The sequence below is a fragment of the Oceanobacillus aidingensis genome (assembly GCF_042654105.1).
In the GTDB taxonomy this organism is placed as follows: domain Bacteria; phylum Bacillota; class Bacilli; order Bacillales; family Amphibacillaceae; genus Oceanobacillus; species Oceanobacillus oncorhynchi.
In genome coordinates, this window is sequence record NZ_JBHSFT010000003.1 from 1 (window position 1) to 57671 (window position 57671).

43 protein-coding genes (1 of these 43 running past the window's edge) are annotated in these 57671 nt (G+C 38.9%); 36 read left to right on the top strand and 7 right to left on the bottom strand.

The window, feature by feature from the left end; genetic code table 11:
* Positions 1–152: 152 nt before the first annotated feature.
* Complete coding sequence (locus ACFO3P_RS03460) at positions 153–1139, bottom strand: P1 family peptidase (protein WP_289585333.1); 987 nt, start codon at positions 1137–1139, stop codon at positions 153–155.
* Between the two features lie 98 nt (positions 1140–1237).
* On the opposite strand from ACFO3P_RS03460, the gene ACFO3P_RS03465 reads away from it, so the two are divergent.
* From ACFO3P_RS03465 to ACFO3P_RS03480, 4 genes are all read left to right on the top strand, one after another.
* A complete protein-coding gene (locus ACFO3P_RS03465) occupies positions 1238–1756 on the top strand; it encodes a TlpA family protein disulfide reductase (RefSeq protein ID WP_289585334.1) in 519 nt (172 codons plus the stop codon).
* Between the two features lie 317 nt (positions 1757–2073).
* Complete coding sequence (locus ACFO3P_RS03470; protein WP_379542155.1) at positions 2074–2259, top strand: hypothetical protein; 186 nt, start codon at positions 2074–2076, stop codon at positions 2257–2259.
* Between the two features lie 30 nt (positions 2260–2289).
* A complete protein-coding gene (locus tag ACFO3P_RS03475; protein WP_289585336.1) occupies positions 2290–4176 on the top strand; it encodes an ABC-F family ATP-binding cassette domain-containing protein in 1887 nt (628 codons plus the stop codon).
* Positions 4177–4488: 312 nt separating this feature from the next.
* Positions 4489–5157, top strand: a complete 669-nt coding sequence (locus tag ACFO3P_RS03480; RefSeq protein ID WP_042533379.1) for a hypothetical protein — start codon at positions 4489–4491, stop codon at positions 5155–5157.
* Positions 5158–5192: 35 nt separating this feature from the next.
* On the opposite strand, the gene ACFO3P_RS03485 is transcribed toward ACFO3P_RS03480, so the two are convergent.
* Entirely contained in the window at positions 5193–6542 is a 1350-nt protein-coding gene (locus tag ACFO3P_RS03485) for a CoA-disulfide reductase (protein WP_289585337.1), read from the bottom strand.
* A 587-nt stretch (positions 6543–7129) separates the two neighbouring features.
* Positions 7130–8485, bottom strand: coding sequence for a sodium-dependent transporter (locus tag ACFO3P_RS03490; protein WP_042533383.1), 1356 nt, complete (start codon positions 8483–8485; stop codon positions 7130–7132).
* A 444-nt stretch (positions 8486–8929) separates the two neighbouring features.
* Here ACFO3P_RS03490 and ACFO3P_RS03495 point away from each other — a divergent pair, with 444 nt between their 5' ends.
* From ACFO3P_RS03495 to ACFO3P_RS03510, 4 genes are all read left to right on the top strand, one after another.
* Complete coding sequence (locus ACFO3P_RS03495) at positions 8930–10126, top strand: MFS transporter (RefSeq protein ID WP_289585338.1); 1197 nt, start codon at positions 8930–8932, stop codon at positions 10124–10126.
* Between the two features lie 31 nt (positions 10127–10157).
* Positions 10158–11054: a shikimate dehydrogenase gene (locus ACFO3P_RS03500; protein WP_042533387.1), complete on the top strand. Its 897-nt coding sequence runs from the start codon at positions 10158–10160 to the stop codon at positions 11052–11054.
* A 393-nt stretch (positions 11055–11447) separates the two neighbouring features.
* Positions 11448–12947, top strand: a complete 1500-nt coding sequence (locus tag ACFO3P_RS03505; protein ID WP_042533389.1) for an aldehyde dehydrogenase family protein — start codon at positions 11448–11450, stop codon at positions 12945–12947.
* A gap of 52 nt (positions 12948–12999) precedes the next feature.
* Complete coding sequence (locus ACFO3P_RS03510; RefSeq protein ID WP_289585339.1) at positions 13000–14172, top strand: saccharopine dehydrogenase family protein; 1173 nt, start codon at positions 13000–13002, stop codon at positions 14170–14172.
* A gap of 354 nt (positions 14173–14526) precedes the next feature.
* Here ACFO3P_RS03510 and mreBH read toward each other — a convergent pair whose 3' ends face one another.
* Positions 14527–15534: a rod-share determining protein MreBH gene (gene mreBH, locus ACFO3P_RS03515; protein ID WP_042533393.1), complete on the bottom strand. Its 1008-nt coding sequence runs from the start codon at positions 15532–15534 to the stop codon at positions 14527–14529.
* Positions 15535–16348: 814 nt separating this feature from the next.
* Here mreBH and ACFO3P_RS03520 point away from each other — a divergent pair.
* From ACFO3P_RS03520 to ACFO3P_RS03615, 20 genes are all read left to right on the top strand, one after another.
* Positions 16349–17053 (top strand): CAP domain-containing protein, encoded by a 705-nt coding sequence (locus tag ACFO3P_RS03520; protein ID WP_042533395.1) that lies wholly within the window; start codon positions 16349–16351, stop codon positions 17051–17053.
* A 497-nt stretch (positions 17054–17550) separates the two neighbouring features.
* The gene (locus tag ACFO3P_RS03525; protein ID WP_042533397.1) at positions 17551–18546 is read left to right on the top strand and encodes a glutaminase; all 996 of its coding nucleotides are present in this window, start codon (positions 17551–17553) and stop codon (positions 18544–18546) included.
* 191 nt (positions 18547–18737) lie between these two features.
* On the top strand, positions 18738–19205 hold the full coding sequence (locus ACFO3P_RS03530; protein ID WP_306432744.1) for a low molecular weight protein-tyrosine-phosphatase: 468 nt from the start codon (positions 18738–18740) through the stop codon (positions 19203–19205).
* A gap of 13 nt (positions 19206–19218) precedes the next feature.
* The gene (locus ACFO3P_RS03535) at positions 19219–19515 is read left to right on the top strand and encodes a hypothetical protein (protein WP_042533401.1); all 297 of its coding nucleotides are present in this window, start codon (positions 19219–19221) and stop codon (positions 19513–19515) included.
* A 202-nt stretch (positions 19516–19717) separates the two neighbouring features.
* The gene (locus ACFO3P_RS03540; protein WP_042533403.1) at positions 19718–20533 is read left to right on the top strand and encodes a YihY/virulence factor BrkB family protein; all 816 of its coding nucleotides are present in this window, start codon (positions 19718–19720) and stop codon (positions 20531–20533) included.
* A gap of 580 nt (positions 20534–21113) precedes the next feature.
* On the top strand, positions 21114–21962 hold the full coding sequence (locus ACFO3P_RS03545) for a transporter substrate-binding domain-containing protein (protein ID WP_042533405.1): 849 nt from the start codon (positions 21114–21116) through the stop codon (positions 21960–21962).
* A gap of 9 nt (positions 21963–21971) precedes the next feature.
* Complete coding sequence (locus ACFO3P_RS03550) at positions 21972–22658, top strand: amino acid ABC transporter permease (RefSeq protein WP_042533407.1); 687 nt, start codon at positions 21972–21974, stop codon at positions 22656–22658.
* 172 nt (positions 22659–22830) lie between these two features.
* Positions 22831–23625, top strand: coding sequence for a YfkD family protein (locus tag ACFO3P_RS03555; protein ID WP_379542156.1), 795 nt, complete (start codon positions 22831–22833; stop codon positions 23623–23625).
* Positions 23626–23753: 128 nt separating this feature from the next.
* Positions 23754–25061 (top strand): Na+/H+ antiporter family protein, encoded by a 1308-nt coding sequence (locus ACFO3P_RS03560; RefSeq protein ID WP_289585340.1) that lies wholly within the window; start codon positions 23754–23756, stop codon positions 25059–25061.
* A 60-nt stretch (positions 25062–25121) separates the two neighbouring features.
* Positions 25122–25904 carry a delta-lactam-biosynthetic de-N-acetylase gene (pdaA, locus tag ACFO3P_RS03565; protein WP_289585341.1) on the top strand — a complete coding sequence of 261 codons (783 nt, stop codon included), beginning with the start codon at positions 25122–25124 and terminating at the stop codon, positions 25902–25904.
* Positions 25905–26303: 399 nt separating this feature from the next.
* Positions 26304–28448, top strand: a complete 2145-nt coding sequence (locus ACFO3P_RS03570) for an ATP-dependent Clp protease ATP-binding subunit (RefSeq protein WP_289585342.1) — start codon at positions 26304–26306, stop codon at positions 28446–28448.
* Positions 28449–29592: 1144 nt separating this feature from the next.
* Complete coding sequence (locus tag ACFO3P_RS03575; RefSeq protein WP_289585343.1) at positions 29593–30123, top strand: LytR/AlgR family response regulator transcription factor; 531 nt, start codon at positions 29593–29595, stop codon at positions 30121–30123.
* Between the two features lie 89 nt (positions 30124–30212).
* Positions 30213–30578, top strand: a complete 366-nt coding sequence (locus ACFO3P_RS03580) for a hypothetical protein (protein ID WP_379542157.1) — start codon at positions 30213–30215, stop codon at positions 30576–30578.
* 33 nt (positions 30579–30611) lie between these two features.
* Entirely contained in the window at positions 30612–33641 is a 3030-nt protein-coding gene (locus ACFO3P_RS03585; protein ID WP_289585345.1) for a hybrid sensor histidine kinase/response regulator, read from the top strand.
* Between the two features lie 445 nt (positions 33642–34086).
* Positions 34087–35085, top strand: a complete 999-nt coding sequence (locus ACFO3P_RS03590; protein WP_052485029.1) for a response regulator — start codon at positions 34087–34089, stop codon at positions 35083–35085.
* 28 nt (positions 35086–35113) lie between these two features.
* Positions 35114–38158 (top strand): hybrid sensor histidine kinase/response regulator, encoded by a 3045-nt coding sequence (locus ACFO3P_RS03595; RefSeq protein WP_289585346.1) that lies wholly within the window; start codon positions 35114–35116, stop codon positions 38156–38158.
* Between the two features lie 484 nt (positions 38159–38642).
* Positions 38643–46610 carry a Cna B-type domain-containing protein gene (locus tag ACFO3P_RS03600; RefSeq protein ID WP_379542158.1) on the top strand — a complete coding sequence of 2656 codons (7968 nt, stop codon included), beginning with the start codon at positions 38643–38645 and terminating at the stop codon, positions 46608–46610.
* Between the two features lie 310 nt (positions 46611–46920).
* A complete protein-coding gene (locus ACFO3P_RS03605) occupies positions 46921–47706 on the top strand; it encodes a ComEC/Rec2 family competence protein (protein WP_379542159.1) in 786 nt (261 codons plus the stop codon).
* 74 nt (positions 47707–47780) lie between these two features.
* The gene (locus ACFO3P_RS03610; RefSeq protein ID WP_042533421.1) at positions 47781–48626 is read left to right on the top strand and encodes an SPFH domain-containing protein; all 846 of its coding nucleotides are present in this window, start codon (positions 47781–47783) and stop codon (positions 48624–48626) included.
* A gap of 12 nt (positions 48627–48638) precedes the next feature.
* Positions 48639–48818, top strand: coding sequence for a type II toxin-antitoxin system antitoxin (locus tag ACFO3P_RS03615; RefSeq protein WP_042533423.1), 180 nt, complete (start codon positions 48639–48641; stop codon positions 48816–48818).
* A gap of 75 nt (positions 48819–48893) precedes the next feature.
* Here the strand turns inward: ACFO3P_RS03615 and ACFO3P_RS03620 are convergent, their stop codons facing one another.
* Positions 48894–49457: a GNAT family N-acetyltransferase gene (locus ACFO3P_RS03620; protein WP_379542160.1), complete on the bottom strand. Its 564-nt coding sequence runs from the start codon at positions 49455–49457 to the stop codon at positions 48894–48896.
* 507 nt (positions 49458–49964) lie between these two features.
* Between ACFO3P_RS03620 and ACFO3P_RS03625 the strand changes: the two genes are divergently transcribed.
* Positions 49965–50705, top strand: coding sequence for an Rpn family recombination-promoting nuclease/putative transposase (locus tag ACFO3P_RS03625; RefSeq protein WP_379542161.1), 741 nt, complete (start codon positions 49965–49967; stop codon positions 50703–50705).
* Between the two features lie 167 nt (positions 50706–50872).
* Complete coding sequence (locus ACFO3P_RS03630) at positions 50873–51337, top strand: hypothetical protein (protein WP_256706046.1); 465 nt, start codon at positions 50873–50875, stop codon at positions 51335–51337.
* 127 nt (positions 51338–51464) lie between these two features.
* Here the strand turns inward: ACFO3P_RS03630 and ACFO3P_RS03635 are convergent, their stop codons facing one another.
* Positions 51465–52358: a TIGR01777 family oxidoreductase gene (locus tag ACFO3P_RS03635; RefSeq protein WP_193065384.1), complete on the bottom strand. Its 894-nt coding sequence runs from the start codon at positions 52356–52358 to the stop codon at positions 51465–51467.
* A gap of 91 nt (positions 52359–52449) precedes the next feature.
* Here ACFO3P_RS03635 and recX point away from each other — a divergent pair, with 91 nt between their 5' ends.
* Together recX and ACFO3P_RS03645 are read left to right on the top strand one after the other, a co-directional pair.
* Positions 52450–53274, top strand: coding sequence for a recombination regulator RecX (gene recX, locus ACFO3P_RS03640; protein WP_338112850.1), 825 nt, complete (start codon positions 52450–52452; stop codon positions 53272–53274).
* Between the two features lie 60 nt (positions 53275–53334).
* The gene (locus tag ACFO3P_RS03645; protein ID WP_042533433.1) at positions 53335–53667 is read left to right on the top strand and encodes a YfhH family protein; all 333 of its coding nucleotides are present in this window, start codon (positions 53335–53337) and stop codon (positions 53665–53667) included.
* Positions 53668–53792: 125 nt separating this feature from the next.
* Here ACFO3P_RS03645 and ACFO3P_RS03650 read toward each other — a convergent pair whose 3' ends face one another.
* Positions 53793–54782: a metal-dependent hydrolase gene (locus ACFO3P_RS03650; protein ID WP_042533435.1), complete on the bottom strand. Its 990-nt coding sequence runs from the start codon at positions 54780–54782 to the stop codon at positions 53793–53795.
* A gap of 72 nt (positions 54783–54854) precedes the next feature.
* On the opposite strand from ACFO3P_RS03650, the gene mutY reads away from it, so the two are divergent.
* The 4 genes from mutY to ACFO3P_RS03670 form a co-directional block, all read left to right on the top strand.
* Positions 54855–55931, top strand: coding sequence for an A/G-specific adenine glycosylase (gene mutY, locus ACFO3P_RS03655; RefSeq protein ID WP_042533437.1), 1077 nt, complete (start codon positions 54855–54857; stop codon positions 55929–55931).
* A 174-nt stretch (positions 55932–56105) separates the two neighbouring features.
* Positions 56106–56282 carry a gamma-type small acid-soluble spore protein gene (locus ACFO3P_RS03660; protein ID WP_040984584.1) on the top strand — a complete coding sequence of 59 codons (177 nt, stop codon included), beginning with the start codon at positions 56106–56108 and terminating at the stop codon, positions 56280–56282.
* Positions 56283–56458: 176 nt separating this feature from the next.
* Positions 56459–56992, top strand: coding sequence for a nucleoside tri-diphosphate phosphatase (ntdP, locus tag ACFO3P_RS03665; RefSeq protein WP_042533439.1), 534 nt, complete (start codon positions 56459–56461; stop codon positions 56990–56992).
* Between the two features lie 163 nt (positions 56993–57155).
* Positions 57156–57671, top strand: the beginning of a protein-coding gene (locus tag ACFO3P_RS03670; protein ID WP_193065388.1) for an ABC transporter ATP-binding protein. The gene runs 1233 nt beyond the window's last position; the window shows 516 of its 1749 coding nt (coding positions 1–516); the start codon lies at positions 57156–57158; its stop codon lies beyond the right edge, outside the window.

Here is a 57671-nt window from a genome sequence, read left to right on the forward strand (position 1 = left end):
TCTTATGGAATTAAAAATTTTGAACGAATGAGAAAGAAAATTCTATGGCAACAAGAGGTCAAGCTTGTGCTGAAGCAAGCTTATAAATAAAGAGGTGGAGGAATGATTTTCCACCACCACATTTGACATAGAACCCCCAATAAAAAGAATTCTTAAATCGGTGCCCTTTCCAATGTTCTCCCTCCGCGTCCCACAGTTGTTTCTGCCTGCTGTAAGGAACGGTAAATGGCTTCTTCAATCACTTCTGCAACACCCTGGAAAAATTGGTTCAAGATTGGATGATCGTCTCGAATCATTGTCATAGGCTCAGTTATCTGATTGGCATGATGCTCAATTTTTGCGGCTGTGGAAAAGGCGATAGCGATATCTCCGCTTCCATTATCTATCGTGCTCCCTGTTCTCCCCAGCCCAACTGCACAACGCTTGGCAAGCCGTTTAAGCTGGCGGTCGGAAAATGGAGCGTCTGTAGCAAGAATCATCATAATCGATCCGTCAGGTGTATCCGGATTTTCTGTAGAATTCACAGGAAATAAAGCCTGTTCACGTCTGCCAAAATTACTTACAACTAGTGTGCCAAGCGTATATTTTTTGTTTTCAGCAGAGATGATTCTGGAAGAAGTGCCAATGCCTCCTTTATATCCTAAACACTGCATGCCGGTTCCGGCACCCACTGCTCCTTCCAGACTGCTTTCGGATGTTGCGTTTTGAATAGCATTTCCAACATGCTCCGGTTTGACAGCTTGTAAGCGGATGCTGTTCAAGTACCCGTCATTGCATTCCCCCACAACTAAATTGATTGTGCCTGCTGTATCACCGATTTCTTCTGTCTCCTCCAGCATATAAGCTAAGGTTCCCTGCATCACTGCTCCGACACTTAGGGTATTTGTCAGCATAATAGGGGCTTCTAAAACACCAAGCTCGTCTATCTGCATTAACCCTGTCGTTTTCCCAAATCCATTAATAACAGCATTTCCAGCGATAACTTTTTTTCTGAATATATTTCCGGAATGAGGCAATATAGCTGTAACTCCCGTGCAAATCGTATCTGTTTCATTCAGGTGCTCATACAGCGTCACGTGACCTACTTGCACGTCGGGGACATCTGTAATACAGTTTTTTGTTCCTTTTGGTAATGTCATACACTTCAAAACCTTTCATTTTTAAGTAAATTATAACAAACGGGATAACGTTTGTATGGCATAGACGGTATCGGAGAAATTAAGACAGAGGTGATTAAATGAGGAGAAATAAAAAAATTAACATATTAATGATTAGTTTGCTTCTTTTTTTACTAACAATACACCCTGCATATGCAGAGGGAGTGCAGGAGGGAACAGAGATTGGGGATAAAGCGCCGGATTTCACGCTGGAAACACTTGACGGGGAAACCCTGCAATTGTCTGACTTTCAAGGCGAGCGGGTCATGATTAATTTCTGGGCAACCTGGTGTCCGCCTTGCAAGCAGGAAATGCCGGATATGGAGCGGTTTTATCAGGGGCATGATCCAGTCATTCTTTCCGTAAACTTAACGGATGAAGAAATGAGTACGGAGCAAGTGGGGCAATTTATCCAAGAACTTGAACTGACCTTTCCTGTTTTATTAGATAAAGAAGGCGAAGTCAGTAATTTGTATCGAATTCAGCCGATTCCCGTGACGTATATGGTTGATGCAGAAGGAATCATTCAATTTAAATCGATTGGAGCTTTAAGTTATGAGCAGATGGTGAAGCAGTTTGAGCAGATGAAGAAAGAATAATTCGTAAAGATTTAAAAACAAGCATGAAAACCTTTATCTATAAGCGGAAATACTTGTTTTATCACGGAGGACCGTCCGTAAAACTCCCACGGAGTGAAGTTTCGTTTTATGGCGTTATAATAGAGGCTGCGTTTGAACATCGATAAGGATCAGGATTTTTAATTAAACATGAATAAATGAACGGCTCCTTTACGAAAAGATAATGAATATAGATAGAAAAATGCCTGCGTATGCGATAAAATATACGTTAGGCGTTTTTTTATAGATAGTAAAATCAAGAATACATAGATAACCTAAACTTTAAGGAGGCGTTAGAAATGAAATTACTGCTTGGACAATTTGTGATTATTCTCATTGTATGGGTTGGCCTACTTACATTTTTCCAAGAGATGAGTCAAGCCAGTCAGCTTATTTTCTACTTAGTTACTTCATGGTTATTATTACTTATCGTTCTAATGGTTAAGACGTGGATTAAGGAAAAGAAAGAGTCTGATAAATCATAATCCATATTTTTATGAAGGAAGTGATGCGTGATGTTACGTATTGAAAATATCAGCAAGTCTTATGGAGATAAAAATCTGTTTACAAATATCCATACGGCCATCGGTGAATTGGAGCGAATCGGTTTGATTGGCGTGAATGGAACAGGGAAGTCAAGCTTCTTAAAAGTCATTGCAGGAATAGATGATCCGGATCAAGGTGAAATAAAACACGCAAAGGATTATCAGATTGAATATATTGCACAGGAAATGGATCTTTATGAGGATTTAACTGTGATTGAGCAGATTTACTATGGAGAATCAGAGCAAATGAGACTGATGCGTGCTTATGAACAAGCCCTGTTAAATTTGGAGAAGGAACCGGAGAACGAGTCGTTTCAGGGGAAGCTGTTACAGCTGCAGCAAAAAATGGATCAGGCAGAGGCATGGGAGGCTAATGCCAATGCAAAAACTATTTTAACAAAGCTTGGGATTACAGCTTTTGACAAGAAGGTTCATGAGTTATCTGGCGGACAACGGAAAAGGGTTGCTATTGCTAAAGCGCTGATTCAGCCTGCTGATCTGCTTATTTTAGATGAGCCTACCAACCATCTTGATCACGAAACGGTCGAATGGCTGGAGAAATATTTACAGAGCTATCGCGGCTCGATTTTATTAGTGACGCATGACCGTTACTTTCTGAACCGGGTAACTAATCGTATTTTTGAACTGGATAAAGGAAATCTCTATGTTTATGAAGGGAATTATGAACTGTTTTTAGAGAAAAAAGCAGAACGAGAAGCGCAGGAAATAAGTGATGAGCAAAAGCATCGCAATACATTAAAGCGAGAACTTGCCTGGCTGAAACGAGGGGCTAAGGCGAGGTCGACGAAGCAGCGTGCCCGGGTCGAACGGGCAGAGGAAATGAAGGAAAAGAAATTTGATACGAAAAAAGAAAATCTTGCTATTCAAGCGGGCTCGAAGCGGCTTGGAAATGACGTTATTGACCTGACGGAAATCTCAAAGGATTTTGGCCGGCAGACACTGATTCATGATTTCTCCTATCAGATTATTCCTGGGGACAGAATTGGTATTATAGGTCCTAATGGTACAGGTAAAACAACCTTGCTCAATATGATGGCAGAGCGTATTTCGCCTGATAAGGGAGAGGTAAAGATCGGCGAGACAGTGCGAATCGGTTATTATACCCAGGATGACGAAGATTTGGATGGAGATTTGCGTATTATCGAGTATATTAAAGAAGTAGCCGAAGTCATGCATACTGCAGATGGTCAGGTAATTACCGCAGAGCAGCTGCTGGAGCAATTTCTATTTCCAAGAGCACAGCAATGGTCTTATATACGCACGTTATCAGGCGGTGAGAAACGGCGCCTTTATTTACTCAAAGTATTGATGCATGAACCAAATGTTTTGTTTTTAGATGAACCGACAAATGATCTAGATACGCAAACGCTGGCTGTTTTAGAAGAATATCTGGAGTCGTTTCCAGGAGTCGTAGTTACCGTTTCGCATGATCGTTATTTCCTGGACCGTATTGTAGACAAGCTTTTTGTATTCAAAGGGGAAGGGGAGGTTTCTGTTTATTATGGAAACTACAGCGAATTCCTGGAAACCAACGCGATTCCAAAGCAGACAAAGGCTTCAGTTCCGAAAGAATCAAAAGCGGCTGTATCTGTAAAAACGAAAAAGAAATTATCTTACATGGAACAGCGTGAGTGGGAAACAATAGAGGATGAAATTACTCAGCTCGAATCACGATTGACCGAAATTGAACAGGAAATTGCGGAAGCTGGAAGTGATATTGGCAAGGTACAGCCTTTATTTACAGAACAGCAAGAGGTAGAAGATAAATTAGAAGAAAAGATGCAACGCTGGGAAGAATTATCATTATTGAAAGAAAGCTTTGAATCAGGAAAATGATTTGGTGAAATTAATTTTGAAGTTATACAAAAACTGGGTAGCATTCGGTTGTTTCGCGTGTTATACTTACGTTGGAAAATCACCAGATAGGTTAAAAAAGTCTAGTGTGAAGGCGCTGAACGCACCTGTAACTAGCTAAAGCTTCTTTTATTGCGCATAGCAATATTAGTCCCTGATCCTCAATTAAAACAATCTATCACTTCTCAAATTGAAAAGAAAAGTTTTTACATGTTTCATTTTTACGAGTATAAGGGAATATAGAGAAGAAGAGCGTACCTTATTTTGGAATTGATTAATCAAGGAGGTCATTAAATGAAGCTTTTTCAAGTAAGAAAAGGTCAGTTTGTATTTTATGAAAATGAATTGCATAAGGTATATTCTGTCAAACCAATGTTCAAAAAATCTGTTCACATGTATCGGTTAAAGGATATGAAACAAGTATTAACAACCGCAAAAGATATTAATTTTTACCGTCCTAAACATAATGATACATTTATTTTTTATGGTAAAAGATATACGATTGATCAATATGCAAAACCAAAAGCTGGTGATTATATTTTGATTGTGAAGCCTACTCCGGACTTTTTAGACCATTATTCATTAAATGAAATCGAGAAGGTAGAGCGGGTAGAAGACGGAAATGTAATTACAACACGCGATAATGGTGTTAAACATAGTGAATATGTTGTGATGGTTCCAGGGAAAGCCGAGGCAAGCCAAGAAATTGCTTATTTCGATAAATCCCTTGTTCCGGAAGAAAAACAGCTGCAGGATGAATCGATTTCTTATTTAGCAGAGAATGATGATGCATTACAGCCTGCTGTCGGGGATATTTATTTGGATATCCATAATAATACCCGGGCGATGATTGTAGCGATGACGGATGATGAGATTGTATTTGGTCACGGCGTCCGTGTGCATGTTGCAGAATTATTAGATGAAACAAGATATGAATTAGTTTATCAATTTGAAGATCATTAAAAACAAGCCGGCTGGATGTTATCAGCCGGCTTGTGTCATTTATTTGCTTTTCTCCATTGTTCCCTTGCTTTATATCCTAAAATATTAATAGCATCCTTAGAGCCTGAATAAATCGGGTTGTAGCCAAGCTCCAGGTCGGTTAAATCATCTACAGTGAGTTTTCCTTTAATTGCTGTGGCTAATACGGCCATGCGCTTATCCGCTCCCTTTGGCCCGATAACACTGCCTCCTAATAATTGTCCGGATTTCGGGTCAAATACAATCTTCATCCAGAGCTTTTCCGAACCGGGATAGTAGCCGGCATGAGAATAACCTTTGGACAGAACTGCTTCAAAAGGGATATCTAATTTATCCAACGCATCTTCATTTTGCCCGGTGATAGCAACCGTTAAATCAAAAACACGGAAAATAGATGAACCTAAAATCCCGTCACGCTGAATCTTTTCGCCGTTTAAATGGGATGCAATAACAAAAGCCTGACGATGCGCCGGCCATGCCAATGCTACATGTGCTGGCTTTTTTGTAATAAAATCAACTTCCTCGACAGCATCTCCCAGCGCATAAATAGCAGGGTCGCTGGTCTGCATGACATCATTCACTTTAATTGCCCCGGTTTCTCCTAATTCCAAGCCAGCATCTTTTGCCAGCTCAATATTTGGTGTAATACCGACAGCCATTAATGTCATATCTGCCTGAAGGCTTTTTCCGCTTTGAAGATGCAGGGTAGTGCCGTGATTGGAGTAACTTTCCAATTTATCATTCAGATAAAGATCTACCCCGTTCTCTGTTATATGTTCATCGACATGGCTTGCCATATCAGCATCTAACCTTGACATGACATGCTCGGAATGGTCGACAAGCGAGCATTGGAGTCCTCTTCTATGCAGATTCTCAAGCATTTCCAAGCCGACAAATCCGCCGCCGATAATGGCTGCTGTTTTTGGTTTTTTATCTGAAATAAATGCTTCTATCCGGTCCATATCCTCGATGATCCGCAATGTGAACGTATTGGATTCCATACCATCTAAATCCGGCATAACAGCCCGTGCTCCGGGAGAAAGAATCAATGTATCATAGTCCATCTCATAGGGTTTATTATTTTTTTCAAAGAAAATGGTTTTCTTTTCTCTTTCAATATGTGTAACCTCTGCATAGGTTTCAATAGAAAGCTGATATTTCTCTGCAAAATCATTTTCAGAATAAATCACCCGATCCCGGTCCGTAATTTCTCCTCCAATAAAATAGGGCATTCCGCAGTTAGCAAAGGATACATAACCAGATCGTTCAAGAATATGAATTTCAGAATTGGGGTCGTTTCTCCGTATTTGTGCTGCGACCGTAGCACCGCCGCCGACACCGCCGACAATAACAATTTTATTTACCATACTCAAATGGCTCCTTTCCAAATGGCTTCTTAAAATAGCATAGTATTAGTTCATTACTATATAGTTCCCGTTATTGTCCGATTTAAAAAGTGTTTATGCAATAAAAAAACAAGAACACCACTTAAAACATCGGTGTTCTTGCCAAGGAGATGTCCGCTCCGACAGTTTTCGATGGGGCGAGTAATCTTCAATGTTGTCAGGTTAATGCGACCGCTGCGACGGGTTATGGTTGGGTGAGTAATCGCAACCCCAGAAAGACACTACGCATTCCATGGGCCCCGAGCTCATCTCCTTTACAGAAGACTTGCTGATTGGCAAGCCGACAGGCGCAGACAGAAGCAAAGTCGCACTTATGCCCCGCGGGTAGAAAAAAAGAAGTTCACTTTTTTTTTGCGGGGTCTTCACCTGTTGCTTTTCCCGCAGGAGTCGACAACATCCGCTCTCATCTAAGAATAACTATGTTTTATTTACTTTTTTATAAAGAAATAACACAAATTCTGGAGCGGCTGTATTCAGCATTTTTTTATATGCTTTCTTATTCTTTAAAAAAATCTCCCTGCAAAAGCAGAGAGATTTTATTCGCTTTATTAAAACAGCTCGAATATTCCAAGTGAATAAAGGAAAACAATCACGATTGTAATTGGGGCAACCCAACGTAATATCTGGTACCATACTTGGAACATTCCGTTGCCAAAAGGATTTCCTGCATGAAATTCTTGCTCGACTAATGCACGATTCATTTTAAATCCTACAAATAAGGCGATAAATAAACAGCCGACAGGAAGCATAATGTTGCTGACTAAGAAATCACTTGCGTCGAATGCTGTTTTTCCGAAAATGTGAAAATCAGCAAGGGCATTGGATGATAAAGCGGCTGGTATCCCGAAGATAAATACGGCCACTCCGGCAACCCAGGCAATTTGTTTCCGGGAAGCTTTTACTCTTTCATTCACTGAAGAGGTAATAATCTCCAGCATACTAAACGAAGAAGTTAAAATCGCAAATAAGAATAAGAACAAGAACAAGCTCAAGAATAATTCACCAAAAGGCATTTGCGAGAATGCTTCCGGAAGAACGATAAATAATAATCCAGGTCCTTCCGTCGGTTCAAGACCAAATGAGAATACAATTGGAAAGATCGCTAATCCGGCAAGTAAGGATACCAGAATGTTCATAACAGAAACAGAAGCTGCTGATTTTGTTAAGCTGACATTTTTAGCCAGATACGAGCTGTAGGTTACCATTACAGAGATTCCGATTGCCAGTGAAAAGAAGGCCTGTCCCAATGCATATAAAATATTTTCACCATTTAACTGGGAAAAATCAGGCTGCAGGAAGAAACGTACGCCTTCCATGGCACCTTCAAAGGTTAATGCACGAATCACGATAATAATGAAAAAAAGAAATAATAAAGGCATCAGTATTTTACTATATTTTTCAATACCATTCTGAATCCCATTAGAGATAACAAAGGAATTTAAAAATACGAAGAATGCGAGTCCTGCAATCGTAAGCAGCGGGTTTCCGGTAATGGTATCAAATAAAGCAGCATAATCACCGTTATCTGAGATAACCATACCTGGGATAGACATCAGACTGTAAATCAGTACCCAGCCCCCGACAACACTGTAAAAGGACATTAAAATAAAAGCCCCGGCAACGCCCCAATGCCCAATAAATGAAAAGATACTCCGTTTGAGGGTTAGTTTTTGATAAGCGCTGACAGCTTCCTTCTGGGCGCCGCGGCCAATAACAAATTCGGCAATAAGCAGCGGAAGGCCAATCAGAACAGTAAATAATATAAATATAAAGAAAAATGCTCCCCCGCCGTTCATCCCGGTCATGTAAGGGAATTTCCAGATAGCACCCAAACCGACTGCGGCACCGGCAGAGGATAAAATAAATCCAAGTCTTGTTGACCATTGTTCTGTCTGTTTTTCCATATTCGTAAAATCCTTCCTCTATAAAATCAATGTCCAGTATATCATAAAACGGAGCTTCCTTCAGCGGGGAGTTTTATTCTGGCATAAACATAACTTTATCGATTCCTTTGAGTACTGGGATATCCTTTAGAGCCTTTTAATAAAGGACAACCTTTCCTAAAGAATAAGAATGGTTATAGAAATAGCTGGATATAACCGCTCCAACAGGTTTTTTGGAGTGAGTAATCTTAGGCCGCGGAAATACACTTCGCTTCCCGCAGTGGACATCTTCTTAGCAAGAATACGGATGTTTAAAAAACTAAGTGATATTTTTGGTTTTCTTAGTCTTTCCAATATAAAGCAAGAAAAGCCCATTAATGAAGGAGAATAGATTTTTCTAAGCCGCTCATACTAATACTAATTCTAAGTATATCAATTAGTAACAACAAAAGGAGAGGACAGAAGTTGAACAATCCTTATATAAAGACCTCAATTGGCCTCTATTTAAACTTTTTCATGCTCGGCATGATCAATATTATTATTGCTTCTAATATGGGTAATTTATCTCGACTGTATGATGTGACTCCCTCTCAGGTCAGTTTTCTCGTTTCAGCTATCGGTATTGGGAAATTAGCGGCTTTATTTTTTGTGGGCAGGCTTTCTGACAAAATCGGCCGTAAGCCAATTATTATTGCGGCGAGTTTTTTGTATTTACTGTTTTTGCTCGGTATGCCGCTGACATCAAGCTATTATTTAGCATTTGCATTCGCGATTACTGCTGGGATTGCTAACTCGTTATTGGATTCTGGGACATACCCGGCGCTGATTGAATCATTTCCGAAAAAATCGAGCACAGCAACTGTTTTAGTTAAAGCTTTTGTCTCTATTGGAGCAACCGTTTTACCATTCTTGATTTCCTTTTTAGCAGCAAATGGCATATTTTGGGGATGGTCATTCTTTATCCTCGGTATTCTTTATGTCATTAGCGGCGTTTACTTGTTCTTTATGCCTTTCCCTGACGTAGAAAATGGCGATGCTTCAGAAGATGAGGAATCAGATAAAGAACAGGATAAGAAAGCATTAAAAGCCAAGCCATCCATGATGCGAGAAGGCCTTGCTATTATCTTAATTGGTTTTACTTCAACGGCATTATTTGTTGTTTGGCAAACATGGTTACCTGAACTTGGCGAACAGTTTATCGGCTTAAGTGAACATAATTCTGTTCAGCTGCTCAGCTATTTCAGCGTTGGTGCTCTGGTTTCAGTAATATTGCTTGCTGTAGTTCTGGATCGATTTATTAAGCCGATTACTGTTTTAATCGTTTATCCAATTATAGCTTTTATTGCAATGCTTTTACTGTTCTTTGTTGAGTCCTACCCGGTTGTTCTGGTCAGCACCTTCTTATTAGGATTATTTACCTCAGGACTTTTCCAGCTGGCGTTAAGTATCATGACTGATTTTTTCCGGAAAAACAAAGGAACAACAACAGCTTATGTAAATATTGCATCAAGTGCCGCTTTTATTTTGGTTCCAATCATTACCGGGTCACTTGTTGGTTATATTGGAATCAGCATGACCCTTGTGTTTGATATGGTGATTGCAGTACTGGGTATTCTGTTAGCACTTTATATCGCTTCCCGAAGAAAAAAGATTTTTTCTTAAGGGTAAGAATAAAATAGAGGAGATGGATAGGATGGCAGCAGATTTTGAAAAAAACTTAGAAAAAATAGATGGTTACACGAAATTGGTTGGGCTTCTCGCTACACCGATTGGGCACAGCTTATCTCCGCGTATGCACAACTTAGGCTATACGCTGAAAGATTTAAATTATGCATACCTTGCATTTGAAGTAGGCAACGATGAATTAGAGAAGGCTGTAGAAGGTATGAAAGCTATAGGAGCTATTGGGTTTAACATATCGATGCCAAACAAAATGGAAGTGATTCAATACTTGGACGAGCTTGATGAAGGTGCGAAGCATGCTGGTGCTGTCAATACTGTTGTGAACGAAAACGGCAAGCTAAAAGGATATAACACAGACGGGCTTGGTTATGTGTCTAATTTGCTTGAACACGGCGTCGAACTTAAAGGACAAAAAGTCACATTAGTTGGTTCTGGCGGGGTTGCTACACCAATTGCCACGCAGCTTGTTCAATCAGGTATCCGGGAAATTAGTGTTTTCGCCCGTGATGATAAATTTTTCAGCAATGCAGAAAAAAACGTGAAATACATCAATGAAGAAATGCAAGAATACCAAGTAAAAGCAAATATTTTACCGCTTGAGGATAAAGAAGCATTTCGCCGCGAAGTTGCTGAAAGCCTCGTTCTTGCTAATGCTACAAGCCTTGGTATGAAGCCGCTTGATGATCTGAGCATTATCGACGATACGTTAGACGTGCTTCGTGATGATCTTGTTGTTACCGATGTAGTGTACAACCCGCAGCGCTCAAAGCTGCTCCAGCAAGCAGCAGAAGGTGGCAGTACAGCGATTAATGGCCTTGGCATGATGCTTTGGCAGGGGGCGCTTGCATTCGAAAAATTCACTGGTGAGGAAATGCCTCGTGAAAAAATAAAAAAAATCATGTTTTAATTGAAGCAACCTAAAAAAGCGTTTGATTGGCTGGATGCAGTTTGGTTTTAACCGGACTTTATCCAGCTAATTTTTTTAACGGTGAAGATGAAGACTGTCTATTATCCGTCAAACATAAGTCAATGTAAGTATATATGTCAATTTCTGAAAATTATTTGAAATTAGTTGTAAACATATTGGCAGTTCCATTATACTAAAATTAGAAAGAGTAAATTATTTTGTGAGAAAGAAGAACGCAAGACCAAATTAATCTTTTTGAATCTTTCAAAGAGTCCGGGAAACGGTCAGCGTATTTCAAGCTATATGAATTTTATAATCATCTCAAATCAATTTGATGAATGAACTTACCTGAGAAATGTGATTGAATCATTTTTTAAAAGGGAGGAAATCAAAATGATAACGCTTACAAAAGAAGAGAGAAATTTAAAAAACTTTATTAACGGTGAATGGACAGAGGTAACAAATAAGGAAAAGGTCTATAATCCGGCAAATGGAGAAGTAATTGCAGAAGTTCCTAATTCCGGTGCAGAAGCAATTACACAGGCAGCAGAATCAGCACGTATTGCACAAAGGGAGTGGGCACTGGTACCTGCGCCGCAGCGTGCAGAACTATTGTATAAAGCAGGAACAATGATGAAGGAACGGAAGGAAAGGTTATCTCAGCTATTAACATTGGAAAACGGGAAAGTCATTGAAGAAGCACGGGGAGAGGTTCAAGAAGGAATCGATATGGCTTTTTATATGGCAGGAGAGGGAAGGCGTTTATTTGGGCAGACTACCCCTTCTGAATTAAAGGATAAATTTGCGATGAGCGAGAGATGCCCAGTCGGGGTGGTCGGGATTATCACGCCATGGAATTTCCCGATTGCAATTGCGACATGGAAATCGTTTCCAGCAATTGTTTCCGGGAATGCAGTTATCTGGAAGCCTTCCTCGGAAACCCCGCTTATGGCAAATGAATTAGCAAGGATTTTTGAGGAAGCAGGACTGCCAAAAGGAATTCTTCAAGTTGTCTATGGTTCTGGTGCTATCGTCGGGCAGGCAATGATTGAGCATGATGCAATCCGTGTTATTTCATTCACCGGCTCCAATGAAACAGGCAGAAAGGTAGCAACGGAATGCGGGAAACAATTGAAAAAGGTTTCCCTTGAAATGGGCGGGAAGAATGCTGTGATTGTAATGGAAGATGCAGATATTGATTTAGCCGTAGAAGGGATTCTCTGGAGCGCCTTTGGAACAAGCGGCCAGCGCTGTACCGCCTGCAGCCGCGTTATTGTCCATAAGGCTGTTCGAAAAACACTGGAAGAACGTTTATTAAAAGCGATGAAAAACCTGACGATAGGAGATGGACTTGATTCCAATAATAAGATTGGTCCAATCATTAATCAGACCGGCTTAGATAAAATCTTAAAATATATAGAAATTGGGAAAGAAGAAGGAGCAAAATTAGCTGCTGGCGGCAAACAGCTTACTGTAGAAAATTATGAGAAAGGCTTTTACTTTGAACCGACGCTATTTACTGACGTTTCGATAGATATGCGAATTGCACAGGAAGAAATTTTTGGGCCGGTTGTTTCACTCATTGAAGTAAATAATTTTGAAGAAGCCATTGCTGCAAATAATAAGGTGAAGTATGGCTTATCCAGTTCTATATTCACCAAGGATGTCAATCGAGTTTTTCAAGCGCAGCGTGATTTAGATACGGGGATTGTTTACGTCAATGCCGGAACAACAGGAGCGGAAATCCATTTACCTTTTGGAGGAACAAAGGGCACGGGGAATGGCCATCGTGATTCCGGTGTGCAGGCGCTTGATGTTTTTACAGAATGGAAGGCAGTCTATGTCGATTATAGCGGGAAGCTGCAGCGTGCCCAAATTGATACAGATGCATAGACTATCATGATAGGTTGCCTTGAAAAGCAGGAAGCGAAAAGGAGGAATTAGCATGAAAATAGGAGTGTTAGGAACCGGCCTCATGGGAAAAGAGGTTGCAAGAGATTTGGCAAATAGTGAGGGCATCAAAGAAATTGGTCTTGCAGATATCGATTTAGGGCGGGCTCAGGATATTTGTTATCAGCTTCAATCGCCTCTGATGACGGCCTATCAGGTAAATGCAAAAAATGAAGCGGAGCTCGCTGATTTTATGAGCCGTTTTGATGTAGTAGTGAATGCTTTATTTTATACCTTTAATGAGACGGTTGCGAAAACAGGCATCAAAGTGGGCACCTCGGTCGTAGATCTGGGAGGTCATATTGACCATATTACGGATAAAGTGCTGGAGCTGGAAGGAGAGGCGAGGGCTGCCGGTGTAACGATTATCCCTGATTTAGGTGTAGCCCCCGGTATGATCAATATATTATCCGGTTATGGTGCCAGCAAATTAGAAAAAGCAGCTTCCATTCAATTATTTGTAGGCGGGATTCCTGTCCAGCCGGAAGCTCCTTTAAAATATAATCATGTATTTTCTATGGAAGGTGTATTAGATCATTATACCGATCCATCAGAGATTATCCGGAATCATAAATTAATCACCGTGCCATCCTTATCTGAAATAGAGCCGATAGAATTTGCTGATTTTGGAGAGTTGGAGGCATTTCACACCTCAGGCGGAACGTCAACACTGACAAAGTCTTTTCCTTATTTAGAGACATTAGAATATAAAACAATACGTTATCCCGGGCATGCAGAAAAATTCAAGCTACTGGTCGATTTGAATTTAACCAGAAACAATTATGAGGTGGTTATCGATGGCGTAAAAGTCAGCCCCCGCAAGGTTTTGCTGAAGGTGCTTGACCCCATTGTTGATTTAAAGGATAAAGAGGATGCTGTTTTATTACGTGCTGTGATTACAGGCTATAATAAGCGTGTAGAAACAATATTCACCTATGAAATGGTAACGTATAAAGATCAGGAGACAGGCGTGACGGCGATGGCACGGGCGACAGCAAACACCATATCTATTGCTGCACAGATGATTGCAGGAAGGGTTATCACCAAAAAAGGAGTGTATCCGCCTGAAAAAATCATCCCGGGAAAAGCTTATATTAACGAAATGGCGAAAAGGGGAGTAATAATAAAAGAAAAAATATCGATGGAAACACAGTCCACAGTTTCTTGACAAAGATAAATTAATACAGAAAACGATTTCATTAAAGAGCACGAGAAAAAGAACTCCCCTATTGGTATTTTTAAAAAAGGAAGAACCTTTGGTTGATTTTACTCAAAAGAGACGATTGTACTTTAAATATAAAAGATGGAGAGAGAAACTAAGTGAGCTCGTTGCTTCGTTTCTTTCTAACCATTCTTTTAGACAGCTTTAAAAAGCCCTTTAAAACTCTAATTTTTAAAAGGAAAAGCTATTTTAATCATATACAGGGATTATAAGTCCCCGTATATGATTATGATAGATCAAAAAGGAATTAAATAGCACAATTTATTCTATTTCTGGGTGCACCTCAGAGAAAAATAAATTCTATTTTGCTGCTTTTTGTAATTTGTGAATCATTTTCAACGCCCGTCCAGTTCCAATAGCAACAGATTCTAACGGATTTGGAGCAATATGAACAGGAACGCTAAGCTCTTCAGCAAGCCACTCCTGCATACCGTTTAGTTGAGAACCGCCGCCTGTAAGAACAATCCCGTTATCAACGATGTCACCACTCAATTCTGGCGGGCATTCTTCTAATGTTGAACGAATCGTTTCTAAAATTTGTTCTAAAGATTCTTTTAAGGACGCATAAATTTCGGTAGAAGTAACTTCGATTGTTTTTGGAAGTCCAGTAACCATATCACGGCCGCGGATTTCCATTGTTTCTTCTTTATGATTTGGATGTGCATACCCAATTTCCATTTTGATATTTTCGGCAGTGCGCTCTCCGATTAAAATATTATATTGCTTCCGGATATGCTGAATAATTTCTTCATCCATTTTATCTCCTGCAGTACGTACAGAGTTACAGGATACAATACCTCCAAAGGAAATGATACCAACCTCTGAGGTACCGCCTCCGATATCCACGATCACATTTGCATAAGGCTCATCCACCGGTAAATCCGCACCGATTGCTGCAGCAACAGGTTCTTCAATTAAATGAACTTGTTTTGCGCCATAGCTTGAGACCGCATTATGAATGGCTCTTCTTTCTACACTCGTGCTGCCTGATGGGGTACATACAATGACATTCGGTTTACGCATGGACATCCCCAATGTTTTACTTACCTTTTTAAGTAATTCTTTCAATAATTGAGCAGTAACGTCATAATCTGCAATTACCCCATCCTTTAAAGGACGGATCGGGATGATATTCTTCGGCGTCTTACCGACCATTTCCTTTGCTTCTGTTCCGACAGCCATTACTTGCTTTGTATTCACGTCAATTGCTACTACACAAGGTTCGTTTAAAACAACTCCCTTTGATTTTGAATACACCAGAATATTTGCAGTTCCTAAATCAATACCAATTTCAGCACTTGAAAACATATATAAAATCCTCCATTATAATTCCATTTTTATTTTTGATTCTAGACAGAAAAGATAAGCTACGGCACTTTTCCATATAAGTACGTGTTCAAAAAGACCAGTAAATAAGACCAAGAAGTTCCTTTTCCAACGCCTTATTTTTATTGGATTTCTAATTTTCCTCTGTAAGTGAATATTCAATAAACCTCAAAAAGAATGAAAAATCATTTCTTTATATCAGTCTGTTTCATATCCGTTTTTATACATTTCATACATATACATATCTAAATTTAAATGATTACATTTTTTGATTCTTTATAGTAATAATGTACAAATCACGACAAAATATCGTAACCAGCGCAGCGTGTATTTTAAATCGGCTACTATAGGTCTGCTGGTTATCGATAAATAATAACAAAATTATTTCATTTTCTTAAAATACTATTCTATCAAATGATTGCTTTTTTGGGGGTATTGAACTCCCTTTATTATATAGAAAGAACTAGTTTTTAAAATAAAACATAAGCAAAATGAAATCAAGTAACATTTCTGTTACAAATGTGCTTATGATGTAACATTAGACCTGCTGTAGAAACTTGTCAATATTCATTTTATAGAAATGATTTCCTGTCAATTGAGTAATTTCCAAAGCAGGAGAATTATACTTCATTTAGAATAGTAGATTTGATAAGGTTTTACAAGTTTAGAAGCAAAAAAATAGAGTGGGAAAAAGGGCTCTGGTAAACCTTGCCTTGATTATTTCAAATATTACAGAAAACCCTGTGTTATGATGATTTCGCACAAAACAAAACAACAAAAAAAGGAGTGTATGTGCATGTTTAAGAAAGTAGGCATTGCTACTGCATTGTCAGCAACCGTATTATTTGGAGGAGCGTTCGTTTCAGATGTAGAAGCATCTGCAAATTCAGGGGCCTTTCCTCAAAATTCCGCACAGAATGATTATACTGTGAACGGGCAAGGTTGGGACACATTAAATACGAGCAATTTCGATTGCTTTAATACGATAAACGGAGAAGCAGCTCCAAATACAGAAGCTGAGGCGCCAGCTGAAAATCAGTCATCTGAAGAAGCAAATCAAGAAGAGGCTGGAAATCAGGAAGCAGCTCAGCAAAATCAAGAAAATAATCAAGCAGATGGAGAGGTAAGTCAATTTGAGCAAGAAGTAGTTGACTTAACTAACCAAGAAAGAGAAAAAGAAGGTCTTGCACCGCTTGAAATAGACACTGAGTTAAGTGAAGTCGCTCGCGCGAAATCACAAGATATGCAAGAAAATAACTACTTCGATCATAATAGCCCGAACTATGGTTCTCCATTTGATATGATGCAAAGCTTCGGTATTGATTACAATACTGCGGGTGAAAATATTGCTCAAGGACAGCAATCTCCAGAAGAAGTTGTAGATGCATGGATGAACAGCCAAGGACACCGTGAAAACATCATGAATGGTGATTTCACTCACATTGGAATTGGTCATGTAGAAGATGGCAACTATTGGACTCAAATGTTTATTGGAAAATAAACAGATTCTTTTAATAGAATAAGATAAATGAAAAACCTTCCGCGTGAATGACAATGCTTTTTATTGAAGAGCCATTCATACGGGAGGTTTTTTACATAAGATGCTGAATATATCCGCTCCAACGGGTTTCATGGGGTGAGTAATCGCAACCCCAGAAATACACTTCGCTTCCCGTAGCGGACATCTCTTCGGCAAGAACACCGATGTTTTAAAGACCAAGCGGTATTCTTGGTTTTTCTTACATAAGATGCTTCATGCTACAATAGTGAAAACCACAAAAATGCTGTAATGACAGAAGTTTTTGTGGTTTTTAGCTGCCGAAAAAAGGAGTGCTTTTTTATCATTTGGTTGATTGTTCCGGCCAAACTCTCTGTCAGGTAAGAAAATAAATGCATCATGGAAAAGATTGACGGCTAAAATGATGATTTACGGGGTATAGTTTTTATAAGAAGTTTTAGAATGAAGATAGTTTCAATTTATAGTAAAGGGGTGTCAAAATGGTACAAGGACATGTGAATTTAAATACAGAAAAAACGGAGCAATGGATTCAAGAATATGTAGATGGCTGGGTAGAGTTTTTTAAAAAACAGACAGACACTGGAAAAGTTGCTGATTATATACCAAAATTAGAAGAAGCAGATCCCAATTCTTTAGGCATTACGATTATTGGTAAGAAAGGAACAGAAATCCGCTCTGGTGATGTGGAGCATGAGTTTTCTATTCAAAGTATTTCTAAAGTTCTTAGCTTTATTACGGCATGTATGGACAGAGGAATAGCTTATGTCCTGCAAAGAGTGGATGTGGAACCGACAGGGGAAGCGTTTAACTCTATTATGCACTTAGAAGTTAAGGGACACCAGAGGCCATTTAATCCTCTGGTCAATTCAGGAGCAATTACTACCTCATCATTATTAAGCGGGAACACATCAGATGAAAAGCTGGAGCCATTATTTCAATTAATGGAAAAAATAATCGGCCGCCGTCCGGAAATTGATATTGATGTATATGTATCGGAACGTGATACTTCCATGCGAAATCGAGCCATTGGTTATTACTTATTAGAAGAAGGGTATTTAGAATCGGATTTAGGAGTAACCTTAGAAACATATTTTAAGCAATGCTCGATTAATGTTACGACAGATGATTTAGCCCGTATAGGCCTGGTTCTTTCGAATGATGGCATTCACCCTGAAACAGAAGAAATAATTATTCCCAGGAATATCGTACGTATTGCCAAATCTTTAATGTTGACATGCGGGATGTATGATGCTTCAGGGAAATTTGCTTCTTATGTCGGTATTCCTGCAAAGAGTGGTGTTTCAGGCGGGATTCTGGCAGTTGTCCCTCCAAGAGTGCGTGAAAATGAGTTGCCATTTTTAAGCGGCTGTGGTATTGGTGTATTTGGACCAGCTTTGGACAAGCAGGGAAATAGTGTTGCAGGAATTAAATTACTCCGTCATATTGCGAACAGCTGGGATTTGAGTTTGTTTTAACTAAATATTTTTCGACAAAAATGGAAACAGAATAACAACTTTCTGCAATTTAGTCTTTGCTTATCAGACTAAGTTGCTTATAATGGAGTTAATGTAGAATATCCCAGCCTTTTTTTAATATTTGGGGTATAGAATGGGAAGAGCTTTTTTAAAAGCAGTAGAGAAATAAGTAATGAGGTGTGTAGGTATTGGTGCGTGTATTATTTGTATGTTTAGGGAATATCTGCCGTTCCCCGATGGCGGAAGCGATATTTCGAGATTTTGTGGAGAGAGAGCAGCTGGAAAAGAAGATTCAGGTTGATTCTTGCGGAACCGGCGACTGGCACCTTGGGGAATCACCGCATTCCGGGACAAGGGAGATACTTGAGCAGCAGGGGATTTCCTGTGATGGAATGGAATCAAGATTGCTGACAGCAGATGATTATGAGCGATTTGATTATATGGTTGCGATGGATCAGAATAATTATAATTCACTTACAGAATCCAACAATCAGGAAAAGGCAGCTATCGTGAAATTAATGGAATTTGTGGAAGACATAGAAGAAGAGGATATCCCTGATCCATATTATACCGGGGATTTCGATCAGACATATCGATTAGTTTCAGAGGGCTGCCATGGGCTGCTTCAATTTTTAAAAGAAAAGCATCATTTAGATTAAAGGAGAGATACTAATGGGAAAACGTAAAATTATTTTAGGTGTTGTAGCAGGAGCGGTAGCAGGAGGTGCAGTAGCGTTATTGGATAAAGAAGCACGCAGTTATGCCTGCGGAAAAGTAAAAGAGGTAAAATCTGCTTCATCTTATTATATCAGCAATCCTTCTGAAGCAATTCAAGGTCTGCAAAGTACAGTGGACAAGGTGAACGAAGCTTTTGAAAGCGGGTCAGCCAATGCAATGAATGCTTTAGAGCAAGTAGAACAAACATTAGATAAAGTAACGAATAAATTTTCAAATAAAGAAATAGAATAGTATAGGATGTTCAAATTTGAAGGATTAAAGTGCGTGTTCAAAAATTCCAGCAACGCAGAAATTTGCCGTGGCATTTGTATTGGGATTTTTGGACATCCCCTTAAAGTGAAAGTTAAAAAAAGGAATGTTTATCTTTGGTAGCATCGGCCTTCTCCTTTTTTGAACAAGCCGTCTTCAAAGTGGGAAGGGGAGGTAGAAAAATATTCGAAATCTGCAGAGTGTGGGTAAATATTTTTGGAGGCATTATGGGGAAGTGGATGTGTTTGGACTAGCAGCTCAGCTTGCTTACTTCTTTATTTTGTCTTTATTCCCTTTTTTAATCTTCTTACTTAATTTGATTCCGTATTTGCCAATTGATATGGATTTAATTTTAGAAACAATTGGTGATTTTGCACCGGAACAGGTGATGGGGCTGATTACAACAAATCTGCAATCATTAACTGTTCAAAACAGCGGACTGCTTTCCATCAGTATTATTGGAACATTATGGGCAGCATCCAACGGGGTCAATGCAATTACAAGAGCATTTAATTACGCTTACGGGATAAAAACAGACCGGTCATTTATCGTTTCACGGCTTGTGGCGATGGTACTTACTATAGGGATGGTTTTAATTATTATTTTAGCCTTACTGCTTCCGGTTTTCGGAAAAATGATTGGCACGTATCTCTTTTCATGGATTGGTTTTACAGAATCTTTTTTAGCAGCATGGGGAACCTTGCGCTGGGTTGTGTCTTCTTTTATCTTCTTTATTGTACTGCTCTTTTTGTATAAGCTGGCACCTAACCGGAGTCTCAAATTTTCACAGGTTGTCTGGGGCACTGCATTTGCAACGCTTGCGTGGCAGCTGGTTTCCTGGGGGTTTTCCTTTTATGTACATAACCTGGGGAATTTTTCTGCTACCTATGGCAGCTTAGGTACTATCATTATTTTATTGATTTGGTTTTATTTATTTGGAATCATTATTATTATTGGCGGTATTTTTAATGCAGCCCTTCTAAATTGGAAAAGAGATTAATAAAGAAACGGTGAGTCAGCTTGCCGTTTCTTTTTTTAGGATAGGAAAGCATAAAAATGCTGAATATAGGGCTCTAACGGGTTTCATGGGGTGAGTAATCTTCAATGTTGTCAGGTTCATGCGACCGCTGCGACTGGTTATGGTTGGGTGAGTAATCGCAACCCCAGAAAAACACTACGCATTCCATGGGCCCCGAGCTCATCTCCTTTACAGAAGACTTGCTGATTGGCAAGCCGACAGGCGCAGACAGAAGCAAAGTCGCACTTATGCCCTGCGGGTGAAAAGAAGACTTGCTGATTGGCAAGTCGTGAGGCGCAGACAGAAGCATAATAGCACTTATGCCCCGCGGAAAGCGACTTCCCGCAGCGGACATCTCCATGGCAAGAACACCGATGTTTTAAAGACCAAGCGGTATTCTTGGTTTTTAAAAGAATGAAATTAAAAAGCATGTGCCTCCGATTTATTTCTGTACTAATATAATAAATTGAAAAGCCTAAACAGGATACTAAAGTGTTTTCATACAAATCTTTCTTTGTTATACTTATTTTATGCAAAAAGTATAATACAGGGAGGGTTTCGAATGAGGAAGAACATATTTGTTTTTAGCTTTATTTTTCTAGCGACATTGTTGCTGGCTGCTTGCGGGTCTGCAGACCAGGAAGAGGGAACAGATGAACATTGGGAGAGCATACAGGAAAAAGGGGAAATTGTAGCAGGGACTTCTGGAACATTGATTGGTGCATCCTACTACGATGAAAATGATGAGTTGACAGGCTATACCGTAGAAATTATGAGAGAAATTGGGGAGCGCTTAGATTTAGAGGTATCATTTGAAATCATGGGAGCGGATGATTTAGCAACCGCAATCAATAGCGGCAGAATTGATGTAGGAGCAAATGATGCTACGATCACAGAAACCAATCAAGAAAAATTTGGATTTACGGATCCATATAAATATTCGTACATTGTCGCAGCAGTCAGAGAATCGGATAATTCAGGAATAGAAACATTGGAAGACTTAGAGGGTAAAAAAGCCGGCGGGGCAGCCTCGACTATCTACAGCCAAATTGCAGAACATTATGGAGCAGAAGTGGTAACCTATGGCAATGCTCCGAATGAAGCTTATCTAAGTGATATCAGTACAGCCAGAACGGATTTAGTATTAAACGATTATTATTTAACTAAATTTGGGGTAGCAGCATTTCCTGATTTTGATTTGCACTTGCACCCAACCTTAAAATTTAATCCGACGGAGCAGGCTCTTATGATGCCAAAAGAATCTACAACGCTTCAGGAGGAAATGAATGGTGCTTTAAATGATATGCGTGAAGACGGAACATTAAGTGAACTGGCCAAAGAATTTTACGAAGAAGATGCTTCACAAGAACCGGATGTAGAAGTCGAAATTGTAGAAGGTCTGGATTTTTAGAGGTTTAAAATGAATATAACCAATATTGATTTTGGCGGTTTTTTTGATGTTCAATTAGCTTGGGAGAGCCTGCCATTTGTTCTTGGCGGGCTGCCGATAACATTACTGATTTCCATCGGCAGTATGCTGATTGGACTTGTTTTGGGGCTGTTGTTAGCTTTGGCAAGAGGCTCTAAAAATATTTTCCTGAGATGGCCGGCCAGACTATATATATCCTTTATGCGGGGAACACCAATTATTGTTTTTTTATATATCCTCTATCTGGGTTTACCCTCTGCTGGAATTCAGCTTGTCGCTGTCCATGCGGCAATTATTGGATTAGGTCTGAATAGTGCCGCATATATTGCAGAAATCGACAGATCGGCATTAAATAGTGTGGAAAAAGGACAATGGGAGTCTTCACGGGCGTTGAATATGTCTTATTGGCTGACACTGCGTAAGATTATACTGCCCCAGGCTACACGAATTGCCATTCCGCCTTTAACAAACGTTTTTATGGATATTGTGAAGGCGACGTCTTTGACAGCAGTGATTACAGTGCCTGAGTTATTTCAAAAAGCGCAAATTGTCGCTGGAAGAGAATTTGATGCAATGACCATGTACGTGCTGGTGGCGCTTATTTATTGGCCGGTATGTATTTTAATCGGCATGCTGCAGGATCGTTTAGAGAAAAAATATAGTGTATTTGTAAAATAAGTGTATTGCATGAAATAACAGAATCTAACAAAAGGTAAAAAAGAGACATTCCGGTGTCTCTTTTTTTACATTGCTCCGCTTGCTTTATAATTTCCAAAAAGTCTCAAGGCTTCTCGTGTATAGTTTCCCTCCTTTCAGAAAAAATAAAACAAAAAGAAAGGAAGGTACGGGAATGAAAAAATGCAATCGTGCTTATTTTTTTACACTTCTTTTATGTTTAACCTGGCTTTTGATGCCGATCAGCAGCTTTGCTGAAGAAATAAAAGAAGGATTGAATATACCCAGCCATGTATTGGATATCTCAAAAGAAAACACATTTCCGAATTCAACAGAAGACCAGGAGATTATTGAACCAAGCAAGTTAACGAAAGAGTTGATCGAAGACGTCGGTATTCCAATCGAAAATCCGGAGCTGATTAAGATTTTGAATGAAAGCAGTATCAAACCATCTCCTATAGCAATTGGATATCGCGGTATGGTTTATCTGGGAAGGTGGCCAATCAATTATCAATCTGCGGAATCAAATATTAATTGGGAATACCAGCATATCAATAAAAATGAAATGAATAATGTCGGCGGTGAGAAAGCCCAGGAGATGAGCTATTATCAGCAGGAAGAAAAAGAAATAAATGGCGCCCTGACCAGTAAAATAAGTAATCCGGAACAAATAAAAACGATGATGCTGTTAAAAGCCAGCGAAAATACAAAGCTTCCTCTTTCGTATCAGGCCGTTATCGGTCATAATACAAAATTAACTAATTCGTATAATATCCCAATGGAAAAGCATGGAATACTGGATGCTTATGCGCCGGCCGTTAATGAGAAAGGGCAGGTGACATTCGGGGAAGTATATATTGAATTAAAAGGATCCAATAAAACCATTCAAATTAAGAATGTAACTAAGCAAGGAATAGGAGCTTGGATCCCTGTACAGGATTATTTATCTTTCTCCTTTAAAGTGAAATAAACGTCAAAGGATTGTCGAAAAGACAGTCCTTTTTACATATTCAGCAAAAATATATTGCAATTTAATTTTTATTGCTTTATTATGGTAAAGTATTAAAGAGAAATGTGATGATTATTGGGGGAAGAAAAATGGAATGGGTTGTTCTTTCAGCAGTCCTATTAATGACTGTTTTATGTTTATTAAAGGTTAATGTTATTTTATCTATTTTAATTTCAACAATTGCTGCCGGGTTAATGTCCGGGTTAGGATTTGCAGATTCTATTGAATTGCTGGTAGCTGGTATGGGGAACTCTGCAAATACAGCATTAAGCTATATATTGTTAGGAGCTTTTGCAGTGGCTATCAGTTATACAGGGATTACAAAAATTTTAGTGAATTTTATTATTCGTGTATTAACAGGGAAGAAAACAATGATGCTCTTTGCATTAGCTGGTGTTGCGTGTTTATCACAAAATGCGGTGCCGGTTCATATCGCTTTTATTCCTATATTGATTCCTCCCCTGTTAAAAGTATTTGATCAAATGCGGATGGATCGCCGGGCTGTAGCATTGGCTCTGACATTTGGTTTGAAAGCACCTTATGTGATGATTCCGGCCGGTTTTGGTTTACTTTTCCAAAGATTGATTTTGGATGGCCTAAACTCCAATGGGGGAGAAATTACTTTATATGAAGTAACCTTATCTATGCTTATTCCCGGTTCTGGAATGATTGTTGGACTTTTAATCGGTATTCTATTTACTTATAGAAAAGATAAAGCATCTAAAGATTCAATGAAGGAAGAAAAAATAAAAACAGAAGATCTGGTCGAAGAAATCACTTTCGGCAAACAGCATGTAATGACGATTATTGCTATTATATCGGCACTTATCGTTCAAATTATAACGCAAGATTTGATTCTGGGAGCATTGACGGGGATTATTGCTATGTTCGTTCTGGTAGCATTGCCATTTAAAAAACTGGATTCTGTGATGGCAGGAGGAATCTCCATGATGGGGATGATTTCTTTTATCATTTTTGCAGCTGCCGGTTTTGCAAATGTTTTACAGGAAACAGGAGCTGTATCGGAATTAGTGGAGGTATCTGTTTCTGCATTAGGAAATAATAAGCCGTTAATTGCATTTGTTCTGTTACTGCTGGGTCTGGTTATTACGATTGGTATCGGGACATCATTCGGAACAATCCCGATTGTTGCTGCTCTATTTGTTCCTATCTGTTTGGCAACTGGCTTTTCGCCTTTAGCAACAGCAGCTTTAGTCGGTACAGCCGGAGCATTGGGAGATGCCGGTTCGCCAGCTTCAGACAGTACGCTTGGACCAACTTCCGGACTCAATGCGGACGAAAAACATGACCATATTTGGGATACATGCGTGCCAACCTTCATCCATTATAATATTCCCTTATTTATTTTCGGATGGATTGCTGCAATGGTTCTTTAAAAAGTGAATAAAATGAAGTTATAAAGGAAAAGGTAAGAGAAAAAAGTAGGTGAACTTGAAATGAAAAGAACAATCACTTTGCTGCTTTCACTTGCCTTTTTCTTATGCGTATTTCCAATGAATACCGGCTACGCATACGGATGGGGATATCAAAAGAACTCCAATCATACACCGCCTCAAATTGGCTCTTATCAGGAGGTATTGGATAAATACAATGCTTTTTATGTGGACGATTCCGGTGATAAAAAGCTTTATCTGACATTTGATAATGGCTATGAGCAAGGGTTTACGCCGGAAATATTAGATATATTAAAGCAGGAAGAGGTCCCTGCCGCTTTTTTTGTGACAGGGTATTATGTAGAGAGTGAGCCTGAACTGGTCAAAAGGATGGTCGATGAAGGACATATTATTGGCAACCATTCCTATCACCATCCGGACTTTACCGTGATGGATAAGGAAGCCATTAACAAAGAACTGCAGGATTTAGAGCAGGCCGTTGCAGAGGTCAGTGATCAGGATGAATTAATTTATGTCAGGCCGCCCCGGGGAACCTTTAGTACAGATACATTAAAATGGTCAACAGAGCTAGGGCTTGTCCATGTATTTTGGTCATTAGCCTTTAAAGATTGGGAAACCAACTCACAAAAAGGTGCAGATTATGCTTACGATGAAATTATGAAGCAGATACATCCAGGAGCCATTATCTTACTTCACGCAGTTTCCAGTGATAATGCAACCGCTTTGGAAAAAGTCATTCAGGATTTAAAGAAAGAAGGGTACCAATTTAAAAGTTTAGACGATTTATGGCTAAGCAAGCAATTGCCAAAACAGTTTCCTTATTAAGTTGAACTGTCCTTATATAGAAGAAACGGATGAAAGTCAGAAGAAACAATTCTGATAAACCGTTAGGCTTCTAAAAGGACAGTTTTTTTGATATACTTCAAAAACAAATCATCCTTATGGAAAAGAAAAAGTCTTCTTTTTATAAGAAATTTGTGTGTGTTGACCTCTTTGGCCAAAAATCAGACGAATATATAAGCTGTTAAATCTCTTGCGGGCTAAGGGGTTAGCCTATATGTAAACTAGCATAAAAGATAAAGGTCAAAAAAAAGTAAAAAAATTTGACTAAAACACTTGAAAGTCAAAGAAGGTCAGAGTATAATGTAAATATAGTCAAAGATAGTCAAAGTCAAAACAACGAATAAATAGGCTATCTGACTAAGTTATAAGGAGGAATGAGAAATGAAATGTCAAAACTGTGGACAAAATGAGGCAACGATTAATGCACAAATGCAAATGAATGGACAGCGTATGGAAGTGCATCTTTGCCATGAATGTTTACAAGAAATACAAGGAAATATGATGAACAGCGACTTTTTCTCTAATTCTCCATTTGGCAATATGGATCAATCATTTGCCAACAACTTTTTCCAAGGAAATCAGCAAAGTGGTGCAAACGCACGCACGAGAACACAACAAAAATCAAACAATGGAAATGGCTTGATTGATCAGTTAGCAAAAAATATTACTGATCAAGCACGAGCAGGAAAGATTGATCCTGTCATTGGCAGAGATAAAGAAATTAAACGAGTTATCGAAACATTAAATAGAAGAAATAAAAACAATCCGGTATTAATCGGTGAACCAGGTGTTGGTAAAACAGCGATAGCAGAGGGACTGGCTGTAAATATTGTAGAAGGAAATGTTCCTGCTAAATTAATGAACAAGGAAATCTACTTGCTGGATGTCGCTTCTTTAGTCGCAAACACTGGTATCCGCGGTCAATTTGAAGAGCGGATGAATAAATTGATTGCTGAGCTGCAAGAGCGTAACGACGTGATTGTATTTATCGATGAAATCCATTTGCTTGTTGGAGCAGGTACTGCAGAAAGCTCACAAATGGATGCAGGCAATATCTTGAAGCCAGCTCTTGCACGCGGTGACCTGCAAGTAATTGGCGCAACAACATTGAAAGAATATCGCCAGATTGAAAAGGATGCGGCGCTGGAAAGACGTCTGCAGCCGATTATCGTAAAAGAACCATCCTTAGAGGATGCAGTGAAAATATTAAAAGGTATCAAGGACCGTTATGAAAAATTCCATGAAGTCCGCTATTCTGATGAAGTCGTTGAAGCATTTGTCGGTTTATCCAACCGGTATATCCAAGACCGCTTCCTGCCGGATAAAGCAATTGACTTAATGGATGAGGTCGGTTCCAGATTAAATCTTGCTAATGCTCAGAAAGATTCTGATTCCTTGCAAGAGCGCTTAGATGAAGTAGTGAAACAAAAACAGGAAGCAGCCGAAAAAGAAGAATATGAGCGTGCTGCAAATCTCCGTTATCAAGAAATCCAATTACAAAAACAATTGGAAAAAGTTGAAGACGGCGAGAAAACACTGGATGTAGACGTTTCTGATATTCAATTAATTGTAGAAGAAAAAACAGGTATACCTGTAACGAAAATGCAAAAAGATGAAAAAGAAAAAATGAAAAACTTAGCTGACGATCTTCGTTCCAAAGTTATCGGACAGGAAGAAGCAGTAGAGAAAGTTGCGAAATCCATCCGCCGCAGCCGTGCCGGATTAAAAGCAAAAGAGCGTCCAATCGGTTCCTTCCTATTTGTCGGTCCTACCGGTGTTGGTAAGACAGAGTTGACGAAGGTACTGGCTGAGCAAATGTTTGGTACGAGAGATGCGCTGGTTCGTCTGGATATGAGTGAGTATATGGAAAAACACGCGGTGTCTAAAATTATCGGTTCACCGCCAGGATATGTCGGTCATGAAGAAGCTGGACAGCTGACCGAACGCATCCGCAGAAACCCATATTCTATTCTGTTGCTGGACGAAATTGAAAAAGCACATCCAGATGTGCAAAATACGTTCCTGCAAATCATGGAGGACGGTCATTTAACCGATTCTCACGGCAGAAGAGTAAGCTTTAAGGATACGGTTATCATTATGACAAGTAATGCTGGAACTGGTGAGAAAAAAGTAAGTGTCGGGTTTAATGCGAAAACACATGAATCTGTTGCGACAATGGAAAACTTAAGCACCTATTTCAAACCTGAATTCTTGAACCGTTTCGATGCGATTGTAAACTTCAATGAATTAAAAGAAAAAGATTTACTGCAAATTGTAGACCTTATGCTGCATGATTTAGAAGCAACCATGAAGGAAAATCAAATTACCATCACTATCTCTGATGCAGCAAAAGAACGTCTTGTTCAATTAGGATATGATGCACGCTTTGGCGCACGACCATTACGTCGTGTTATCCAGGATAAAGTAGAGGATCAATTAACAGATTTGATCCTTGAAGGAGAAGATGTAACAGACATTCATGTGGATGTTGAAGACGAAGAAATTGTTGTTTCCAATGCATCTTAATATAAGGTGAAATGGTATTAGGCATATCAAATAAAATAAAGCATAAAATAGATCAGCTGACTCATTGATTGCGTTAGCTGGTCTTTTTTTATGTATAACTCACTTTCCCACCTAAGAATACATATATATCTTGCTATTTCAGGGTGAACATGTTCTCCAGTAGCATGCTTGCTTTTGGCTACATATCCGGCCATTTTGGAATTGTTGATTGTGCATAGCTCCGCTCCGACCAACCACTCCGCTTTCCATAGGGGACGGCTTCAGCTAACTTGAAAAGAAGATCGCTTTTCAAGTGGATCTTCAGCTCGCCCTGTTCCCATAGGAGTCTCCGTGGTTGGCCTCCGCTTAGTTAGGATTCTACAGCGAATATAAGAAATAACATCCTGTTGATTTGGATGAAATAGTATCTCTATCACTTGATGACACGATCATTACGTTATTTCAAATGGTTGGTTTAGCAGTTCGAATGATGACAGCATGAATAATTAACATCAAGAATAGCTTTCATGCACAAAAAGTAATCATTGCTGAACATTTTACCATGCACCATAAAAAATCTCTTCCATTTGAACTGTCTGAAATATCTGAACAATCTTTTGTTTGTTCAGATATTTCACGTATAGAACACCTTACTAGCGGAGGCGGACCGTTTTGACTCCTGAGGGATCAGCACCATCTGAAGATCCACTTTTGCCAAGCGATCTTCTTGGCAAAAGTTAGCTGAAGAGCGTGCCCCTAGGAAAGCAAAACGGTCCGCCGCAGCGGTATTTTACACTACACCTCTTATTACTTTATTAAGGGAGTTGCCAAAGAAAAAATCAACTCCTATTTCTACGGAAAGGAAGTTAACTTTTTAAGATGCGAAAGTTGAGTGTATAATATTTCGAGAAAAATTAACCTCCTGCTTTAAAGCTGACGATCCCGCTGTATAAAAGAATTAAAATGTGTGAGAAAGTAAGGTTTTTTTGTGCAATATATGGTATAAAAAGAATAAGGACCAGTTTTTGAAAATCAAAGCAATAGAATCGTTTATCACCAGATAGCATCTGTATAAAAAGCAAAAAGATGTTTTCAAACTCGCTTTAACCGCAATGGAAGTTTTTCTAATATTATGTATACGATAAAAACGGATGGAGATGAAAGCGTGAAGATTTGTATCATTGATGATGAACCATTGGCGTTGCAGTATTTGGATTTTCTCTTAAATAAAATAGCAGGAGTACAAGTTACCGGTAAATTTAACAATGCGACAGAGTTAATAAATCATGTTCAAACGGAGGATGTAGATGCCGTATTGATGGATATTCATATGCCTGATATACTAGGAATCGATTTAGCTGAACAGCTGTTAAATATCAAGCCCGTTCTAAATATTGCTTTTGTCACAGCCTATAATGAGTATGCAGTCAGAGCATTTGAACTGAATGCGTTAGATTATATTTTGAAGCCGGTACAGTTAGAAAGGCTGCAATTGACCATTGAACGCATCAAAGAGAAGGATGAAATATTACATAAAACCCCGCTAAAGGCAGCGTATCATATCAAAAACCTGGGTGCAGTTCGATTTTATAAGGAAGAGAGCCCGATAGAAGTAAAGTGGAGAACGTCGAAAGCAAAGGAGCTTTTTTTTATTTTCTTCAAAACCATAGAAATACCATTCGAAAGGAAGAATTGATAGATTTCATGTGGGCGCACCTCTCCTGGGAAAAGGCCAATTCACAATTGTATTCCACCGTGTATCAAATAAGAAAGGTAATTCAGCAAATGGGATTCCCGATTAAGATAGTCAGTCAGGAGGAATCTTATGAAATAACTTTAGGAGAAGAAGTGGTTATTCAATCTATTGGCTGGAAACAAGCAGCATGGAGAGCCTTGCAGGAGAATGATATATCAGTTAAAGCACATATGAAATTATTAGAAACATATCAAGGGGATTATCTGCAAGGGATAGAATCGGATTGGAATTTGGAAGAAAGAAAGGAGATAAGGAACATTTGGCTGCAGATCGTAGATAATCTGATAAAGGATACTCTTCAAAATAAGTCTCCTTCATCTCGTAATATTTCTCAAATAAGTGCACTGGTAAGCTTTGACGAAGAAGCTCGAATATTAGTAAATGAAAAACTATAGCATTAGAAAATGGAACTGGAAGAGTGGAGAAGAATGAAAAAAAATGCGATTCAGCTGACAGTTATTTTGCTTGTTTTTATGCTTTGTTTATCTGCTTTCCGTTTGATTTGGACGGGGCTTTTTCAAGAGGAGGTACAGCCCGATATTCAAAATGGGATGCTTGATATCCAAACTTGGGATCCGGGAGAGGAAGAAACACTGGTTTTAGATGGAGAGTGGGAGTTTTACCCTTCCCGCTTTATTATGGAGGAGAGCTCGGTGCAGGGGGAATCAGATATTATAGAAGTCCCCAGAGGATGGAATGATATACTAGGTTCTTCCTATGGATATGGCAGCTACCGACTGCAAATAAAAGTGGATCGTGATGCAGAACAAAATTATGGATTATACATACCAAGTATTCGCAGTTCATCGGAGATCTATGTTAACGGAAGGAAACTAGCATCATCGGGGGAGATAGCTGCAGAAGAAGAACAATATACTGCAAAAAATTTACCGCAGAGAGTCGTTTTTACAGCAGATGAAGAAGGTATTATCGATATCGTTATTCAAGCAGCCAACTATAAAGATATCAGAAGCAGCGGTATTATTCGTTCTGTGAGATTTGGGACAGAGCAGGCTATCTCAAGCGGAACGCAGCTGTCCAGTTATTTTCAAATCAGCATCATTGTTATCTTTTTAATTCATGCAGTATATACCTTCATTTTATATCTGATAGGAAATCGGGATAAGTATCTATTGTATTTTTCTATGTTGATGTTCTGCATGATTATGACATCTCTTTTAAGTAATGGAGAAAAACTGATTCACCAGTTTTTCAATATACCTTATGATTTCGATTTTCGCATAGCGAATACCTTGCTTCTGCTGGGGTGTTATGCTTTGCTGCAATGTACCAATCATCTGGAGCTGCCATATTGGAAAAGGATATTTCCTTTTTATAAATGGAGTATATTTACCATGATGGGAATAACCTTATTTTTATCCATACCGCAGATTCTATTTTTATTTCCTGTTTATTATCTATTTGCTTTTATAGTTATTATCGTTACATTTTGCTCTATAGTCCGGCTGTATAGACAGAATCCTGCAACGAATATGTTCCTTGTACTTAGTTTTTTTGCTGTCGTTCATCATTATATATGGGATTTAACATGGAGGGAACAAAGTGTTTATTTAACGTTTTATCCATTTGATCTGATTGTTGCGGTCGTATGCTATATCATTGTCTGGTTTAAAGGGTATTTTCAAATGCATGAAGAAACAAAAGAATTGGCGTCCAGCTTACAGCGGATGAATCAAGAAAAAGATCAATTTCTGGCGAATACTTCTCATGAGTTCCGCAATCCTTTAAATAGTATCATGCTGCTTTCTAAGGCTGTCATGGATAGGGAAGAAGCAGTATTGTCAACGCGGAGTGTAAGTGAACTTCATACGGTATTGAACGTCGGAAAGCGAATGAACCTTTTATTAACAGATTTGCTGGAAGCGAGGAATTTAAATCGTACGAAACCGCGGTTGAACAAGCAGGCAGTTGCCCTGGAGCCTATTGCAACCGGCGTCCTGGACTTATTACAGCTTTCATCAGATATGAAGCAGCTGCAAATGGTCAATAAGATACCTAAGGAATTTCCAGCAGTTTATGCGGACGAAAATCGCGTAACGCAGATTTTATTTAATTTAGCAGGAAACGCTGTTAAATATACGAGTCAGGGAGAAGTCATTATATCCGCAGCAAAAAAAGAAAAGTATGCGGAAATCCATGTGACGGATACAGGTATTGGAATCAATGAAGAAATGCGAAAACGGTTGTTTCTTCCTTATGAACAGGATAATGCAACAAGTGGAATGCAGGAGGGCGGATTCGGGCTGGGATTAAGTATTACGAAACAGCTGGTTGAGCTTCATGGAGGAAGTATTTGGGTCTCCTCGAAAGAAGGGGAGGGAACAACTTTTACGTTTACTTTAGAATTAGCCTCTCCGCAATCAGCTGTACAGCTATCTAATCAGACGAAACAAACGGATGTCAAGTATCCGGAAAAGGCAGATGCTGAATTAACACAATTACATGACGGTCAGACTCCGGCAGTTTTACTGGTTGATGATAACCCGGCGAGTTTATTAGCATTAAACTCCATTTTATCAGAAGATGCATACGATACGATGACGGTGACCAGTGCGAAGCAAGCGCTCGAAGAACTGAAGAAGCGGGACTGGGACTTAGTCATTTCCGATATTATGATGCCGGAAATATCAGGCTATAAATTTACCGGCATGATTAGAGAACGTTATACCCTGACAGAACTCCCTGTCCTGCTGCTGACCGGAGGAAATACTGATATTCAGGCGGCCTTCTTGGCCGGAGCAAATGATTATATTACCAAACCTGTGGAGCCAGTCGAGCTGAAAGCCCGGATGGACTCTTTAATCACAATGAAGCGTGTTGCTGAGCAGCAATTACAATTAGAAACCGCATGGCTGCAGGCTCAGATACAGCCGCATTTCTTGTTTAATACACTGAATTCGATTATGGCCTTGAGTGAGTGGGATGTAGAGGCAATGCGCAAGCTTCTCGATGAACTCAGCAATTTCTTGAGAAGTAAATTTCGGTTTCAGCAAATGAAGGATCTGATACCTTTAGAAGAAGAATTAAACATTGTTCGTTCTTATCTATTTATTGAGCAAGTCCGTTTTGGAGAAGCTTTGCAGGTAAAATGGAAGCTGGATGAACAGGAGGGAGTCAATGTACCTTTTCTATCCATCCAGCCATTAGTGGAGAATGCGGTTCAGCACGGAATTAGAAACAGACAGGGAAAAGGAACAGTGACCATAAGCTTTCAAAAAGATCCTGCCCGCTCCAAAGCAGTGATTACCGTAACAGATGACGGGGCAGGAATAGATGAAGCAGACATTCCTAACACTTTAAAAGGAGAATCGGATAGCGAATCAGGAGTAGGTGTATTAAACGTAGAAAAAAGATTGCATCAGCATTACGGGAAAGGATTAACCATTATCAGTTCTTTGAATAAGGGAACGAGCGTATCCTTTGAAATAGATATATAATATATTCAGTGTGGGGTATTCTGCCGCCTTCATTGAAATAGAAGTACCTGATAAGTAAGGTAATAGTAAAAAAGAGCTTCATTCGTCCGGAAAGAAAAGTATTCCTGTCGGATGAAGCTTTATTTACTCATCCTATCGTATGTTCGGATTTTGAAAAGTGGAAACAGCAATAAATAATTATTTATTCCATTTAATACCGGTATAAAACTTCTATAAAAAGCAAATTTATATCGCATAATAGGATATTATTGAAATAACAGAAAATTTCATAATCATATTTTGAAAGCTGAAGCAGGGGAAAGACAACTGGAAGTATGGATGATAACGCAGGCGTTTGTATAGAATTTGTATAGAAAAAAATCAGATAGCTACTATTTATCATCATGTATCCTTGAATATATATATGCTAGAAATACTAAAAGATAAATAATCAGGGGGAGATTCTATGCTTCAAATTGCTATTATTGATGACGAACCTTTGGCATTACAATATTTGGATTTACTGTTGCGTAAAATAGAAGGAGTGCATGTTTCAGGGAAATATATGAATCCAGAAGACTTGATTCAACATATTCAGACTGAACAAATAGACGCTGTATTTATAGATATACATATGCCTGCTATGAAAGGCACAGACTTAGCGGAACAGCTATTAAACATCAATCCTTCCTTACATATTGGTTTTGTTACGGCATATGATAATTATGCGATTAAAGCTTTTGAACTAAATGCAGTAGACTACATATTAAAGCCTGTAAAACAGGAACGTTTAGCTATAACTGTACAGCGGATAATTGAAAGAAAGATGACAGATCAGGATAAAGCAGTTGAAAACCGGACGACCGTCCTTAGGGATTTAGGAGCTTTGCAAATATACCAAGGGAATAAGCGGATTGATATAAAATGGAGAACGTCCAAAGCAAAAGAATTATTTGCTTATTTTATTCATCATCATGAAGATACTATCCGGAAAAGTGAATTGATTGATTTGCTGTGGAGTAACCTTCCCTGGGAGAAAGCGAATGCTCAGTTGTATACAACGGTATATCAGATTAGAAAGGTCATGCAGCAAATAGACGCACCTATTAAAATTATCAGTCAAAAAGAATTTTATCAAATTGATATCGATTATGATGTACAGATTCAGTCGCGAGAATTTAAGCTTGCAGCGTATGATTTATTAAAAAAAGAGAACATAAATACCGAGCAGTACTTCAAAGTACTGGACGCGTATCAAGACGAGTATTTAGCCGGCCTTGATTACCTTTGGGCTGTTAGCGAGAGAAAAATACTGAGAGATTTATGGCTGGAGCTTATCATTCGATTGTCAGCATATCTGCATCGTTATGAGAAATCGTCCTCCTACAATATTTCAAAATTAAAAGGTTTAACCGATTTTGATGCGGAAGCGGCAGAGATTGTAAAAGAAAAATCATGGATTTAGAGATATCCATGAAAAAGAGTTGATATAAATGAAGCGGGATACTATCCGATCGGGAATTTTTGTGATTCTCTGTATAATCAGTTTGTCAGTTTTGCGTCTAATTTGGGCAGGGTTATTTCAAGAAAATATAACTCCCGATATTCAAGAAGGAAAGCTTGATTTAAGCTCATGGGAAGTAGAAGAAGGGCAATCGATGCTGTTGGACGGGGAGTGGGAGTTTTATCCCTCGCATTTTTTGATGCAGGATGATGTCTTCTCTGCTGAAGTGCCGGAAACAATTCAAGTGCCCCACGGCTGGAAGAATAATCTGGGCTCTCCTTTTGGTTATGGGACTTATAGGCTGCAGGTAAGGGTACAGCCGGAGGATGACCGGAATTTTAAATTATACATACCAAACATCCGTACATCATCGGAAATCTATGTGAATGGACAGATAGTAGCGGAGACGGGTCGGTTGGCGGAAACAGAAGCTGCGTATGTTGCGGATATTATGCCTAAAACAGTGACTTTTTCAGCGGATGAAAATGGAAATATAGATCTTGTCATTCAGGCTGCCAATTTTATCGACAGCAGAGATGGCGGTATTTATCTCTCGCTTCGGTTTGGGACAGATGAAACGATTACGAGAGAAGTACAGCTCACAAACTATTCACAAGTTGTCATTGCAGCTATTCTGTTCATGCATACGGTATACACCTTGATTATTTATTTTATTGGGGGAAGAGATAGAAAAGTACTTTCTTTCTCGTTGCTGGCCTTTAGTTTATTTTCAGGTTTTTTGTTTTATACTGGTGAAAAATTGCTGCAGCAATTTTTTAATTTGAATTATGAATTAGAATTTTGGATGATCCATACGGTGTATTTAATCATTTTTTATGCATTGGTTCAATGTACCGATCATCAAAAGCTGCCTTATTGGAATAAAATCTTTCCATTTTTTCAATGGGGGATGGCAGTATTAGCTGTGGTCACTATCTTTTTGCCTATGCCGCAAATTTTAGCGCTTCGCCCCATATATAATATATTTGCTTTTTTTACTGTAGTTGTTACCAGCACTTCGATTATTCTGATGTTTAAGAATAATCCAAAGGCGAAAAATCTTATGCTCCTTGGGTTTATTGCAATTTCCAACCATGGGATATGGAATTATATATGGTCAGGAAAAAGTATTTATTTGACTTTTTATCCGTTTGATATGTTAATGGCAGTAACCTGCTATACGATTGTCTGGTTTCAGAGATATTTTCAAAAGCATAAGGAGACAAAAGATTTAGCGGAGAGATTGAAAAAAGTGAATGAGGAAAAAGATCAATTTCTGGCAAATACATCTCATGAATTCCGTAATCCTTTAAATAGTATATTATTGCTTTCCAAGGCGGTGCGGGACAGGGAAGAAACAAATTTGTCCAAACAGAGCATGACGGAATTGAATACCGTCTTGAACGTAGGGCAGCAAATGAATCTGCTGCTGGCAGATTTATTGGAAACTAGAAACTTACAGGTTAATAAACCAAGTTTAAATCGACAGGTGATTGCATTGAATCCGATTATCACAGGGATTATTGATGCATTGCGTTTTTCATCCGATTTAAAGAATGTGCCCATCGTCAATCTGATTTCTAAAGACTTTCCTCCGGTATATGCAGATGAAAATAGGGTGAAACAAATTTTGTTTAATCTGATAGGAAATGCTATTAAATTTACCCATCAAGGTTCAATCACAGTTTCTGCTTCTATCAAAGAATATGACGCAGAAATTCAAGTAACAGATACAGGCATCGGAATCAGCGAGGAGATTCAAAAGCGCATTTTTCAGCCTTATGAACAGGGGCACCCGGAAAATAAAATGTCAGAAGGCGGTTTTGGATTAGGATTAAATATTGCGAAACAGTTAGTAGAACTTCATGGCGGGAAAATCCAAGTTTCTTCTAAAAAAGGAGAAAAGACAACCTTTACATTCACGTTAGCACTGGCAAGGAAAGAAGCGGCAGCATTGGCCTTTGAAAGCACAGTAGAAAAGCCGGTGCCGAAAGAAGATAAGAAACAAACAGTACAGCCAAACAAAAAGAATGCTCAGATGCCATCTGTCCTGGTTGTCGATGATAATCCGTCAAGTTTGTTGGCTTTAAAGGCGATTATTCCCGATGATGCATATCAGCCGGTATTTGTTTCCTGCGCTAAACAGGCTGTGGAAAAAATGAAAAAGCGGGAGTGGGATCTCGTTATTTCAGATGTAATGATGCCGGAAATATCAGGATATGAGCTTACCAGAATAATTCGGGAACGCTTTTCTCTGACAGAATTGCCTGTCCTGCTGCTTACCGGAGGAACAACGGATATACAGGCAGCTTTTTTAGCCGGGGCAAATGATTATATCACCAAGCCTGTCGAACCGGTTGAACTGAAAGCACGTATGGATTCTTTGGTAACATTGAAGCGTGTTGCCGAGAAGCAGGTACAGATGGAGACCTCTTGGCTGCAGGCACAGATACAGCCGCATTTTTTATTTAATACATTGAATTCTATTATGGCGTTAAGCGAATTAGACGTAGAAGGAATGAGAAGACTCCTGAACGAATTAAGTAATTTATTGAGAAGTAAATTTCAATTTCAGCATATGAAAGAGCTGGTCCCCTTGAAGGAAGAATTAAATATCGTCCGCTCCTATTTGTATATTGAACAGGTACGCTTTGGCGAAGCTTTACAGGTGAAGTGGGATCTGGAAGATGAAGAGGAGATCTATGTTCCATTCCTTTCCATCCAGCCATTAGTGGAAAATGCGGTACAGCATGGTATTCGAAACAAACAGGGCAAAGGAACCGTCACCATCAGATGTATAAAAAATATCTCCCGAAACAAAGCAACGATTACGGTGGAGGATGATGGGGCAGGTATAGAAGAAGCGGAAATGCAAACCATTTTAAACAGAGAATCTGACAGTAAATCAAGTGTTGGGATTTTTAATGTGGATAAACGATTGCATCAGCATTTTGGGAAGGGGCTGCAGATAGTAAGCTTGAGGGAGCAAGGATTGAAAGTATTTTTTGAGGTGGACTTGCCTCCAACAGAATAAGATGTACATTCATGGAACCTTCCTTTTATTAAGTGTTTTATCTGCTTAATAGAAGGAAGGTATCTTTAGTTAGTTTCATACAGATATTGGTATATTTCTGGATTATCAGGCTGTATAGAATTTGTATATATACATACTATTTTCTGGGTATACTCCGTAAGTTATGATAAAAATGACTACAAAAGCTCATTTCTAATATAACGGGATAAATTGAAATTTTACTTCATGAATACTAGAAAAATGGTACGGATTAGAGGATGAGTGTGCAGTCAAATGAAACTTTAAAATGTTTCTGTCAGTTGAATAAGTTTAAGGTCAGAGCGTTTTTGTGAATAGCAATCATCTATTCATCTATTAGAACACGTTCTTTTATGCTTTTCAGCAGAATAGAAATCATTTTAAAGATACAGAGATATTAGGAGGTGTCGGTTTTCCGTATTCCAGCAGTGATTAAAAACTAAATAAAAAAGGAGGACTGGAATAATTGAAGAGAAGAGCAAAAAGAGCCAGTATATTTATGATTTTTCTTCTTGTTATGCAGTCCGTTGTAACAGGTATTGCACCTATACAAATGGCGTATGCAGAAGAAAACAAAAATGATACGTTCTTTGATTTTGAAAGCATTTCTGAAGGATCTTTTTCCGAGGAAGATGATGGTTGGCTTCTACATATAGACTGGTCGCTTGCAGACTATGATTTAGAAGATGTAAACCAGCCTGTAGATTTTAATTCTCCTGTAGCATTAATCGAACAGGAGGGCACAATATCTTCGGAAGGGGAAGAGGTGGAAATTGCCTCCTTTGAAACAACAGAAGATATAATTCGTGTCACGTTTAATGAATCGGCACTGGAGCATTCAGAAGCTGAGGGTACATTGAAGCTGCAATTGCCTTTAGAAGAGGAAGAAGAAGTTGTTGAAGGAGAAGAGCCCACTGAGGAAGCTGTAGAAGAGGGGTCAACGGAAGAAGGGACCGGAGAAGCTGTAGAGGAAGAAGTGGCTGAAGAAGAAGGGACCGAGGAAGCTGTAGAGGAAGAAGCGGCTGAAGAAGAAGGGACCGAGGAAGCTGTAGAGGAAGAAGCGGCTGAAGAAGAAGGAACCGAGGAAGCTGTAGAGGAAGAAGTGGCTGAAGAAGAAGGGACCGAGGAAGTAGAGGAAGAAGCGGCTGAAGAAGAAAATATTGCGCCTTCTGCTGCATCTGAGGTTGGACCTCAGGCTGAGTTAGGGAATATCTTTACCTTTGAGTGGTTTAGACTAGATGGTGAAAATGTTGAAGACGGTCATGAAGTTGATTTTGATGGAACTTATGAGGTTCAATATAGCTGGGAAACAGATGAAACCATTCAAGCTGGAGATACAGCATCTATGCCATTGCCAGATGTATTTCTACATTTGGTAAATACGCCAGATCAACCTATAATGGTAGAAGGTACCCAAGTAGGAACATTTACCATTAATGATGGTGAATTGATTTTTACATTCGATGAGAACATTGAGGATCAAAGTGTTCAAAATGGATACGTAGGTTTCCAATTAAATTTTGACCGAGAAATATTCACTGAGGAATGGGAGCAAGAGATTGATTTTGATGGCGATGGTGAAAGAGATTTAACTGTTCAAGTTACACCGACAGAAGTTAATACAGATTTAGATAAATCCGGTCGTACGGATAGCCCTGTCAATGCAAAAGAAGTTTATTGGACAGTTAATATTGTGAATGGTGCTGACGAGGCAATAGAGAATGGAATGCTGGCCGATGTTATTCCAAACGGTCTTGGCGAAGCACGTGATTTTGAAGTTAGAGAAATCACTATCGATGTGGATGGTAATGAAATCGTAGGAAATCCAATTGACGATTTTAACGCCCTACCTCTTACTGGCCATGGGTTTGAAATGACATTCGATTCTATCGATGGAAGAAGCGGGTATCAGGTCAATTATACAACGTCAATTGAAGATATTAATGTAGCACAGTTCACCAATGATGCGACATTTGTAAGTGATAATATTGACTTGGAAGCACAAGCAACCGTTTCTGGAGGTGAAAGAAGTAATCCGATCCAGAAAGAAGGAAATCGAGTTGATTCAGAATCGGGTGACCAGATTGAATGGACCATTATCGTTAATGAAAATGGTATGTCTATTGATGATGCCAGGGTTGAGGATCAATTACCAGACGGTTTAAAAATTGTTCCAGGATCTATTAATATCTCTTTAAATGGTGGAGATTCTGGTATCGAAGCTGATGACTTCCCAATCGAATTAGGTCAAGTAAGCCCAGATCAAACATATACAATCACTTACCTGACTGAAATTAATTGGTCAGAAGTTAATGAGGGTGAATACCAAGAGAATAATGGGTTCACAAATACAGCCATTCTTTTTGATGGTGATGAAGAATTGAACGATGATGACGCAACAGTTCAGTTCGATAGAGGCCCGATTCTTGAGAAAGTAGAAGCGGGCAACATTGATTATGAAAATCGTACAGTTACTTGGAAAGTTACTGTAAACAAAGCAAAACATCTATTGGGCGATGTTACCGTAACAGACCAATTGCCAGAGGGATTAACATTAACAAACATTACAATTACAGGTGAAAATGGTAATGAATTCCCTGGAGCGACTCATGATGAAGAAGATGGCTTATTAACAATTGATTTGCCAGATGTTGGTACGGAAACAATTACAATTGAATATACGACTAGTATTGATAATTTCAATAATGCGGATGCATTTACAAACACTGTAGGTATGGAAGGTGACGGTGTTGGTGAAGGTGGCGAAGATAGAGATGCTACAATCCGTCCACATGCAAATACGTATCAAAAGAGTTTTGATGGAATTAACTATAATGAGAAAACAATTAATTGGCGTTTAAATGTCGATCCTACGAGAGAAGACATCAATGAAGGTTTTACCATTACTGATACCTTCACAAATGATGGGCTAATCTTATTGCCAGGGACAGTTGAAATTACTCTTGGTAATGAAAATCTTGTTTCAGGAGAAGATTATACACTTGCTCCAATTGAGGGTGGATACCAAAATGGCTTTACAATTGTATTCAATCGGGAAATAGAAAAAGCAGAATTAGTAGTGAACTATACTACTTCTTATGACGAGCAATTTGTGGATGAAGACGGAAATTCATTGATTCCTCATTCTAATGAAGATGAAGCTGGTCTTTATAGAAACCACGCACATTTTGAAGGAACAACGGAAAATAATCGTGAAATAAACGAAGAAGACGATGCTAGCCAACGTGTAATAGAAAATGCTTGGAATAGTGGCTTTAAAGAAGGGAATCTTGTTGATTCAGATAGTTGGTCCGATGCATCTGATAGAAGAATCGCTTGGCAAGTGTACTTTAACTATCATCAGCATAATCTTGGGGAAAATGTTTCAGTTACTGATACATTAGGTTATGACGGAGAAATCATTGAAGACAGTATCACAGTATCTGTTTATGAAGTAGATGCAGGTGGTAATACAACAATTACTGATACTGAATTAACTCTTAATGATGATTATACTGTAGAAGTTGAGGGTAATGAACTTACTGTTAACTTTAATGGTGAAGTAACTGAAAGATATGTCATTCAGTTTGAAACAAGAGTTCCAGACATTTCAGAAGAAAATTATGTAAACCATGCGGAAGTAACAACTGAAGAAGGAGAATATCCTTATTCTTCATCTGTGCATTATGACAGATGGGATAACGTGTTGAATAAAGAAGTTCTGCCTGATGTAAGCGAAGTTTATATTGGTGAAGAACTTGAATGGAAAATCACTGCTAATGAAAGCCTTTCAAGAATAAGTGATGCAACACTTACAGATACAATTAGTGCTGGTCTGTCATTTGTAGAAGACAGCTTGACTATTGTTACAAGTAGTGGTGAAGAGATTGGTTATACGCTTGAAACAGAAACTACTGAAGATGGCCAAACAATTTTAAATATCTCTTTTGATGAGGATTTAACGGAAGCTCTAACAATCACTTATACCACTATCGTTATTGCCGAAAATGGGCAAACTGTTAATAATACAGTAGACCTTAAGGGGAAAGAAATTGAGACAGTAACGAGAGAAACAAACGAAATCTCAGCAAGACAATTTTCATGGGTTGGTGGAGAATTCCGAATAGATCGTGGAGCTATCCAACTTTCTAAAGTTGATTCAGCTACTGAAGAAGTAATCAAATCTTCAGGAGCAACTTTTGAATTATATCGAGTTGTAAATGAAGAGAGAGTATTAATGGGCGAATTTACTACTGAGAATGGTATTTTAGAAGTAGGAAACTTATTCTTAGGGACCTATATCTTGGTAGAAATTGAATCACCAAATGGCTACGTGTTATCCGATAAAGAAATCGAAATTAATGTAGATGAGCCATATGGTGAAAATGAAATCGTTCATGAGGTTAATTTCGAAAACACCAAGGAAAAAATTAATGTAACAGGCACGAAAGAATGGCAAGGCGGCGAAAATCATCGCCCGGAATCCATTGAACTGCAATTATCCAGAGATGGAGAAGCAGTTGGAAATCCGGTAACCTTGGAAGACGGTGAAACAGAATATACATGGACGGACTTGGATAAAACTGATATCGAGGGTAATGAGTATAACTATACGGTCGATGAAGTAACTGTCCCAGAAAACTATGAAAAATCTGTTTCCGAAGATGGATTAACGATTACAAATGAATTCGTATCTCCAACTACTGAAATTCCAGTGGAGAAAGCTTGGGAGGATGCGAACAACCAGGATGGCAATCGTCCTGAATCCGTTGAAGTTGCATTATTTGCAAATGGTGAGGAGACTGATACGGAAAATATCACGCTAAGCAATGAAAATGAATGGCAAGGATCATTTACAGATTTACCGAAGCTGGATAATAGCGGAGATAAGATTACTTATACCGTTGTAGAAATAGACGTACCAGAGCAGTATGAGAGTGATATTGCCGGAGATGCAGAAAACGGATTTGTTATCACAAACAGCTATACACCAGGTACGGTAGATATCCCGGTAGAAAAAGTATGGGAAGATGCAAATAACCAGGATGGCGCCCGCCCAGACGGCATTACAGTACGTCTGTTTGCAGATGGCGAAGCAACACAGCGCTTCATCATTTTGAATGAAACTAATAATTGGGAATTTACGTTTGCCGGTTTAGATGAATACCAAAATGGAGAGCGGATTAACTATACTGTTGCAGAATCAAATGTGCCGGCTGGATACGAAAGTACTGTTAGTGGGAGTACTGAAAATGGCTATACCATCACAAACAGTTACTCGCCGGAAATGACGGATATTACAGTAGAAAAAGCATGGGAAGATGCCAATAACCAAGATGGAGCACGACCGGAAAGCATTACGGTTCATCTTTATGATGATCGTTCTAACGTTGTAGCAACGGAAGAAATAACAGCTGATGACGATGGAATTTGGTCACATGTTTTTGAGAACTTACCAAAATATCGTGATGGCGTAGAAATTGCGTACAGCGTGGCAGAGGATACAGTAGAAGATTATTCCACTTCTATTTCCAATAATGGTAATGGAACATTTACTGTAACGAATGAACATACGCCAGAGCAGACTTCTGTTACCGTCAATAAATTCTGGAATGATAAAAATGATCAAGACGGTCAGCGTCCAGACAGCATTCGCGTCCAATTGCTTGCAGACGGAGAAGCCTTAGGAAATGAGGTGCTCATTACAGCAGCAGATAATTGGTCCTACACATGGTCTGGTTTAGATGCGAATCGCGATGGCGGAAAACCGATTGATTATACAGTGAAGGAAGTCGATGTTCCAGCAGGATATGAGTCAGATATAAATGACGAAAATCACGGAGCAATTTCGATTACCAACAGCTATGAGCCGGAATTAATTGATATTCCAGTTTCAAAAGTATGGGATGACGGCAATAACCAAGATGGAAACAGACCAGAGAGTATTACGCTTCATGTCATCAATGGAAAGTCTGAAATTGTCCAGACAGCAGAAGTAACTGCAGATGAAAATGGCGAATGGTCTCATGTGTTTGAAGGATTACCGAAATATGATAATGGGAAAGCAATCCAATACCGTATTACAGAAGATGCCATCGAAGGCTACGGGGCAACTGCTGTAAAACAAGCAGATGGATTTGTCATTACCAACAGCTACACGCCAGAACAAACATCCTTGACTGTTACGAAAGGATGGGATGACGGCAATAACCAAGATGGCGTCCGACCAGAACATGTAACCGTTCAATTATTCGCTGATGGAGAACCTGTTAACAAACCTGTTCGCTTATCATCAGAAAATGATTGGAAGCATACTTGGACAGAATTAGATGTTTACCAAGACGGCGGTCAGGAAATCAACTATACGGCAGAAGAAACAAATGTCCCAGAAGGTTATGAGGAGCCGACTGTAGAAAAAGTTAATGGAAACGTGTTGATTACAAACAACCGTACACCAGATACAGTTGAAATTCCTGTTACCAAAGTATGGGATGATGCAGAGAATCAGGATGGGGTCCGCCCAGACAGCGTGACTGTAAATGTCATCAATGATGCATCGGAAATTGTTGGAACAGCTGAATTGAATGAAGAAAACGGTTGGACCCATACGTTTGAAGATTTGCCGAAAAATCGTAATGGAGAAGAAATTGGATATCGTGTGACGGAAGATTCCGTTGCGGAGTATTCAACCGAACTGGAAACCGGTGATGACGGCAGTGTGACTGTCACTAATGCTTACACGCCAGAACAAACATCGGTTACTGTTTCAAAAGGATGGAACGACAATGATAACCAAGACGGCATTCGCCCTGAACAGATTGAGGTTCAATTATATGCAGGGGAAAATGAAGTTGGCGATACGGTTATTCTGTCTGCAGAAAATGACTGGATGCATACATGGTCTGAACTGGATGCATACCAAAATGGCGGTGAAGAAATTAACTACACCGTAGAAGAAGTATCTGTGCCAGAAGGCTATGAAGTCTCTGTCAATGATGCCGACCATGGAAATATCCTGTTAACCAACCATCATGAACCGGCACAAACCAGTGTTCATGTTTCTAAAGCATGGGAGGATGCGGAAAACCAGGATGGCATTCGTCCGGCATCCATTACAGTGAATTTACTAGCTGATGGGGAAGAAATAGATTTCATCGAATTGAATGAATTAAATAACTGGCAATCAGATTTTACGGGCTTGGATAAATTTAAAAACGGCGAATTAATCGAGTATACGGTGGAAGAAGCAGCCGTTGACGGTTATGAGGCAGAAACAACTGGAAATGCGGAGGACGGCTACGTCATTACGAATACGCATGAGCCAGAGTTGATTGATTTAGAAGGAACGAAAATCTGGGATGACAATGATTATGTTGATCAACGCCCAGATTCCATCACTGTTAGTTTGTTAGCAGATGGAGAAGAAGTGGATTCAGCAGAAATCACTGCGGACACGGGTTGGACATTTGAGTTTACAAATATGCCTAAATTTGCAGCTGGAGCAGAGATTACCTATACAGTGGAAGAAGCAGCTGTTAACGGGTATGTAACGGATAATGTAGAAGGAAATGCGGCAGATGGATTCACTATCACTAATCGCCCGGCAAAAGTAAGTGTAGGGGATTATGTATGGATTGATGTGAACAAAGACGGCCTGCAAGACGAAACGGATATTCCGCTCCCAGGAGTCGTCTTAACGATTGAAGATAAAGACGGAAATCCAGTAACAGACGTCTACGGAAATCCAGTAGGACCAGTAACCACAGATGAAAATGGATATTATATCTTTGAAAATCTGCCAATCGATAAAACGTACATTGTACGAATTGATCGTGAAGCATCCGCAGAAGCCTTGGAAGGATATGTCCCAACTTTGGAAAAAGTGGGCAATGATAATTCAATTGACTCATCTATATGGTTTGCAATATCTCGACATTTAACAGAAGACGGAGAACATGATCCAACATTAGACTTTGGTTTTGTGAAAGCAGAATCAGAAGAGCCGACAGATCCTGAACCAGGAGAGCCGGGAGAAGAGCCGACAGACCCTGAGACTCCAGGAGAGCCGGGAGAAGAACCGACAGACCCTGAAACACCAGGAGAGCCGGGAGAAGAGTCGACAGATCCTGAGACTCCAGGAGAGCCGGGAGAAGAGTCGACAGATCCTGAAAACCCAGAAGAATCAGGGGAAGAAGCAACAGATTCTGGTGAATCAACCGCTGATGGAAAAGGCAAAACAGATGGAGATTCCGTTGAACAATCGGGAGACCCTAAAGTTGGAGAAGGTGCTGAGACCGATAAAGGTGATGATGGAGAAGCATTGCCAGGTACAGCAACATCCATGTTCAACTTATTGCTTATCAGCTTAGGATTACTGGCAGCCGGTGCAATTCTAATGATTGTATACCGAGTTCGTAATCGCTCCTCTCACTAGATAGAACGGATTTAATTAAAAAAGAGGTTATTGCCAATTAAAGGTAATAACCTCTTTTTCTGTTTTAAAAAGAAAAAATTAAATGTGACATCTTACTTACATATCGCCTGCATAAAACAATGGCAGAAATTCCTTTCAACAATTACCAATCACCTGTCGTCATATCGAGCTTTCTTTTTGCTCACACTAATGAAAAAGAAGGGAAGGTATTTAAAATATGCGAAAAAGCGTTTTCATCCTCTTACTAATACTGATAACAATACAATTTCATATCCCTTCAACCGCCCATGCAGAACAGGAAATGCCTGTAATGAAGGTGCATTTTATTAATGTTGGTCAAGGAGACAGTATTTTAATCGAGACGCCTTTAGACCGGACTATTTTAATTGATGGCGGACCTCCGGAGGCTGGCGATGCTCTGGTTAACTATATTAAGGAACGGCGGATTAATGAAATTGATTTAATGATTGCTACCCACCCAGATGTCGACCATATCGGCGGTTTAGTAAAGGTCCTGGATGAGGTAGATGTAGGAGATGTGGTTGATATTGGCAAGCTTCACCCGACAAAAACATTTGCTGCATATATGAATCGGATTCGTGATTTACAAATACCGCTGACAATTGCTGAAAAAGATACGCCGATTGAGATTGATCCAATGATTTCCCTGGATATTTGGAATGCAGCACAGCCTTTAACTTCTCCTAATGCATCCTCGTTAGTTTTAAAGCTTAATTACGAAAAAACAGACATGCTTTTAATGGGGGACGTTGGTAAAAAGGAAGAGAAGGAGATACAAAAAAAGCATGATGTCAATGCGGATTTAATTAAAATAGGGCATCATGGCTCGAATACAAGTACGGGTATGTCTTTTTTAGAAGCGGTAGACCCTGAAATTGCTATTTTAACCTACAGCAAAGATAATAACTACGGTCATCCTGTTCCTCGGGTGATTGAACATCTATACGAAATTAATGCGCTGATTTATTCTACTGCTGCTTTAGACAGTATTACAGTTGAAACGGATGGGGAGACGTTAATTGTAAATCCGAGAATGAATCCAATCCAAAAATTTGTGGAGGAACAGGCAGGGTAAACATCATATCTTTTACAATTTAATACAAAAATGATATCATTATAGTATAATAAAGATATGAAGGAGCGGATTTCATGCAGGAACGTAAAGCTTGGAGCATTAATGGCGCAATTGGAATCGGTCTGATTGTTGTTTTACTTGCATTAGGGGTATTCAGTATTGTTCAATCGTATGTTGTTTTAGGGGTTGTGCTTGTTTTAATTGCAGGTATTCTAATTAGCGGGATAACCATTGTGCAGCCTAATCAATCGATTGTCGTTATTTTCTTAGGTAAGTATATGGGAACGGTACGGCGTGAAGGAATTTTGATAACTGTGCCATTTTCTGTGCGCAGAACAATCTCCTTGAGAGTTCGTAACTTTAACAGTAATCGATTGAAAGTAAATGATGTAAACGGAAATCCAATTGAAATTGCTGCAGTGGTTGTTTTCAAAGTGGTAGATGCAGCCAAAGCCGTTTTTGACGTAGATCAATATGAGGATTTTGTGGAGATTCAAAGTGAAACAGCTATTCGCGCTGTGGCAACAACGTATCCATATGATTCTTTCACCAATGAAGAATTAACCTTACGTGGAAATGCAGATGAAGTATCAAACCAATTAACAACTGAGCTTCAAGATCGTCTGCAGGTTGCCGGAGTAGAAGTGATTGAAGCGAGGTTAACACACTTAGCATATTCTACAGAAATCGCTCAGGCGATGCTGCAGCGTCAGCAGGCAAGTGCAATTATCTCAGCCCGGGAGCAAATTGTTCAGGGTGCTGTCGGAATGGCTCAGGATGCTATTTCCCGCTTGGAAGCAGATAATGTAGTGGATTTAGATGATGAACGCAGAGTGGCGATGATTAATAACCTGCTTGTTGCCATTGTCTCCGATCAAGGAACACAGCCGGTAATCAATACAGGATCGCTTTACCAATAAGCAGGGGTTACTATGGCGAAGAAAAAAAACTTTCCATTACGTATCGATCCGGAGCTTTATGACATATTGCAGCGCTGGGCAAAGGATGAGTTTCGCAGTGTCAATAGCCACGTTGAATTTTTGCTGAGAGAATCTGCTAAACGAGCGGGAAGGCTGCCGAAAAAACAGGATAAGAAAATTGGGGAAGATTAAAGAATTTCGATGGAAATCCCGAACGAATAGCCTTAAGAAATCATCAGAAGCTGTTATTTCTTAAGGCTATTTTATTTAGGATACTTCCTCATCAGAGTTGACAGCAGCTTCTGAGTGAAATTGCTGATAGGACAAGTAATGCTTTTTTGTAATCACAAATAAATCATATATTGCTTCATTAGAATGTGCGTTAACGCGTTTATACATAGAGTCGTATAACTCATTTGCAAAAGTAACGTAAGGAAGCTTTAAAACAGCTTTTAAGGAACGTTTGTTACTTTTTTGCACTTTCATAAAGATACCATCAATGCCTTTAGTAGTAAAAAGTTCATGAAAGAAGGCATCTTTTGCTTGGCGATTATAGCCTTTACCAAAATACGGCTTACCGATCCAAGTAGCTAAAAATCCATAATTATCCTCTATATCAAAAAGATTAATCGTACCAATTGGCTGCTGATATTCATCTAAAATCGTTCTGGAAATTAATTCTCCACGGTCTTCCGCTTCGATTGTCTGCTTGGTTGAAAAGTAAAATTCATCCACGGTTGCAGCTTTTTGCCTGACAAATGGGTATACCTCGGGCGCTGTCATCAATTCATATAAAGCTGGCACTTCCATTAAATCACGTATTTTAAGCATAAAAATACCCTCCTTTTTCCAGGCGGGTACATTCATTAGCAAAAAAGCCGCAGCTAGTGAGTCACCCGCCCTCGAATTTTTATTTTTAAAGTAGCTTGGAAACAAAAATTCGGGGCGGGAATCGAACCCGCTAGAACCAGGAAACCCCGGTGGCGCACCATTTGCCTTACCTATTTAATTGATCTTCTATCAATACAGCCGAATAGGCTGGTCATCAGCTCTTTTCAAATTCATTTTTGATAATTTTATTGTATGATTTTTTTGGTAAAATGCAAGTGTTTTTTTAATAATAAAGCATGAAATTTTTGTAAGTATATTTTGGACCAGCACAGCAGCTGCTGATTCGAAACTAGAAGGAAAGAGAAAGAAGCAGGAGAGAATGGTTACCGCACAAAGATAAGAAAATAGCATAAAAAACAACTTGATTGAGGAACATTTGTTCTGTATACTTTGTTTAGATAGCCATCTCAGAAACTCACCTTATCAAAATAAAAGGATGTGTTTTTTATGCCCCGAATATGTCTCCGAAAAGTATACTCCTCATCAGAAATACCCTCTTTGCATGTACAGGAAGAATCCAAGTCGTACAACAAATATCAAAGAAGAAAAGAGCGCACCAACAAAGCACTGCATCGAATACCGGATGTTCAATTAATGGATTTAAAAGTAGACTATGCTTTTAAACAACTATTTGGAAACGAAAAGAATAAGGATATCACTGTCGTCTTTCTCAATGCCATTTTAGCCAAATCAGGAAGAAGTCCGATTCAACAGCTCTACTTTCAAAATATCGAAATTGGCGGCGAGTATGAAGAAGATAAGAAATCCAGATTAGATCTCTTAATTAGGACGGAGAATAAAGAATGGGTCAACATAGAAATTCAAATCAATAATGAGTATAATATGGTTAAAAGATCGCTGTATTATTGGTCGAGACTTTTTTCAGAGCAGCTGAAAGAAGGGCAAAGCTATAAAGAATTGTACCCTGTTATCAGTATTAATATCATGCATTTTAACCTGCTGGATGAAACGGACGCCTTTCATAATATCTTCCGTCTATTTGAGATGAAGCAGAAATATCCATTAACCGATATGATGGAATTTCATTTTGTGGAGATTCCTAAACTAATTACTGCCTGGAAGAATAAGCAGCTGGATCCATGGGAAGATGTTTTAACGCGCTGGCTGCTGCTGTTAGGAACGGTAGACCGACGAAAGAATCACTTCTCGCAGTGTAACTGGCTGTAAGACTCCCACATTAAAAATAGAAAAGTCATGAAAATTTTAAGTGGAAGATCTAACAGCCAGTAACGGCCCGATTGGTTCAACTAAATGTTCAGTGGGGTGTAAAGAACCCCACTGAACAAAGTTTCACTTTATATAATGATATCTATCAAGAACTGGAGGAGATTGCGATGGTCGATAAAACGTTAAATGTTGCGATGCGGGTCTGGGAAGATTTAAGCCGTACAGAAGAAGAACGGCGGGAATATGAAATCCGTTTGAAGCAAATTTTAGATGAGCAATCTAAGAAGCAGGATAGAGAGTTGTTAGAGCAGGAAATGGAAGAAATGAAAGAGCAAAGAGAAGAAATGAAAATGGAGAAAGAAGAGCTGAAAGCAGAGAATGAAGAAATAAAGGCGGAGAAAGATAAAACAAAAAAACAAAAAGAAAAAGCAGAGAAACAGAAAGAAGAGGCGGAAATCAAAAGAAATGAAGCAGAACGAAAAAGGCTTGAAGCAGAGTCCGCACTAAAGGAATCTGCAAAACAGACGGCACTCAAAATGTTAGAGCAGGGGATAAGCCGAACGGCCATTTTACAGGTGACAGGTTTAACCTCAGAGCAATTAGAGCTGATTCAGCAAGAGGCATCAAAATAAGAGGATTGCAAAGTGCCTCATAAAACGGAAAATAACAAGGAGCATGCAGGAAAATAACACGGCATGCTCCTATACAAAACCAGCATTTTTTTCTTTGCTCTTTTAAGTGAAAAAGCATTTACATGATTTAATTATTTTTCAAATCTAATAAAGCCTGATCGAGGGAGGGGAAATCATACGTGAATCCGTGTTCGAGCGCCTTTTCTGGATACGCGTACTGTCCTTTTACCAGGAGCTGCGCCATTTCTCCCAAAGTAAGATAGAAGAATACAGCCGGCAAATGAAGCCAATTCGGCCGTTTGTATACCTGTGCTGCTTTTTTCATAAAATCTTTATTACGTTTAGGAGTAGGAGCAGTAATATTGACCGGCCCTTTTAGGGTATGATGTTCTAAGCCAAAGGTGATTAAGTTTACGGCATCTTGAACATGGATCCAGGAAAGCCATTGCTCGCCATCACTGATGTGTCCGCCTGTATATAATTTTACCGGCAATGACATAAGCGGAAATGCACCACCGTCCTTGCCAAGCAGTATGCCAAACCGGGCGTAGATTGTTCGAATTCCCAATTCTTCGGCTTCACTCGCTTCATTCTCCCATTGCCTTGTTACAGATGCAAGAAAATCAGTACCAGGCTGCGTTGTTGCCTCAGTGTAGATAAAATCTTCAGACATCCCGTAGAATCCTACTGCGGAGCCGCTAATAAATACATCTGGTTTTTCCTTCATGGCTTTCATTAATTGGACAAGATACTTGGTGACACGAAGGCGGCTGGTAAGGATAGTTTCCTTCTTTTTTTTCGTCCAGTATCCAAACAATGATTCTCCTGCAAGATTAATGACAGCATCTATTCTCGGAAGTTCATCTGCGGTCGTATCATATCCCTTAAAAGTCAAGTGCGATGTATTTGATTTTTTCTCAGGAGAACGGGTCAGAATGTATAATTTATGATTAAGGCCAGTGAGGTGTGCAGCTAATTTACTGCCAAAAAACCCTGTACCTCCGGTTATTAGTATGTTCATAATATTGAACCCTCCTTTAGATGATATTTTAAAGTATATATTTCATGTTATCTGCTTGCTTCATTTTTTGCTATGATAAAAAGAGAGGTGAATGAAGTTGCGGAAAATTACCCGAATTACAACGCAAAAAAAACAGAAGCATCGCTACAATATATTTTTAAACACATCAGCTGGTGATGAATATGGATTTAGTGTCGGTGAGGATATTCTCATTCAATTTCGTCTGGAGAAAGGAATGGAATTAGATAATGAACTCATCGAAACACTGAAGGAACAAGATAATCTCCATAAAGTATATACCCTTACTATTCACTTTTTAAGCTATCGAATACGTTCGGAAAAAGAAGTGATTACGTATTTACAGAAAAAAGAAGTGGAAGAGGAACAAATTGCTGTTATTATGCAACGATTGAAGAAAGAAAAACTGCTTGATGATCAGCAATTTGCTGAAATGTTTGTGCGCTCGCGTATGAATACAAGTTCAAAAGGTCCAAAAGTCATTGAACAGGAGCTGTTTGAAAAGGGGATTAGCGGACAAATTGCAGTAAATGCTTTAGAGCAATATACGCCAGCCCTGCAGAAAGAAAAAGTTCAAAAGCTGCTGGGAAAAAAAATAAAGCAAAGCTCGAAGGATTCTTTTCAAAAACAGATAAACCAAGCAAAAAATACGATTCTTCAAAAAGGATTTAATCAGCAGCTTGTTTTTGAAGCTATTCAGACTATGGATCAGGAAGAGGATACAAATCATGAGTGGGAGGCCTTGAAATTTCAAGGAGAAAAGCTGTATCAAAAACATGTAAAAAAATATGAAGGCTTCCAGCTCAAGCAAAAAGTAATGGAAGGTTTATATAGAAAAGGCTTCCATTTCGATATGATTCAGCAATTTGTTGAGAAATACATGGAAAATCAGGAATAAATGTAGGTTACTTTTCTGTTATATTTGGTACAATAGGAATCGACAGTAAGGGGGAGAAGAATGAAATTTCGATATAGTGATTATTCCATAGAACAGCTGCACCAAGAAATTGGGAAACTAAAAGAGCAGGCTCAAAAAGCAGAGCAGCTCGGGAATATTTCAGAGATGCAAATATGTGAAAGAAAAATGCAAGTAGCGCTTGCATATACAATGAGTCCGGATGATTTTGAAAAAGAGAAAATTTATCAGCTTAAAATGGAAACAGGCTATAAATTCAGAATATCCTATATTAATGGGGTATTTGCATGGGGTTATCGTATTGATTTATTAAATGAAGAAAGTGAAAATATTGAAGCCTTGCCAATCTCCTTATTAGGAAAAAAAGTGAGCTGAATAAAAACAACTCAGGCGAAATCCGTTTCACCTGAGTTGTTCCTTTTAGTTATTGAAATAAGGTACCGCTGTTTCAAACGCCTGAACCATTTGCGGGGTTACCGTATTCACTTCCTGTATAAGCTTTAAGGACTTGAGTCGCTTGGTATCAATTTACTTTGAAGCTTCTGTTCTGAGAAAATCCAGCCTGTATAGGAAGTAATTACTTCCAGGCTCTTATCCAGCTTTACCACAGCTACAAATGGATAATACCCTTTGCTGCGATAGCGTAAATCAATAAAACGGACTTCTATAATATCCTCTTCATCCGTATTTATTTCCCAGCGGTACACCGGTGAAAAATTTAAAAATGAAGAGATATTTTTATCTTTTATCGCAGCTTTGATGACATCTGTATCGGGTAAAGGAACTCGATAAAATTCATCAACAATCTCAATGTGCCGATTCTCAACGCTGCCTACATAATAACGGTCGCTTGTCGTAATAGCAACGCGCCAATAATTTTGTTTAAGCGTAGGGGACGTAGCGACAATCTCTGTATCAGGAAAATATTCTTTGATTTTCTGGACGATTTCCCTTTTGTCCATATAGCGTTTGATGTAATATAATACAATGACTGTATAAATAATCAGCCAAGTGTATCCGGGATTGGCACCTAATGCCCATGCAACGATACCAGCTACATTCAAGAAAAAAATGTAAGGATCAAATGTATTAATAAACCCTTTAGCAATCCATTTTTTGGTAAATGGCCGAAATGCCTGTGTACCATACGCATTAAATAAATCGACAAATACATGGATGGACACAGCTAACAAAGTCCATAGCCAGAGAGTCAAATAGCTCACTTCTGGAACAAATAAATAAATTACTCCAGATACAAGCAGGCTCCACATAAGAATAGCAGGGAGTGAATGAGACGCTCCGCGGTGCTGTCTTATATACGTTGCATTACTTTTTAATTTAAAAATTGTATCAAAATCAGGAGCGTGTGATCCGACGACTGTTCCAACCAATACGGCATGAAATAGAGTAGGATTACTTTGCACATTTGGGTCTAATGTTGCTAAACCGCCAAGTGCAACACCCATAACAATATGCGTACCAGTATCCATAGTTACATATCCTCCTTAAGTTGCTTCCATCAAAGCACTCCAATATTATTTTAACACATAGGACGTGAAAACATGAACGATAAAAGATTAGAACAAATAAATATTTCCGCTTTTCAAGAAGATTTACTTAGATGGTACGAAGAAAATAAACGTGATCTACCTTGGCGCGAAAATAATGATGCTTATCGCGTCTGGGTCTCAGAAATTATGCTTCAGCAAACAAAAGTAGATACGGTCATCCCTTATTTTAATCGGTTTATGGAGAAATATCCAACGGTATATGAACTGGCTGAAGCCGAACAGCAGGATGTTTTAAAACAATGGGAAGGCTTAGGTTATTATTCCCGCGCAAGAAATTTACAAACAGCAGTACGCGAGGTTGTGGAAACATATGATGGAAAAATCCCGGATGACCCGAAGCAGCTCGGTGACTTAAAAGGAGTTGGCCCTTATACGAAAGGGGCGATTCTTTCTATTGCTTATAATCAGCCGATTCCGGCAGTAGATGGTAATGTAATGCGTGTTTTCTCCCGTGTATTACACATTGAAGAAGATATTGCTTTAAGCTCCACCAAAAAGTTGTTTGAATACTACGTAGCGGAAATGATTTCAAAGGAAGATCCCTCCTCCTTTAATCAGGCTATTATGGATTTAGGTGCGACAATATGTACACCGAAGCAGCCTATGTGCATGTTCTGCCCAGTGATGGAGCATTGTCAAGCATACGTTGATGGAATCCAGGAAAAGCTGCCAGTGAAAAAGAAAGCGAAGAAGCAGCAAAAGAAAAAATATATTGCATTGCTGATCCAAAATCAGGAAGGGAAATATATTATTGAAAAAAGACCGGATTCTGGACTATTGGCAGGATTATGGCAATTTCCAATGATTCCTGCCGATGATATTGTAAAAAAGGACTGGCAGCCATGGCTGGAAGAGAATTATGGGTTAGATGTGGATATCAAAGCATCGTGTACATCCATCAAGCATGTTTTTTCACATATCATTTGGAATGTAGACGTACGTAAAGCAATCACAAATCAGGAAACAGTAAAGGATGACCGCTTAAAATTTGTTTCTTTAGAAGAGCTGAAAGAATTTCCTTTTCCTGTTCCACATCAAAAAATGATACCTTTTTTAGAAGGAAAATGAAATTTTATTGAATGCAACGAGGAAATATAAATCCTGATAAAAATTTTTGTCATCAAAAAAACGCCTTAATGCTTTATTTACCGGGGTTTTCAACACGCTAAAAATATTTCTTTAAAAAAGTTTGGATAAAGAAATGCGCTTCTGGACAAATTAATTATTGCGGAGGTGATATTGATGGCTAAAAAACAAAATCAACAAAACCAACAAAATCCTGCAAAAACAAACGCAGCTGAAGTAAGAAAGCAAAACCAACAAGCAGCTCAAGGACAATATGGTACTGAGTTTGCTCAAGAAACAGATGCACAAGAAGTGAAAAAGCAAAACCAACAATCTCAACAAAACAAGCAATAACATCTGTTTTACCCAAAAGGGTTTCCAATTACGGAAACCCTTTTAATGATTCTACATATCAATGAAGAAACCATTATGGAAATAAAAAGGACTTATCCTTTAACTTTTATGGCTGAAGGCTTATAATATAAGATAATTCATAAATCACTGTATGAAAATGGAGAGGGAGATTTTGGATGGTTTCTCCAAACGCTGGTTCCAAAATGATGATACAAAGTTATAAACATAATGGACAACTTCATAGAATCTGGAAAAATAGTGTCGTATTAAAAGGGACGGAAAGTATTATAATCGGAGCGAATGATCGGACAAAAGTCATTGAAAGCGATGGTCATTCCTGGATGACGAGAGAGCCGGCCATTTGTTATTTTGATGCGAAGCATTGGTTTAATATTATTGGTATGCTTAGGGATGATGGAATTCATTATTACTGTAATCTCAGCTCCCCATTTGTTTACGATGAGGGTGCGGAATCGCTAAAATACATTGACTACGATTTAGATGTGAAGGTATTTCCTGATATGACATTTAATCTTCTTGATGAAGATGAATATGAAGAAAATAAAGTTTTGATGAAATACCCAGAAGAAATTCATCATATTCTTTATCAGCAATTAGAAGTATTAATTCATTGGATTCGCCAGGGAAAGGGTCCTTTTTCTCCGGGGTTTGTCGATGATTGGTATGAAATGTACTTAACGTATCATTAAATTTGAAAAGAAAACAAATATTTTTAGCGATGTTTGAGCGGTTTGATTGCAATTCGACTGAGTAAAAGGGTATCCTTGTTACGGATGACATAACGAGGATATCCTTTTTTTATTTAGAGGGATATTAAAACGAAATACCTTTTCAAGTAGAGGAAGTTGATAAATGAGCAGCATCAAACAGTATATGAAATTTGTAAAACCATACACATGGAAGATTATTTGGACATTACTCATCGGTGTTGTTAAATTTGGTATTCCGCTGTTAATGCCTTTGATTTTGAAATACGTTATCGATGATATTGTTACGGTAGAAAACATGACCCAATCCGAGAGAATAACCCGTTTATTCTGGATTATGGGTATTTCTTTTGTCGTATTTTTAATTGTCCGCCCGCCGGTTGAGTATATTCGTCAATACTTAGCGCAGTGGGTCGGGAATAAAATTCTTTTTGATATCAGAGGAAAATTATTCGATCATCTTCAAAAGCTAAGCCTGAAATTCTATTCGAAGACCAAAACAGGTGAAATCATCTCAAGGGTAATTCATGATGTGGAGCAGACGAAAAATTTTGTGATGACCGGGTTAATGAATATTTGGCTGGATGTCACAACCATTTTAATTGCTATCATTATTATGTTTACCATGGATGTGCCGCTCACCTTTGTATCGATTATTTTA

What these genes read in the sequence shown, in the direction of transcription:
- ACFO3P_RS03595 (WP_289585346.1), top strand. Translation starts at nt 35,114, where the DNA reads ATGAAGCGGGATACTATCCGATCGGGAATTTTTGTGATTCTCTGTATA.
- ACFO3P_RS03535 (WP_042533401.1), top strand. Translation starts at nt 19,219, where the DNA reads ATGGGAAAACGTAAAATTATTTTAGGTGTTGTAGCAGGAGCGGTAGCA.
- ACFO3P_RS03610 (WP_042533421.1), top strand. Translation starts at nt 47,781, where the DNA reads ATGCAGGAACGTAAAGCTTGGAGCATTAATGGCGCAATTGGAATCGGT.
- ACFO3P_RS03550 (WP_042533407.1), top strand. Translation starts at nt 21,972, where the DNA reads ATGAATATAACCAATATTGATTTTGGCGGTTTTTTTGATGTTCAATTA.
- ACFO3P_RS03510 (WP_289585339.1), top strand. Translation starts at nt 13,000, where the DNA reads ATGAAAATAGGAGTGTTAGGAACCGGCCTCATGGGAAAAGAGGTTGCA.
- ACFO3P_RS03605 (WP_379542159.1), top strand. Translation starts at nt 46,921, where the DNA reads ATGAAGGTGCATTTTATTAATGTTGGTCAAGGAGACAGTATTTTAATC.
- ACFO3P_RS03660 (WP_040984584.1), top strand. Translation starts at nt 56,106, where the DNA reads ATGGCTAAAAAACAAAATCAACAAAACCAACAAAATCCTGCAAAAACA.
- ACFO3P_RS03570 (WP_289585342.1), top strand. Translation starts at nt 26,304, where the DNA reads ATGAAATGTCAAAACTGTGGACAAAATGAGGCAACGATTAATGCACAA.
- ACFO3P_RS03555 (WP_379542156.1), top strand. Translation starts at nt 22,831, where the DNA reads ATGAAAAAATGCAATCGTGCTTATTTTTTTACACTTCTTTTATGTTTA.
- ACFO3P_RS03580 (WP_379542157.1), top strand. Translation starts at nt 30,213, where the DNA reads ATGGGATTCCCGATTAAGATAGTCAGTCAGGAGGAATCTTATGAAATA.
- ACFO3P_RS03625 (WP_379542161.1), top strand. Translation starts at nt 49,965, where the DNA reads ATGCCCCGAATATGTCTCCGAAAAGTATACTCCTCATCAGAAATACCC.
- ACFO3P_RS03460 (WP_289585333.1), bottom strand. Translation starts at nt 1,139, where the DNA reads ATGACATTACCAAAAGGAACAAAAAACTGTATTACAGATGTCCCCGAC.
- ACFO3P_RS03615 (WP_042533423.1), top strand. Translation starts at nt 48,639, where the DNA reads ATGGCGAAGAAAAAAAACTTTCCATTACGTATCGATCCGGAGCTTTAT.
- mutY (WP_042533437.1), top strand. Translation starts at nt 54,855, where the DNA reads ATGAACGATAAAAGATTAGAACAAATAAATATTTCCGCTTTTCAAGAA.
- ACFO3P_RS03480 (WP_042533379.1), top strand. Translation starts at nt 4,489, where the DNA reads ATGAAGCTTTTTCAAGTAAGAAAAGGTCAGTTTGTATTTTATGAAAAT.
- ACFO3P_RS03490 (WP_042533383.1), bottom strand. Translation starts at nt 8,485, where the DNA reads ATGGAAAAACAGACAGAACAATGGTCAACAAGACTTGGATTTATTTTA.
- mreBH (WP_042533393.1), bottom strand. Translation starts at nt 15,534, where the DNA reads ATGTTTTCAAGTGCTGAAATTGGTATTGATTTAGGAACTGCAAATATT.
- ACFO3P_RS03545 (WP_042533405.1), top strand. Translation starts at nt 21,114, where the DNA reads ATGAGGAAGAACATATTTGTTTTTAGCTTTATTTTTCTAGCGACATTG.
- ACFO3P_RS03590 (WP_052485029.1), top strand. Translation starts at nt 34,087, where the DNA reads ATGCTTCAAATTGCTATTATTGATGACGAACCTTTGGCATTACAATAT.
- ACFO3P_RS03560 (WP_289585340.1), top strand. Translation starts at nt 23,754, where the DNA reads ATGGAATGGGTTGTTCTTTCAGCAGTCCTATTAATGACTGTTTTATGT.
- ACFO3P_RS03485 (WP_289585337.1), bottom strand. Translation starts at nt 6,542, where the DNA reads ATGGTAAATAAAATTGTTATTGTCGGCGGTGTCGGCGGCGGTGCTACG.
- ACFO3P_RS03520 (WP_042533395.1), top strand. Translation starts at nt 16,349, where the DNA reads ATGTTTAAGAAAGTAGGCATTGCTACTGCATTGTCAGCAACCGTATTA.
- ACFO3P_RS03525 (WP_042533397.1), top strand. Translation starts at nt 17,551, where the DNA reads ATGGTACAAGGACATGTGAATTTAAATACAGAAAAAACGGAGCAATGG.
- ACFO3P_RS03465 (WP_289585334.1), top strand. Translation starts at nt 1,238, where the DNA reads ATGAGGAGAAATAAAAAAATTAACATATTAATGATTAGTTTGCTTCTT.
- ACFO3P_RS03635 (WP_193065384.1), bottom strand. Translation starts at nt 52,358, where the DNA reads ATGAACATACTAATAACCGGAGGTACAGGGTTTTTTGGCAGTAAATTA.
- ACFO3P_RS03505 (WP_042533389.1), top strand. Translation starts at nt 11,448, where the DNA reads ATGATAACGCTTACAAAAGAAGAGAGAAATTTAAAAAACTTTATTAAC.
- ACFO3P_RS03475 (WP_289585336.1), top strand. Translation starts at nt 2,290, where the DNA reads ATGTTACGTATTGAAAATATCAGCAAGTCTTATGGAGATAAAAATCTG.
- ACFO3P_RS03650 (WP_042533435.1), bottom strand. Translation starts at nt 54,782, where the DNA reads ATGGATACTGGTACGCATATTGTTATGGGTGTTGCACTTGGCGGTTTA.
- ACFO3P_RS03585 (WP_289585345.1), top strand. Translation starts at nt 30,612, where the DNA reads ATGAAAAAAAATGCGATTCAGCTGACAGTTATTTTGCTTGTTTTTATG.
- ACFO3P_RS03645 (WP_042533433.1), top strand. Translation starts at nt 53,335, where the DNA reads ATGAAATTTCGATATAGTGATTATTCCATAGAACAGCTGCACCAAGAA.
- ntdP (WP_042533439.1), top strand. Translation starts at nt 56,459, where the DNA reads ATGGTTTCTCCAAACGCTGGTTCCAAAATGATGATACAAAGTTATAAA.
- ACFO3P_RS03500 (WP_042533387.1), top strand. Translation starts at nt 10,158, where the DNA reads ATGGCAGCAGATTTTGAAAAAAACTTAGAAAAAATAGATGGTTACACG.
- ACFO3P_RS03620 (WP_379542160.1), bottom strand. Translation starts at nt 49,457, where the DNA reads ATGCTTAAAATACGTGATTTAATGGAAGTGCCAGCTTTATATGAATTG.
- pdaA (WP_289585341.1), top strand. Translation starts at nt 25,122, where the DNA reads ATGAAAAGAACAATCACTTTGCTGCTTTCACTTGCCTTTTTCTTATGC.
- ACFO3P_RS03470 (WP_379542155.1), top strand. Translation starts at nt 2,074, where the DNA reads ATGAAATTACTGCTTGGACAATTTGTGATTATTCTCATTGTATGGGTT.
- recX (WP_338112850.1), top strand. Translation starts at nt 52,450, where the DNA reads ATGAAGTTGCGGAAAATTACCCGAATTACAACGCAAAAAAAACAGAAG.
- ACFO3P_RS03630 (WP_256706046.1), top strand. Translation starts at nt 50,873, where the DNA reads ATGGTCGATAAAACGTTAAATGTTGCGATGCGGGTCTGGGAAGATTTA.